Consider the following 57671-nt stretch of genomic DNA (forward strand, 5'->3'; position numbering starts at 1 on the left):
TGGAAAACCTGTCCGCCGCCGTCGACCCCGATGCCATCGCCAACTGCCGGCGTGAGTTTCAAAACGCAGGCGCAGAGATACGCCAATGAGCCAACTGACGCCATTGACCATGGGTCACAGCAAGCTGGTCCTACGGCGTTTGACCATTGCGTTATATCCGGTATGGCCGATAGTGATGGCCTCTCTACTTATCGCCCCCGGTGCCAACGCGCAAGCGGCGCGTGACTTGGCCACCCCACAGCCCTTTGAAGCTCAATACCGGCTTGAGGTACGCGGTTGGCCAAGCACGACCATCACCCATCGCCTGTCTCATGAAGGCGAGCACTGGCTCAGCGATATGCGTTTTTCGATTACCGTGGCCAGCGGCCAGGAGTCCAGCCGGTTTTCGCTGGATGGCGACGACATCCGGGCGCTGCTATTCAGCAGCAGCTATTCGGTACTGGGCGTAGGTGATCGCTACCAGTTAAATGAAAGTGAAATTCCCACTTTAGATCGCCAATCGGCGCTGTTTGACCTCTCTCGCCGGGCGGGGCATGAAAACTGCATAGCGCGCTCGCCCTGCGCGATTGCCTTTGTCGACCAAAAAGGCCGCGATGAACATTTCCAGTACTATGTTGATGACAGGAATGTTGATGAGCAGATTATTGATGGGCCCGCGACCCTTAGCGTGCCCGCCGGTGAGTTCGAGGCATTGCGTGTATCGCTGATCGATACCGAGAAACCCGACCGCCTGCTGACGCTACACTTTCACCCCGACTGGCCCGGGCTGATTCTTTCCGCGGTGTATCAAAAAGACGGCCGCCGCGAAACGCAGCTGACGTTAACCCAGTTCCAACCAGACGGGGGCGCGACACCTTAAATGCTATCGGGTCTGCTCATTGTCCTACTGCCCTTAATAATAGGGTATCTGGTTCGCGTCCGTTCTACGCAGCTACAGAATCTGATCAACCGAGCGGTGAATAGCTCAGTCTATCTGATTCTGCTCTTCATGGGGGTAAGCCTTGCCGGGCTTGAAAACCTGACGAGCCAGCTTTCACGCTTGGGTGGCAACGCCCTGCTGCTGTTTAGCATTACCACGGCGTTTAACTTAGCAGCGCTATGGTGGCTATCGCGGCGTTTAACATGGCAGGCAGGCAACTCGCCGGTGGTCAAAAACGCCCCCACCAGCAAGCTGGCCGCCATGCAAGGCTCACTGTTGCTCGTCGCTGTGGTCGCCATCGGCGTTATTCTGGGCCTGCTGCTGGGGCAGTATCTGGGTGAAACGCTTTTCAGTACCGCTGATTTACTGGCCGAGTGGGCACTCTATTTACTGCTGGCATTGATTGGCTGCCAGCTGCGTAATTCCGGTATGCCGCTCAGGCAAATTCTACTCAACCGCATGGGGCTGGCGATTGCAGTGACGCTGGCAATAAGTTCGCTGCTGGCGGGCTTGGTCGCTGCCCCACTGCTTTCGCTAAGCTGGAACCAAGGCTTGGCCATGGCGTCAGGCTTTGGCTGGTACTCGCTCTCGGCGATTCTCATTGGCGACCAGCTTGGCCCGCTAATGGGCGGCGTGGCGTTTTTTAACGACCTGACCCGCGAGCTGCTGGCGTTTATCCTGATTCCGCTGGTGATTCATCGCCACACGGCGCTTGCGATTGGCTACGGCGGCGCCACCTCCATGGATTTCACCCTGCCCGTCATCCAACAGCACGGCGGCGTGGCCTGCGTCCCCATCGCCGTGGTCAGCGGGTTTATTCTCTCGCTGATTTCCCCACCGCTGATCCTGTTCTTTCTTTCGCTGTCGGGTTAGCTGCGCTATGTACGTACTGCAATGCCCTGGCTGGCACTTCGGGTGTAGGACACGTTGTCCTTAATCCAACAATATTAAGGCTTTGCTCTTGCAAGTAACTCACAGCCCGGCGAAATAGGCAGTCAGCTGTTCAGTAACCTCAGGATAGGTTTTTAATGGCATTACGGCCTGGTTGCGATGCTGTCTGCTATGAGGAATCCGGATAGTCTCTCTGCGCCACAATTATCCACAATACTGCTGCGCGTCAGTTTTTATTCGGGGTAAGGTAGGATAGAAAAAGCCCCCAAAGCGGGGGCAAACACATAGTAGTAAATTTTCCAAACTCAATCAGTCGTCAGTGGCTGATCATCCAGGGCCTCATGGACGGGAACATTTTTTTGCCATCGGCGGTATAGAACAGCATGGCCTTGCCATTTCCATGCTTGACCGAGCCACAGCCGCAGGCGCGGTTGTGAAGCTTGTCGTTTGCCCGCTGATCCGCCGTCGAAAATACTGGCTCGTGCCGGGATCTTTCGTTGCGGCTCTGCGCAGCTCGATCAGTCGAATTCATGGCGGTAATTTCTGGTGGAAGTAAAACCACCCGGGGCGACAATGCCTTGCAGGTGGGACAAGCCACAGGCTTAGCACTATCTTTCATGGTCGCCAGGGTGTTGAACAGACCGTGCTCACGGCACTTGTAGTCATACACTGGCATGGCGCTTACTCCTTATCTTTGGACAGTGGAACATCCATGGCCCCGCTGACCTTCTTCTGCGGGCCTTCGGCCGATGGGTTGATATCAAAATCGAAGATATCGGTTGGCAGCCACAGGGTTGCGCAAGCATTGGGGATATCCACCACACCACTGATATGGCCTTCCACCGGCGCGCAACCCAGAATGGCGTAAGCTTGTGCCGGGGTGTAGCCGAATTTTTTCAGGTATTCGATAGCGTTCAGGCAGGCCTGTCGATAAGCCACGTGTACGTCCAGGTAGTGTTGACCGCCCTGCTCATCTACCGAGATCCCTTCAAAGATCACATAGTCGTCATAACGCGGTTTGATAGGGCTGGGCTTGAACACCGGGTTCTTGATGCCGTACTTCTTGATACCATCTTTCACCAAGTTCACTCGCAGATGAATCCAGCCCGCCATTTCGATGGCACCACAGAAGGTAATCTCTCCATCACCCTGGCTGAAGTGAAGGTCGCCCACCGATAGGCCGGCACCATCCACATACACCGGGAAATAAATCTTGGAGCCCCGGGACAGATCCTTGATGTCACAGTTACCACCGTTCTCACGTGGGGGGACGGTCCGGGCGGCTTCGGCACCAGCTTTTGCGGCTGCATCTGGTGTCATACGGCCCATATGGGCGGTGTCGGCCTGAGGCAATGTGGCCAATTCCGGAACCCGATCCGGGTCTGTGGCTACCAAGCCTCTTTCCCGGGCGTTCCACTCTTCCAGCATAGATTTGGACGGCATAGTACCAATCAGCCCCGGGTGAATCAGGCCGGCGAATTCCACGTTGGGAATGTGGCGGGATTTGGTGAACAGCCCGTTAAAGTCCCAGATGCTTTTCTGGGCTTCCGGGAAATGTTCGGTCAGAAAGCCACCGCCGTTTTTCTTAGAGAAAAAGCCGTTAAAACCCCACTGGCTCTCTTCAAACGCGCCAATGTCCAAAATATCTACTTCCAGTAGGTCGCCGGGCTCCGCGCCTTCCACCCCGATGGGGCCAGACAGGAAGTGAACCTGGCTAAGATCCACGTCACGTACGTCGTCGGCATTGTCGTCGTTTTTGATCTGGCCAGCGGTCCAGTCGTAGCACTCAACCACAAAATCATCGCCGGGTTTGACGGTGGCCACCATGGGAATGTCCGGGTGCCAGCGATTGTGGATTTTGTCGTTGTCGTAAGCGGAATTGTTCAGGTCAATCTTAATGATCGTTTCAGCCATGACAGGCTCTCCTCGATATTGTTGGCTTACACATTGATGTGATGCATTTACTATCCGAAATCCGGCCACGCACGTGTATTCGCGAAATGCCCCCGGTACCTACGTCATTTGACGTATTGGCGAACGGTGATCTCTTTGTATCTAAAGCCCGCCTCAAACCGGTAGCAGTCCGGATACGACAGCAAAGCTCTTGCCACCGCGGGTTCCAGGCGCTGACGAAATGCCCGCAGCATTTCCCGCGCGCCATAACGGCCGTCGTAGCCACGGCACAGTTCCGCCCGCAATTCGGCAGACAACGACAGCTCAGCGTGCTTTCTGGACAACCGGCGATTCAGCCCCGCCAGCTCGATATCCAGCAATGCTTCCAGCCAGTTGTCGGTGAGGCGGTTGAAGGTAAGAATCTGGTCAATGCGATTGAGGAATTCCGGGTCGAAATGTTTGCGCAGTGCTGCATCGCGAATGGCATCACCACTGCCGGGGGATAATCCCAACCAACGGCGCCAACCTTTTTGAAACTGATTGTCGTGCGCCTCGGCTTCCAGGGCCCCGGCGTTGCTGGTCATAAAAATAAGGGTGTTGCGGAAGTCTATCTCCCGGTTACCGGAGGGAAACACCAACCGTCCGGTATCCAGCACATTCAGCAGGGTGCGGACCACTTCCTTGCTGGCTTTCTCGATTTCATCAAACAGCAAAATACCGGGCTTGCTGAACGAGCCCTGTACCTTGTCCAGGTCAAACAGACTATGGCCTTCCTTGCTGCCGACATAGCCCGGCGGCGCACCAGTCAGTGCGGCGGCGTAGTGCTCCTGGGCCAGGGTATTCATATCGATACGGCACAGGCCGTCCCGGTTGCCATGAATGGCCTCGGAAATCAGCCGTACAGTTTCGGTTTTACCCACACCGGTAGGGCCCAGAAACAGGTTCACCGCCAACGGCCGGTTTTCCTCACCGATGTCGGCTTTTACCCGCACCAGCATGGCTTCCATAGCGACCAGTGCTTCATCCTGACCGACAATCTTGTCCCGCAGGCGGGACATCACTGCATCTGGCTCAAAGCGGAATCGGGAAACACGAACCGGGCCTGCAGCGGCCCAGTCCTTTTCAATGGATTCCCGATTGGCTTCCAGCCGTTCGTTGATAAACGGCACTGGCCCCTCCCGGCTTTAAGCCCCTGCGGATTTTTCCTTGCCGTCGACCGGCAGGTCACTCACCGGGCATTCGGCGGTACCGATGGTTTTACGGGTCATCGCCTCGACGTTTTCCTGGGCCTTCTGGGCATCCATTACCCAGGTGCGGTAGAACTCGAACGGGCAGTCCGCCACGCCCTTGTCGCCATCGCCGGACGCATGCACACCGGTATAGCCACGGTGCAGCAACTTGAACAGATGGTTCTGGGACTGGTCGTTCTTGCGGGCATCGCGGATCTGGCTGACGGAAAGCTGGGCGTACTGAATCCCCATGTCTTCCTCACCACACTCACCCAGGGTGCGGCCATCGAAGCCGATAAGGGCGGAGTGGCCGAAGTAGGAATACACGCCATCAAAACCGGACGCGTTCGACACCGCTACATAGCAGTTGTTGGCCCAGGCCATAGTCTTGGACATCATGATCTGCTGTTCCTTGGCCGGGTACATATAACCCTGGGAGCGCACAATCAGCTCCGCGCCCTTCATGGCACAATCCCGCCAGATCTCCGGGTAATTACCGTCATCACAGATAATCAGACTAATTTTCATGCCCTTGGGGCCTTCACTCACATAGGTGGTATCACCCGGATACCAGCCCTCAATCGGGCACCAGGGCACACACTTACGGTATTTCTGGACGATTTCACCCTCGCTGTTGATCAGAATCAGAGTGTTGTAAGGCGCCTTGTTCGGATGATCCTCATGGCGTTCACCGGTCAGCGAGAAAATGCCCCAGGTATTCGCCTCACGACACGCAGCGGAAAAGATCGCCGTCTCGTCACCGGGGATCGTGGCCGCAGTTTCCATCATCTCTTCGTTGTCGTACATGATGCCCATGGTGCTGTATTCCGGGAACACTACCAAGTCCATGCCCGGCAGGCCCACCTTCATACCCTTGATCATCTCCGCAATATTGCGGGCATTGTCCAACACCTCGGCCTTGGTGTGCAGTCGAGGCATTTTATAGTTCACTACCGCCACACCGACGGTATCGTAACTACTGGAAATATCACCGTGTCTCATTCTTAATCTCCTGATTACTCAATCGGTCAAACCGCCAGGTAAGACGCCACCTTAGCTTCGTCCACGTCTTCTCGGCGTTCCTCATGCACTATTTCGCCCTTCTCGATCACCAGAATCCGGTCGGCGATATCCAAGGCAAAGCTCAGCACCTGTTCCGACACCACGATGGATAAACCTCGTTGGTCGCGAATCTGTTTCAGGGTGGTGGCCATGTCCTTGATGATGGAGGGCTGGATGCCTTCGGTGGGTTCGTCAAGAAACAGCATTTTGGGGTCGCTGGCCAAGGCTCGAGCGATGGCCAGTTGCTGCTGCTGGCCGCCAGAAAGGTTTCCTCCCCGGCGGTTGCGCATTTCCAGCAGCACCGGAAAAAGGTCGTAAAGTTCTCTCGGGACACTGCGATTTTTGGTGGTAGTCAGGCCGGTTTCGATGTTTTCCCGCACCGTCATGGTGGAAAAAATCATCCGCCCCTGGGGCACGAACCCAAACCCGCTCTTCACCCGCTGGTAACTTTTTAGGCTGCTCAGGTCTTTTCCCTCAAGTTCGACCTTGCCACTGGCGCTGGGAATCACCCCCATCAGGGACTTCATCAAAGTGGTTTTGCCCATGCCGTTGCGCCCAACAATGGCAACGATTTCGTTGGGCTGAACTTTGAAGTTAAGGCCGCACAGGATCTCGCTCTGACCATACTTCACCCGGTAATCAGACACACTCAACATAATGATGTCCTCGTTAATGGCCCAGATAGACTTCGATAACTTTCGGGTCCTGCTTGACCTTTTCTGCGGTGCCCTCAGCCAGAATTTTGCCCTGGTGCATCACCGTCACATGGTCGGCAATCTCCGCCACGAACTGCATGTCGTGTTCGATCACGATCACGGAACGGTCGGCGGTAATCCGCCGAAGCAATTCAGCCGTCTGTTGCCTTTCGGTAACGGACATACCGGCTACGGGTTCGTCCAGCATCAGTAGGGCCGGATCTTGGATCAGAAGCATGCCGATTTCCAACCACTGCTTCTTGCCGTGGGAGAGCAGATCGGCAGAATCCTCAATCTGATCCAGCAGGTTGACCATTTCAGCCGTTTCACGGACCTTGTTGATCACCTTCTGATCACGTTTGAAGAACAGCGCGCCGAAAACGTTGCGGCCACGGGGGTAGCACAACTCCAGGTTCTCGAACACAGTCAGATCTTCGTAGATAGAGGGGGTCTGGAACTTACGGCCCACACCCGCCCTGACGATTTCGTGTTCATTCAAGGTGGTCAGTTCTTTGTTGCGGAACTTCACTGAGCCTTCAGTGGCCTTGGTACGGCCACAGATCAGGTCCAGCACCGTGGTTTTGCCCGCCCCATTGGGACCGATGATTACGCGGATTTCTTTTTCATCGACGTAGAAGCTCAGGTCATCCACCGCTTTGAAACCTTCGAAGGACACCGTCAGGCCCTCGACGGCTAGCACAAAATCTGTGTTCGTGGCTCTTGCCGTTGCAGCGCTCATAGTGTTCTCCTCACGATGCCTTTATAGGCTCTGAATGGGATGTGGAACTGGGCCAGCGCCGGAATAACGGAGCCTTGTCCAGAAACCGATCGACGGTTGGAGCCGCGTACTTCTGATAGACACCGGCCAGTCCATCCGGGAACGCCAGTACCACCCCGACAAACAGCAGACCCATCGCGAACAGCCACAGCTCAGGAAAGCTCTCACCGAGTACCGTTCTGAACACATTCACCAGGAGTGCACCGTAGACCGCTCCCAGGATCGACAAGCGGCCACCCACGGCGCAAAAGATCACCATCTCGATGGACGGCACTATGCCCACGAAACTGGGCGACATGAATTTTTCCTGCAGGGTGAACATGGCACCACCAACAGCCGCGAAGGCCGCACCCACGCAGAACACGAATATCTTGAAGTTGGCCACGTCATAACCCGAGAAACGCACCCGGTCTTCCTGGCCGCGCATGGCCACCAGAATCCGCCCCAGCTTGCTCTTGGTGATGAACTGGGCAATGAACAGGCACACGAATAGCAGCGCCACACCCACGAAATAGAACACGTAGCTGGCGTAGTCGGTGCGGATACTCCATCCCATCAGGGTTTGCAGGTCGGTAATGCCATTCACACCGCCGGTGTATCCCTGCTGACCGATGATCAGGATGGTCAGAATGGACGAAATGGCCTGGGTTATGATGGCAAAATAGACCCCGCTGACCCGCCGCTTGAACATGGCAAAGCCGATAAGATAGGCCAACACTGTAGGCACCAGCAGGATAGCTAAAAGGCTGAAGCCGAAGCTGTGGAAGGGTTCCCAGAGCCAAGGCAGCTCAGTGATCTGGTTCCAGTCCATAAAGTCCGGAATACCCGGCGTGCTCTGGATACTGGTGTTCTCAGGTGAAGATGCTTCAAGCTTCAGGAACATTGCCAGGGCATAGCCGCCAAGGCCGTAGAACACACCCTGACCGAGGCTCAGGATGCCGCCATAGCCCCAACACAGCACCAGGCCCACCGTTACGAAAGCGAAACTCAGATATTTACCCACCTGGTTCAGCCGCATCACATCCAGCGATAGCGGCAACACCACTAATAAAATCAAGGCGAGCACGACAAAGCCCAGCACGTCCTGGCGCGTCATCAGATTGCTTAAACTGAAATTACTCATGCCGTGCCTCCTATTTGCGCACTTTCAGGGTGAACAGCCCCTGGGGCCGGAACATCAGAATGATCACCACGGTCAGCAACGTCAGAACCTTGGCCATCGAGCCGCCGAGGAAAAATTCCATGGTGGACTGAGCCTGAGAGATGCTGAACGCCGAAGCGACTGTGCCCAGAATGCTAGCTGCACCTCCGAAAACCACCACCAGAAAGGTATCGACAATGTAGTCCTGCCCGGCCGAGGGGCCGGTAGAACCGATCATGGTGAAAGCGCTACCGGCAATACCGGCAATACCGCAGCCAAGTGCAAAGGTCATCCGGTCCATTTTGGCGGTGTTGATACCCACAGCTCCGGCCATGGGCCGGTTCTGAACCACAGCCCGCACCCGGCTGCCCCAGCTGGAGCGGAACATCAACAGATACACGGCAAGGGTTACGGCTACTGCAATACACATAACAAACAAACCGTTAACGGGTAGCTCGACAAAATCCGTAACCTGGAAGGAACCTGCCATCCAGTCCGGAACTTCAACACCCACCTCGCGAGCGCCAAAGATGGAACGGTAACTCTGCTGCATTAGCAGACTAAGGCCCCAGGTGGCTAGCAACGTATCTAGCGGGCGGTGGTACAGACGGCGAATCACAGTCCACTCCACCAGCGCCCCGAGGGCGGCAGCCGCCAGAAATGCGAGCACCATCGCGACAAAAAAGTAGCCTCCAAAAAGGGCTGGAAAGTAGTCCGCAAAAACGTTCGACGTCAGATAGGTTATGTAAGCGCCGAGGATCATGAACTCCCCATGGGCCATATTGATAACTCCCATCTGACCGAAAATAATCGCCAGACCGAGCGCCATCAGAAGAAAAACTGCGAAGAGAATCAGACCAGCGAACCCCTGCATCGCAAAGATCGAGCCCAATTCCGTGGCGGAATAGTCAGAAAACATGGTGTTACCTCCGGGCGTTCAGGCGATAGAAACCGTGCGCTAATACACGCGGGCAAAACCCGCGCCACTGTCTAACGGTAGCGCGGGCGGTGCGTGTTTACTGGTAACCTTCCGGGAAAGGATCTGGTTCCATCAGCTCCTGGGTCTCGAACACAACCTTGTACTGGCCATCACGCTGGGCTTCGCCCACGCGGGTCTTGGACCACAGGTGGTGGTTCTCGTGGATGCGCACATAACCTTCAGGTGCGGTTTCCAGTTCGATACCGGGGGAGGCTTCACGGACCTTGTCGACGTCGAAAGAACCGGCTTTCTCTACCGCTGCCTTCCACAACCAGGGGCCGAGGTAAGCTGCCTGGGTAACATCACCGATCACCGAGTCTTCGCCCCAGCGCTCTTTGAACGCTTTCACGAAGGATTCGTTGTTGGGATTGTCCAGGCTCTGGAAGTACTTCATCGCGGCGTAAGCGCCCTCGATATTGCGGCCGCCGATACCCAGGATTTCATCCTCGGTGACTGAAATAGTCAGCAGAGACATGTCGCCGTCGACAAGATCAATACCGGCTGACTCCAGTTGTTTGTAAAAAGCCACGTTAGAGCCACCCACAACCGAAGCAAAAACAACATCCGGCTTCTTCAGACGGATACGGTTAATAGAAGAGTTGAACTGGGTATGGCCCAGCGGAAAATAGTCCTCACCCACAACTTCCAGGCCCAGCACATCTTCAATGTGCTTGCGGGCGATCTTATTGGAAGTCCGCGGCCAGATGTAATCAGAACCCAGCAGGTAAAATGTCTCTGCGTCCTTCTCTTCAGCGATCCAGTTCAGGCCGGCAAGAATCTGTTGAGTGGCTTCCTGACCGGTGTAAATCACATTCGGCGACTCTTCAAGGCCCTCGTAAAAGGTGGGGTAGTACAGCATGCCGTTATACTGCTCGAAAATCGGCAGTACTGCCTTGCGGGACGCAGACGTCCAGCAGCCGAAAACCGCGGCCACGTTGTCGCGGCGCAGGAGCTTACTTGACCGATCAGCAAACGTCGGCCAGTCACTAGCGCCATCTTCCTGGATGTATTCAATCTGGCGGCCCAGTACGCCGCCCATTTCGTTTATCTGCTCAATGGCCAGAATTTCCGCCTGCACCGAACCTTCTTCACTTAGGGCCATAGTGCCGGTCACCGAGTGGAGAATACCCACGTTAACCGTATCATCGGTCACCGCCAGACCAGTGGTATTCACTTCTGAAGTTGGCGGCGTCGCAGCATTGGCGGAAGCCGCCAGTACCATTGAAGCCGCCAGCAACTTGAGCTTTCCTAGCCCCCACCGTTCGGTGGCGCCTCCAGTCGTCAATTGCTTGTGCATTGTCATGATTAGTCCTCGCTCAGAATTGTTCTGCCAGATGCATTACCGGAGAATGCCGGGTGAACGCTATCGAGATCATTCTGTTCCCGAGCCCTGGATCCGCCCATTCGGCAAACGCACCAGCGGCTTACGTCATTTGACGCATAGCCCGCTGGCACTTGTCGCGATAAAGTACACGCGTACCTGCGAAGACTTTGTGCCCTATTGCGGTCGCCCAATGAAACGGCTTTTGAACTTCAAAGCGGGTAAACCCTTCACCAAAAGGCCACCTATGAGTGCCCGGCAAAGCATTTTTCGCGTGCGGCGGAACTACAATCAGTGGGTTGCCAACCAGACCATGGAAGATTACGCTCTGCGCTTCACCGCCAAGAGCGCACGGCGTTGGTCCGCTGGCCGAGTCACCAATACTGCCCTGGGGGCAATTTCCTTTCTGGCGCTGGAAGCCATCGGTGGGACCATAACCATCCACTACGGCTTTGAAAACGCCGTTGCCGCTATCTGTGTCGTAGCGCTAATCATCTTCTTTACTGCAATCCCCATCAGCTACTACGCCGCCCGCTATGGTGTTGATATTGATCTGTTAACCCGTGGCGCAGGCTTTGGCTACATCGGCTCTACTATCACCTCGTTGATCTACGCATCCTTTACTTTTATTTTCTTTGCCATCGAAGCAGCCATCATGGCCATGGCATTGGAACTGCTGTTCGGCATACCTCTGGTGGTGGGTTATCTAATCTGTTCGGTGTTGATCATTCCGCTGGTCACCCATGGCATTACCGGGATCAGCAAATTCCAGCTGTGGACCCAACCGGCCTGGATCAGCCTGCAAATACTCCCGTTCGTGTTCATTCTCTATCAGGACGCCAGCGCGATTTCGGACTGGACACAGTTCGACGGAATAGCCCCGAATCAGGGAGGGGAGTTCAATCTGCTGCTTTTTGGGGCAGCCTCCGCTGTGGTGTTTTCGCTGATGGCGCAAATCGGTGAACAGGTGGACTTTCTGAGGTTCGTGCCAGAGCCTGAAAAAGGCAAGAAGCTGCGCTGGTGGGCGGCAGTGATGTCCGGTGGTCCGGGCTGGATCGTGATCGGCACGGTCAAAATTCTGGCCGGGTCCTTTCTGGCAGTGCTGGCACTGAATCAGGGTATTTCCACGATGGATGCCTCCGACCCCACCCGCATGTACATAGTGGCCTTCGGATACGTAACCTCCTCGCAGGAGGCGGCACTGGCCATCGCCGGTATCTTCGTGATCCTGTGCCAGGTAAAAATCAACGTCACCAATGCCTATGCCGGGTCCATCGCCTGGTCGAACTTTTTCTCACGCCTGACCCACAGCCACCCCGGCCGGGTAGTCTGGCTGGTGTTCAACGTGGCCATTGCCTTGCTGGTCATGGAATTAGGGGTCTACCGCGCCCTGGAGGAAACCCTCAGTTTCTACGGCATTGTCGCCGTGGCCTGGGTGGGGGCCCTGGTGGCTGACCTGGTGATCAACAAGCCCCTGGGTTTCAGCCCGAAACACATCGAATTCAAACGCGCGCACCTATACGACATCAACCCGGTGGGCGTTGGCTCGATGCTTCTGGCCTCGGTTATCGGCATGGTCAGCCATAGCGGTGCCCTGGGCGACGTGGCCCAGGCCCTGTCCCACTTTATAACCCTGGGCGCCGCACTAGTCATTGCACCGGTGATTGCCTGGCAGACCGGCGGCCGTTATTACATGGCCCGGCCCTTCGTGCCCATTGCCACTGACCACCAGTTGATCACCTGTTGTATCTGCGAATACGCATTCGAACCCGAAGACGTCACCGGCTGCCCCGCCTACGCCGGCAACATCTGCTCTCTATGCTGCTCACTGGACGCCCGTTGCGGGGATTTTTGCAAGCCGGGGGCGGGCTATAAGGAGCAGATGCACAAATTCTTCGGGCTGTTCATCCCGGAATCCGCATTCCGCTATCTGCACTCCCGGCTCGGCCACTTTCTGGTATTGCTAGTGCTGATCAACGGCGCATCAGGTCTGTTGTTGTGGCTGATTCATGAGCAGACCCTGGTAACTTCCACTGCTGAGGCCGCGGTACTTTCGATTACGCTCTGGAAAGTTTTTTTCGTGCTCATCATTATTACTGGGGTAGTGTGCTGGTTGTTCGTACTGGCCCATGAAAGCCGCCTGGTGGCGGAGGAAGAATCCCAGCGTCAAACCCGGCTGTTGACAGAAGAAATCGTCGCCCACGAACGCACTGACCAAGCTCTGCAGAAAGCCAAAGAACACGCAGAAGCCGCTAACAACGCTAAAAGCCGCTATCTAACAGGCATCAGCCACGAACTACGCTCTCCACTGAACGCTATCCTCGGGTACGCCCAGTTGATGGAAAATGACGCGACGATACCAGACAACCGCAAAGAAGCACTGGGCGTTATCCGCCACAGTGGCGAATATCTGGCAGACCTCATCGAAGGCCTGCTGGATATTTCCAAAATCGAGGCAGGTCGACTGGACCTTCACCGGGATGCAGTTCGCGTTGACCTGTTGATGGAACAACTGGTGCACATGTTCCGCTTGCAGGCTGAGGAAAAAGGCCTGGTGTTTGAATACCATTGCATCGGTAAGCTTCCGGAAATGGTCACCACCGATGAGAATAGGCTGCGCCAGATACTGATCAACCTGCTATCCAATGCCATTAAATACACTGAACAAGGTCATGTTTCACTTACCCTGAAGTACCGCAGCCAAGTTGCCGAATTCACCGTTGAAGATACCGGAGAGGGAATCGCCGAAGAGAACATCGAACGCATCTTCAGCCCCTTCGAGCGCATTCGCACACCGGGACAAAGTCAGGCGGGCACCGGTCTGGGCCTGACTATCACTCACTTGCTAACCGACATTATGGGCGGGGATCTTTCGGTAAGCAGCACTCTTGGAAAAGGCAGCATATTCAAGGCCAGCCTGATGCTGTCCAGCCTGCACACTCCAAGGCCGGAATCAATGAGCCCATCGGCCCGCCGGATCTACGGTTATGAAGGTCCACGCCGTAAAATCATGGTGGTGGATGATGAAACCTCCCACCGACAGATCATCCGCGCTATGCTGGCGCCACTTGACTTCGAGATCATTGATATTGGCAACTCCATGGCCGTTGCAGACGCGATAGAGAAAGAGCTGCCAGATTTGTTGCTTCTTGACGTCACCATGCCCGGGTACAGCGGCTGGGAAATTCTCGACCACCTGCGGGAAAAAAGTCATCAGCTTCCCGTGTTGATGGTTTCCGCCGACGCCAGCGAGGGCCGTAATCGCCCCGACCCCATGCTGCATAACGGTTACGTGATCAAGCCCGTGCGCCAGAACCAGCTTCTGGACCAGATTGCTCATCTGCTAGGCCTAGCTTGGCGATTCGATAAAAGTCCAGAACCGATGGCAATCCTGCCCGCCCCAGATGCGGACACCATGGTGCTACCATCCAGCCAGCACCGGACCAACCTAGTGGACCTGGCCAAAATCGGACATCGCAAAGGCTTGCTGGAAGCCCTGCACGGCCTAGAGCATCAGGGCGCGGCAGATCCCGTTTTCATTAAAGACGTTGTCCGACTAACAAACGATTTCCAGTTCGAGAAAATTATCGACATACTTAAGGTGACCGACTATGAGCGCACCTAACCTTCGCGACACCAGAAAAACTGTGGTCATGGTGGTTGATGATGCCATAGACTCCATCCGCATGATCAGTGATGCTCTGGAAAACGCTGGCATGACGGTTCTGGTGGCATTGGAAGGCAACCAGGCGCTGACCATCAGCCAGAACATCACCCCAGACATCGTACTGATGGATGCCATCATGCCTAATATGGACGGCTTCGAAACCTGTCAGCAACTGAAACAGAACCCAGATTTTATCGATACACCCATCATTTTCATGACCGGCCTGAGTGACACGGAGCACGTAGTGATGGGGTTAAATTCCGGTGGCGTGGATTACGTCACCAAGCCCATTAATACCACTGAATTGCTAGCGCGGATGCAGGTTCACTTGGCCAACGCCCGCATGGCCCGCAGCGCACGACAGGCTCTGGACACAGCGGGGCAAAACCTGTTTGCCGTGGAACAGAGCGGGGATATTTTATGGGCAACGCCCCAGGTTCATCATCGCCTAACCTTTAGGGACACCGACCATCAGCATCAATTAAGCCAGCGCCTGAAAGAATGGCTGTCCCATAACCCGGAGAACGGCCACAGCCTAACTCTGGACTTTCTTCCCGAGCCCCATTCAGTGGAATTTCTGTCCCTGGTGAACAGCAGGGAATACCTACTTCGACTGCACGAAGTTCAACACCCCAGCATCGCCACCGCCGCTTTGCGGGAAAAATTTGGCCTAACTGGCCGGGAATCCGATGTCTTACTGTGGATCGGCAATGGCAAGACCAATCGGGAAATTGGCCAGATTCTGGACATGAGCCCACGCACTGTGAACAAACATCTGGAACAGGTCTTCCGAAAACTCGGGGTAGAAAATCGAACCTCTGCAGCGGCGTTGGCTATCAAATGCCTGGCGCGTGGCTGACCCCCCATTTCCGCGACGATGACTAATAAGCCTTCAGCGCAGTCATCAGCGCTTCCAATAATAGCTTAGCTGCCCAGTTCCAAGTGAAGCAGCTTTATGGATGTGATCACCCCGGTGATTTTCAACTTAGTTAAATTAAGGATAATACCCTCAAGTGGAGTTTTCTCTAAATGAGCATAAAAAAGCAATATCCAGAGGGATTCAAGCTAGGCGTGATCAGCCAGCAGATGCGGCACGCAGTTTAGGCATTAATACCAACATGATAGGCCGGTGGATCAAAAAGCATGCAAAAGATGGTGGACAGGTATTCGGCGGTAACCAAAAACTAATATCGGAGCAGACCGGGATACGCAGACTTCGAGAAGAAACCGCCGGTCAAAGATGGAGGGAATATTATAACCCGGATTTCTCATAGTTCCTCAGAAAGCACCACACCTAGGCCGTAATGCACTAAAACCCTATTGGCACAGCTTGATTGCCTGTTTAACCCATTTCTATTATCCAGATACACTACTCTCTTTTCCCCATTGCTTCGGGCTTGTGCGCACGAACATTCAACTCGGCACCAACCGCCGCCTAGCGAGATCAGATAACGCCTTTTTATAGAATTAGCTGTCATTCATTAACTCCCGAATTCAGGGCGTATTGCGAATGATGACTGCATACTCCTTGATGAGATTTAGCCTTAGGTTGCTTCGATCACAAGGTCGACGGGCATCTTCTTCAGGTAAGTGCGTCATCACTAAAAAATCGTATAGGCGCAATCCGACAAGATCAGCCGCCACTGATCGGCCCACTCGCCTGACAAGGACTATTTTCAACGGCTGATCTGTTAACGAATGGGTACTCTATTTACTGCTGGCATTGATTGGCTGCCAGCTGCGTAATTCCGGTATGCCGCTCAGGCAAATTCTACTCAACCGCATGGGGCTGGCGATTGCAGTGACGCTGGCAATAAGTTCGCTGCTGGCGGGCTTGGTCGCTGCCCCACTGCTTTCGCTAAGCTGGAACCAAGGCTTGGCCATGGCGTCAGGCTTTGGCTGGTACTCGCTCTCGGCGATTCTCATTGGCGACCAGCTTGGCCCGCTAATGGGCGGCGTGGCGTTTTTTAACGACCTGACCCGCGAGCTGCTGGCGTTTATCCTGATTCCGCTGGTGATTCATCGCCACACGGCGCTTGCGATTGGCTACGGCGGCGCCACCTCCATGGATTTCACCCTGCCCGTCATCCAGCAGCACGGCGGCGTGGCCTGCGTCCCCATCGCCGTGGTCAGCGGGTTTATTCTTTCGCTGATTTCCCCGCCGCTGATCCTGTTTTTTCTTTCGCTGTCGGGTTAGGGGCTAGGCAGTCGAATTTCAACGAATATGTGCCACGCTTGTAACATGCAGTTGTTCGTGATTTTAGCGCCATTCATGGCATGGCATATGCGGACTTCTTAAGCGTTGCTCTATTCAGGTGGAAAGGAGAGAAAATGGCGGGCGCAAGTACGGCTTTTGTGGCACTGGCCGCTTTTTTTTGGGGGCTAGCAGGCGGGATTGGCGGCATACTGATCGGCGATGGCTGGGAGCCATCCGTGGTGTCGTTTTACCGTGGTCTCATTGGGCTTTTGTTTGTGCTCGTTTGGCTGGGGCTACGCCCGTTTCGCAGTGGGCTGGCAAACAAGCAGCTATGGCTCTGGGCAGCCATCGCGGGTCTTGGGGTCGCGGGCAACTTCACCTTCTATTTTATCAGCATTGATCACGGTAGCGTCGCCGTGGCCGCCACCCTGATGTATTGCGCGCCGGTGTTCGTATACCTCATCTCCTTCGTCCTGAAGCTCGAAAGACCTACTGCTGCAAAATGGGCCGCCATTGCGCTGGTAATGCTTGGCATCGTGCTGTTGACCAAACTTTATGAGAGCAGCGCCAGCGATTTATCGCTGATCGGCGTAACCACTGGTCTGCTGGCCGGTCTCTCCTACGCCGTGTTCATTTTCGGCTTCAAATATGCAGCCCCCCACGGCAGCCCCCAGGCGATACTGGCGATAGCCTTCGCCGTGCTGGCCCTAGTGCTCATTTTTCCTAGCAATACTGAGCAAGTTGTCAGCGTCGTTGACGCATCAAGCTGGCCCTTGTTTTTAACACTGGGCGTTCTGGGGGCAGGCCTTTCATTTGTTTTTTACATCGTGGGGTTGAGATACACCCTGCCCGCCCTAGCCTCCATGGTGGCTATGGTCGAACCCATCACAGCGACACTGTTCGGCGTTATGGTATTAGCTGAAAGCCTGGCGATCGTTCAAGTGATTGGCATGGCGCTAATACTTATTACCGTGACAACGCTGAGCGTTATCTCAAGCAAGGCATAGCGCATTGCCAAGGCCAAAGAGCACTCAAACAAACCGTTAAATCTTTTCGGCAATGCGATGGGCTAATTTATGAATAAACGGTCCACTGATAAACGCGATGATCCCGGCGGCTGGCCACGCCAGAAGCCAGGCGTGCATCCAAATGCCAACAAAATCAGGGTGTGTTCCGATATTCACGTAGGTCACCCAAGCAGACATGATCAGCGATAGCGTAAACGACATAAGAATAGCGAAGATAATTCTGTGTTTCATTGGGAGTCCTACGTATTATTTTGGTATAAAACAAGGCTAACCAAATGCCGTCTGTTTAAGCGCCAACATTTACTCTGCAACGTAAACTCGCACCGCTGGCGTTACGGCACCAACAGAGCGTTTAACTATCATCGCCTTCACCGCTTTGGGAGAAGCGCTTACACCCCCGCTTTAGCCGCCCGTGCCGCGTGGAGCTTTTTGTAGCTGTCGATCAGGCGCTGGTGGCGTTCAAGGCCCTCTAACTGCATGTTGGTCGGCGTCAGGCCATGGAAGCGCACCTCGCTACTTACCGAACCCACTACCGCGGCCATGGTGGCTTCACCAAACATGCGCTGGAAGTTGTGCAGGTAGTCGCCCAGCTCCAGCTCGTCATCCAGAACAATTTCCAGCACCGCGTTCACCGCTTGGTAGAACAAGCCGCGTTCAACGGTGTTGTCGTTGTACTGCAGGAACATCTGCACGCAGTCCAGCGCCTCGTCATGGCGCTGTAGCGCCAGGTAAATCAGCAGCTTCAGCTCCAGAATCGTCAGCTGGCCCCACTCGGTGTTTTCATCAAACTCGATACCGATCAGCGTGATGATATCGGTGTGGTCGTCCATCTGGCTTTCTTCCAGCCGCTCGACCAAGTCGGTGAGCTGATCGTCGTCGAGGCGGTGCAGGTTAAGAATATCCTCGCGGTAATCCAGAGCCTTATTGGTGTTATCCCAGATCAGATCCTCAATCGGATACACCTCGGAGTAGCCCGGCACCAGAATCCGGCACACCGGCGCGCCCAGGTCTTCGTGGATCGCCATATACACTTCGGCACCTAGCTCTTCAAAAATGCCAAACAGCGTTTTGGCTTCTTCTTCAGAAGTTTTTGCGCCAGCGCCCGAGAAATCCCACTCGCTGAATTCAAAGTCGGGCTTGGCGCTAAAGAAGCGCCAGGAGACCACGCCCACCGAGTCAATAAAGTGTTCAACAAAGTTATTGGGCTCGGCCACGGTTTGTGAGTTAAAGGTCGGCAGCGGCAGGTCGTTCAAGCCTTCGAAGCTACGACCCTGCAGTAGCTCGGTCAGGCTGCGCTCCAGCGCTACTTCAAAGCTTGGGTGAGCGCCAAAGGAGGCAAACACGCCGCCAGTGCGCGGGTTCATCAACGTCACACACATCACTGGGAACTGCCCGCCCATGGAGGCATCTTTGACCAGCACCGGGAACCCCTGGGCTTCCAGGGCGGCAATACCTTCGACGATGCTGGGGTACTTCGCCAGCACCGCTTGCGGCACATCCGGCAGGGTTAGCTCCTGCTCGATAATTTCCCGCTTCACCGCCCGCTCAAAGATTTCCGAGAGACACTGCACCTGGGCTTCAACCAACGTATTGCCCGCGCTCATCCCGTTACTCAGGAACAGGTTTTCGATCAGATTGGAGGGAAAATAGACCGTCTCGCCGTCGGATTGACGCACAAACGGCAGCGAGACAATGCCCCGGTCTTCGCGGCCCGAGTTGGTATCGATCAGGTTGGAGCCGCACAGCTCGCCTTCCGGGTTGTAGATAGCCAGACAGTGCTCGTCGAGAATTTCCGCAGGCAGCGAATCACCAGGGCCCGGCTTGAACCACTGCTCATTGGGGTAGTGAACGAATTCGCTATTCGCGATCTCTTCGCCGAAGAACTGGTCGTTATAGAAGAAATTGCAGCTAAGGCGTTCGATAAACTCGCCCAGCGCCGAACAAAGTGCACTCTCTTTGGTGGCGCCTTTGCCGTTGGTAAAGCACATCGGCGAGGCCGCATCGCGAATATGCAGCGACCACACGTGGGGCACGATATTGCGCCAGGAGGCGATCTCGATCTTCATGCCTAAATCGGCAAGGATCCCGCTCATATTGGCAATGGTCTGCTCCAGCGGCAGGTCTTTGCCCTCAATGTAGGTATGGCTGCCTTCCGGTGCGCCCATCAGTAGCGCCTGGGCGTCCTCATCGATATTCTCGACCACCTCAATCTGGAACTCGGGGCCTGTCTGCACGACTTTTTTCACCGTGCAGCGGTCGATGGAGCGCAGCATGCCTTCGCGATCTTTTGCCGAAATATCTTCCGGCAGCTCGACCTGAATTTTAAAAATCTGCTTATAGCGGTTTTCCGGGTCGACGATATTGTTCTGCGACAGGCGGATGTTCTCGGTGGGAATATTCCGCGCGTTGCAGTACACCTTGACGAAATAGGCGGCGCACATGGCAGACGACGCTAGGAAGTAGTCGAACGGCCCAGGCGCCGAGCCGTCGCCCTTGTAGCGAATCGGCTGGTCGGAGGTGACGGTGAAATCGTCGAACTTGGCCTCCAGGCGGAGGTTGTCGAGATAGTTAACTTTGATTTCCATGAAGAACGTCCGGAGTAATGGGTGTGCCCAGGCTTAAAAACATAAGCCGGTAGGCGAATTGCCGCCCATTATCCAGTTTTTTACCCGTTTCGTCTTGAGAAGTCTCCGGAATTACCTACTCAACGTCGCGTAAGAAAGGCAGCGCTTCCTCCAGCAGTATTTCGGGAATCTCTTCGGCGATATAGTGGCCACAAGGGAGTGCTTTGCCGTCGACTTGGGTGGCTACCTTGCGCCATTCAGCCAAGGCGTCAAAGCAGGCTTCAATGGCGCCTTCAGCGCCCCACATCACTTTTAATGGGCAGGTAAGTTTTACGCCCGCATCGATATCTGCCTGATCGTGCGCTAAATCAATCGTGGCACTGGCACGGTAGTCGCCGCAAATGCCGGTGGCGGTGCCGGGGAGTGAAAGGCAGCGCTCGTACTCCGCCAGCGCTTCCGGGGAGAAAGGCGCCATACCGGCACTGCGCGCACCCATCACGCTTTTCAGGTATTGAGCGGGGTCGCTCTGAATCAACATTTCCGGCAGCGGCTGGGGGCGAATCAGGAAGAACCAGTGCCAGTAGCTGCGCGCAAAGGCCTCCGTGGTACCGCGATACATGGCCAGCGTGGGGGCAATATCCAACAGCACCATGCGCTCGACGCGCTCCGCGTGGTCAACCCCTAAACGGTGAGCGACCCGCGCGCCTCGGTCATGGGCCAGCACTTTGAAATGCTCAAAACCGAGCGCGCTCATTAGCTCAGCCATATCGGCCGCCATGGTGCGTTTTGAGTAATTGAAGTGCTCGGGGTCATCAACAGGCTTACTGCTGTCGCCATAGCCGCGCAGGTCCGCCGCGATCACCGTGAAGTGCTGGGCAAGCGCCTCCGCGACTTTGTGCCAAATCACATGGGTTTGGGGGTGGCCATGAAGCAACAGTAGCGCAGGCCCACTGCCGCCCTGTCGAAACGCGATCTCGACGCCGTTAACGTGGCGCTTGCATTTTTCAAACCCATTTTCAAACCCATGCAACATGGCGTGCTCCTAACTTATCTGATCATTTATCAACCCAGCCTGCGCGCATATTACGCAGCCGAGGCCTTTTTAATAAAACGACATCCGGGCATGATGGCGCTACTAAAACTCACTGGAAGCCACCATTATGAAAGCGATCGCCTTTACCCAAAGCCTGTCTATCGACCACCCTGACGCACTGCAGGATATTGAGTTGCCCACCCCAACCCCAGAGGCTCACGATATTCGCGTGGCGGTCAGGGCGATTTCCGTTAACCCTGTGGATGCCAAAGTGCGCAGCAGCGCCCTGCTGGAAGCCGGCGAGCCAAGAGTACTGGGTTACGACGCGGTGGGCATTGTGGATGCCGTAGGTAGTGCGGTTAGCCGTTTTCAGCCGGGTGACCGAGTGTGGTACGCAGGCAACGTTGCCCGCCAAGGCTCTAATGCCGAGTATCAGCTGGTCGATGAACGCATTGCCAGCCTAGCGCCAAAAAGCCTTTCTGACACTCAGGCGGCGGCGCTGCCACTCACCGCGATTACCGCTTGGGAGCTGCTGTTTGACCGCTTAGAGCTGGGGATGCGCGATACTCAAGACAAAAGCCTGTTGGTGATTGGCGCGGCGGGGGGCGTTGGCTCAATCCTGGTGCAGCTTGCTAAACAGCTCACCGATATTAGCGTGATTGGCACAGCCTCTCGGCCAGAGAGCCAAGCCTGGGTGACATCATTAGGTGCTGACGCGGTGATTGACCACCATCAGCCCATTGATCAGGCACTGAAAGCCGCTGGCTACGAGGGTGTGGACATGGTGATCAGCCTTAACCAAACGGATCACCACTTCGATGCCATTATTAAAGCGCTGAAACCTCAGGGTAAATTGGCGCTAATCGATGACCCCGAGCTGATTGATGTGCGCAAGCTCAAAATGAAAAGCCTGTCGCTGCACTGGGAGCTAATGTTTACTCGCCCGTTGTTCACCACAGACGATCTCGCCAAGCAGCACGATTTACTCACAGAAATCGCTGCCATGGTCGATAACGGCCGCTTAACAACTACCCTTGGGGAAGTGCTGGGGCCCATTAATGCCGAGAACCTGAAACGCGCGCACGCGCTGATCGAGAGCAATCGTACGATTGGCAAGCTGGTACTAGAAGGGTTTTAAACAAAGGGGCTTAAACACGTTAACCCATCGCCCCACTAAGGCGATGGGTTTAGCAGCACCTGCTCGAACAAAATCTTTTCAAAGTGCTCCATGGGCTCGACGGATTTCAGCGTTTTAGCGCGTAGAATAGCGCCTTCCCAGCCGGTTAGGATAAAACTGGCCAGCGCTTCAGGAGGGGTATGCATGGCGATGTCGCCGCGCGCCTGGGCATCTTTCAAGCAGTGCACAAAACGGTGCTCCCAGCGCTGAAACACCAGGTTCAAAGCGTCCCGAAAGGTATCGCTTTGGCCAGACAGCTCTTGGCCCAAATTACCAATCAGGCAGCCAGTGACGTGATCACATTCATGCATATGATCGCGGCCTAGCGCGAAGTAGCGCCTTAAACGCTCTAGCGGCGGTGTTTCACTGTCCTCCAGCAGCGCCACTAGCGTCGCGTCGTAGCTCGTGGCGAACCGTTCAATCACGGCGAGGCCAAAATCCTCTTTGCTGGAGAAATAGTGGTAAAAGGAGCCTTTTGGCACACCGCAGGTTTTTAAAACGGCATTGATGCCCGTCGCATTATAGCCTTGCTGGCCAATCAGCTGAGCGCCTGTGTCAATCAATTTGTCACGCGTTGCGGTGTTTTTCATACGTATTAAAGTAGACCAGTCAGTCCATTCTTATCAAGTGGGCGTTGGTTGCATACTATTTGCACATTACTTGCCTAATGGCTGCTTACCAATGCGTGATGCTAGCATTATACGCTTTTTTTCTGGAAAATTTTGCTCACAATGGATGACGCGCGGTAATGACATCAACACGTTCCTTCTCTTCTTTCCATTCGCCGTACCAGCAAGGCCGCATCCGTTTGGGTGCCGTGATGGCTTTATTAATTCTTGCTGGGACGTTTACGGTCGCGTGGTGGATTATGTCTCAACCGCCGCGTATTGAACGCACCCCACCACCCGAGCCGCTACCTGCAATGGTAGACGTCGTCACCGTGACGGCCAGCACACAGGCACCCGAACTGCATGGTTTTGGCCGCATTGAGGCCGAACAAGAGGCGATGTTAGCAAGCCGTGTGGCTGGTCAGTTAGAACGTTTTGCTCGCAATGTCATTCCGGGTCAAGTAGTGGAGCAGCAAGCACCGGTCGCTTACATTGATCAAGCTGACCTTAACCTTGCGCTGGAAGATGCAGAGGCAGCGCTGTCGATTGCTCAAGCCCAGCTTGCTTTAGAACAGGCGGAGCAGCAACGTGCGCGCAGCGAGTACGAATCCTTTGGCCGCCAACTCTCCGCTGAGCGTCGCGCGCTGGTATTACGCGAACCCCAGCTGCGTCAGGCGCAGTCGGAAGTAACTCAAGCGCGGGTGGCCCGTGACCAGGCGGCGCTGAATGTCGAGCGTGCCACCCTCACCGCCCCGTGGCGGGCAATGGTGCAAGAGCGCTTGGTGGGCGCAGGCAGCCTGCTCAGTCAAGGCACTGAAGTCCTGCATCTGGTGGGCGTTGAGCAGTTTTGGGTGCGCGCATCCCTGCCTGGCGAATGGATAGAGTGGCTTGACACCGGCAGCAACGTCACGTTGACGAGCCGCGGCTGGCCGGTAGACGCCACGCGCCAAGGCACACTGGTATCGGTGCTCCCCAGCCTGGAAGAGAATGGCCTGCAGGCACAGCTGTTAATCGCTGTCGACGATCCGCTGGCGTTAGCCACTGATGGCCCGGCACTGCGGCTGGGCGATGTGCTGCGGGTGTCTTTTCAACCGTCTATTCAAGGCCAGCTGATCACACTGCCGTCTGCGGCCCTACGCCCAGGTGACATCGTGTGGCAAGTCGATGAAGACAATCGTCTGCGGCGCACGCCGGTCACCCTGGCCTATCGCGGTGAAGATAGCGCCTTGATCAGTGAAGGGTTAGACATTGGCCAGCGGGTGGTCACCGCCGGCTTGGCTCAGCCTCAAGAGGGTCAGCAGGTACGCATTCGCCAAGCCGATGACACCCCGGTCGGCCAGGGAGACACCCCATGATAATGCGCCGCGGCCCACTGGCCTGGATGGTTGATCATGGGGTGGCGCCTAACTTGCTGATGGTGCTGTTTATCGTCGGCGGTCTGATGGCTTCCCTGGCGATTAAAAAAGAGGTGTTCCCCGAATTCACCACCGAAATCGTGCAAGTCACTATCAGCTACCCCGGCGCCACCCCGGAAGACGTGGAACAGAGCCTGCTGCTGCCATTGGAAGCCGCTATTGCCGATGTGGAGGGCATTGACGAGCTGACCGCCACCGCCAATGAAGGCAGTGCCAGCGTTAGCGCTACCCTGATTGACGGCATTGATGTGATGCGCGCCTACCAGGAGATCCAGCAGGCGGTGAACGCGATCACCACCCTACCCAGCGCCGCGGACCCACCTCGTTTTACCCTGGCGGGCGGGTCGCGCAGCGTTTTGAATCTGCAGGTCTATGGTGATGTGGGCCTGGAGGCATTGCACGACGCGGCCGAAAATGTACGTGGCGACCTCCAGGCCGTCTCCGGCATTTCCAAAGTAGAGCTATCCGGCAATCGCGAGCGGGAAATTCAAGTCCACCTGGATGAAGAAGCCATTGAGCGCTATGGATTGGATCATCAGGAGCTGGCGGGGCGCATTGCTGAAGAAGCCCTTGATCTGGCCAGTGGGCAATTAACCACCGCCGAAGGCGAGTGGCTGATTCGCTATCAGGGCAGGCGCAACAGCGCTGCGGCGTTTGCCGAGCTGCCGATCCTGACCAGCGCCCAAGGAACGCCCATTAGCCTGGGCGATATCGCCCAGGTCACCGATGGCTTTGCCGAAACCGACCGCGAAGTGTTTTACAACGGCCAGCCAGGGCTCTCCGTCGACGTTTACCAGATTGGTGACCAAACCCCCACCAGCATTTCAGAAGCGGTTAACGCTGAGCTTGAACGCTTGCGTACGGGCTTGCCGGAAGGCGTGAGCCTGGATATTTCCCGCGATAGCTCAGAAATCTATGAAGCGCGCCTGGGCCTGCTTTTAAAGAATGCCTGGATGGGCCTGGCACTGGTGCTGGTGCTGATGGCGCTGTTTCTCGAAGCGCGGCTGGCGTTCTGGGTCACCTTAGGCATTCCCACCGCGTTTCTAGGCGCCATGCTGTTTCTGCCCTGGATCGGCGTCTCGCTGAATATGATGTCGATGTTCGCCTTTATTATCGCCTTAGGGATCGTGGTCGACGATGCCATTATCGTTGGCGAGAATATCTATAGCTACCGCGAAGAAGGCTATTCCCTGCGCGACGCGGCCGTTAAGGGCGCTAGTGAAATTGCCACACCGCTGACGTTTGCAATTCTCTCCAACATTGTGGCTTTTCTGCCGCTGCTGTTTTTGCCCGGTTTTTTGGGGCTGATTTTTGCCACCGTGCCCGTCGTGGTGATCACTGTCTTTTTGATCTCCTGGCTGGAAGCACTGGTTATTTTGCCGGCCCACCTAGCGCATAGCCGCAAGCCCCGCCAAACACCCAAGTGGCAGCGTCCGCTTGAAGCACTGCGCCAGCGCCTGCAGGGCGGGCTGCACCACTTTACCTATCGTCAGTTTGAGCCGTTCCTGCAGCGTGCCCTCAACCAGCGTCTGCTCAGCATCTCAGTGGGCGTTGCCGTCTTGATCATTGCGCTCTCCTGGGCGATGAGCGGGCGGCTGGGGTTTTCACTGATGCCACGGGTCGAATCCGACCAGGTACAGGCCACGGTGACACTGCCGATTGGCACTAACATTAGCGTTAGCCGCGCGCTTAGCCAACAGTTGCTCGACGCGGCAGACGAGCTCAGCGAGCGTGAAGAGACGTTAAGTTTCAGCAGTTCACGCACCCGCTTGGACGGCGAAAGCCTGGAAGTGCGTTTGGATATTGCCAGCGACAGCCTGGAAGCGTGGCCCCCTTCCCGGATTGCCCGTGAGTGGCGTACCTTGACCGGCGATTTGCTGGGCGCCCAGTCGGTTCGCTTTGAGTCGGACGTTGGCGGCCCCGGCAGCGGTGCGGCGCTTAGCCTGCGTCTTTCGCACCCTGACACCCAAGTACTCGAAGCGGCCGCCGAACGGCTGGCAGAAACGCTGAGCGGCTATGGCCTCACGGATATCGACAGCGGCATAGGCGATGGTAAGCCTCAGCTCGAAATACGCCTGTCTGCTGAAGGCCGGGCCCTGGGCCTAACCGGCAATAATTTAGCCCAAGCGCTGCGCGGGCCTCTCCAGGGTGCCACCGCGCTTGAACAGTACGTAGGCCGCAGCGAGATCAGCGTTGAGGTGCGCCTGCCCAATAGCAATCGCGATAGCTTGAATGGACTTTACCGCCTGCCGGTGCGCACCGCCGATGGCTTGAGCGTACCACTGTCGCGGGTCGCGGATATGACCATCAGTCAAGCGTCTAGCAGCCTTGAGCGCATTAACGGGCGGCGCATTATTACCGTCACTGCGGATTCGCAAAACGACCAAGCGATCAACCAAGTGCTCGCAACGCTGCAGGAAGAGGCGTTCCCCAACCTCACCGCCACATGGCCGGGGCTTGAAGTCAGCATGGGTGGGCGCCAGCAAGACACCGCCGATAACCTGGCGACCCTGAAAACCTCAATGTGGTTAATGATGGCCGCGCTGTATGCCTTGCTGGCTATCCCATTCAGGAGCTACCTGCAGCCGCTGCTGGTGCTGGCTGCGATCCCCTTTGGCATCGTCGGGGCGGTAGCTGGCCACATGATCATGGGGTTTGGGCTTTCGATTATCAGCCTGCTGGGCATGCTGGCGCTCTCCGGGGTGGTGATTAACGATGCCCTGGTGCTGATCGACTACGCCAACCGCAAACGCGGTGAAGGCATGGCCGCCCGGGAAGCCATTGTGGCCGCCGCCACCCGCCGCTTACGGCCGATCATGATGACCACGCTGACAACGTTCTTAGGTTTGGCGCCGATGATTCTGGAAACCTCGCGGCAGGCACGGTTTATGATTCCCATGGCGATCTCACTGGGGTTTGGCATGTTGTTCGCCACGGTGATCCTGCTGATACTCGTACCCTGCCTCTACCTAGGCATGGAAAACGTTCGCGAACGGCTCAGCGCGCCGCGCCAGCCCGTCCTCGATAAAGAAGAGGGAGCCCACTGATGGCCTTGCCCACAGCCATACGCCAATGGCGGCCCTCGCGGCTGGGCCTCAAGCTGTTTGTGATTATTTTGAGCGTCAATGTGGCGATCTCGGCGAGCATGTTTTTGGCCGTTTCATACAGCATTGACCGCGGGTTTCTTGACTATCTCAACCAGGCTCAAGAGCGCCGTGCCACGCTGCTGGCCGATGGTCTTATCACCCGCTGGGAAACCCAACAAAGCTGGGAGTGGCTGGAGCAAGCGCCGGAACGCTGGCCGTATATTGTCCGTTTTGAGCTGGGTCAGACGCACCGCGACCGCCCTTCTTCCCTGGGGGAGGCGCGGGATTTCATACTCCGCGCCGCCGATGATCGTTTTGTGGTGCCGCCCAGAGGTGGGCGCGGAAGCGCGGGTAGTTGGCGCTGGCTGGCGCTGCGCAGCGAAGGCGAAGACATCGGCTCGCTGGGGTTCCGGCCTCCCCGAGAGATGATGGAACGTATGGAGAGCCGCTTTCTGGAGCGCCAGCAGCGCAACCTGGTGCTGATTGTGGTGTCGCTCTGCATCGCCTCGCTGCTATTGGCGGGTGGGCTTTCCTGGTGGTTAGGACGGCGCACCCGGGCACTGGCAGGCGCGACGCTGCGCCTTACCGAAGGCGACTACCGCACCCGGCTGCCCGAGCGCGGCCGTGATGAGCTTTCACGCCTGGCGCGTGATTTCAACGTGCTCGCCGCTACCCTGGAAGCTAGCCGCGATGCCCGTGCCCGCTGGGTGTCTGACACCGCCCACGAATTACGCACCCCGTTGGCCGTACTGCGCGGCGAGATCGAAGCCATGCAGGATGGTATTCGTCCGCTTAACCAGGAAAACCTTAGCTCCCTCGCCCAAGAGGTCGGCCAATTAGAGCGCTTGGTCGCCGACTTACGCCTGCTATCACAAAGCGATGCGGGCGCGCTGGATATTCAACTAGCACCAATGGATCTTAGCGACTGTCTCGCCAGCCGGTTAGCCGACGCCGACCGCTGGTTAGTCGACAGCGGCTTAACGCTCACCCAACGAATCGAACCTAATATTATGATTCGTGGTGACGCCCAACGCCTGCGCCAACTATGGAATAATCTACTGGATAATAGCTGTGCCTACACCCAGCCACCGGGCGAAATGAGGGTCACCCTCAGGGCGGAGCAGGGGATTGCCGTGGTGACCTGGGAAGACACTGCGCCGGGGGTGCCGGAAGGTGAGCTTACCCGCTTAACCGAGCGGCTCTATCGCGTGGAAGGGTCGCGCAGCCGGGCCAGCGGCGGCAGCGGTTTAGGGTTATCGATAGCCAGCGCCTTGGTCAACGCACACGGGGCAACGCTGACGCCCTCGAACTCCCCCTTGGGTGGGCTACGCTGGACACTGCGCTTTGTGCTGTTGAAAACTGATTAATGTCTCCAAAACTGATACTACAAGAATCGTTAGCCCTGCTTTCACGTCCACTGTTAAGCGAGTTCTGCTTTATGTCTCACGATGCACCAAACGCCACCTCTTTGCTGATTGTGGAAGATGAACCCAAGATCGCTCGCCTGATGGCGGACTATTTAACGACTCAAGGCTACACGGTCACGACCCTGGGGCATGGCGATGAAGTAATGCCATGGCTAGCAGACCACTCGCCGGCCTTAGTGCTCCTCGATATCATGCTGCCGGGTAAAGATGGCCTCACTCTCAGCCGTGAAATTCGCCAACACTGGCCCGCCATTGCGATCATCATGGTTACCGCTAGGGTCGAAGAGGTCGACCGATTGCTAGGCTTGGAGCTGGGCGCCGACGACTATATTTGCAAACCGTTCAGCCCGCGCGAGGTCGTCGCGCGGGTCAAAGCGGTACTGCGGCGTAGTCAGGCGGTGGCCGAGGCACCCGCTGAAGTGCCCAGCGCACCGGTGGTATTAAATGAGGATGGCTGGCAGGCGCTCGCCTACGGGCAGGATATTGGGCTGACGGCGGTAGAGTTCCAGCTGTTGCGGGTGATGATGCAGGCGCCGGGGCGAATTTTCAGCCGCGAACAGCTGATGGATCATATGTATCGTGACAACCGCATTGTTTCGGAGCGCACCGTGGACAGCCACATTAAAAAGCTGCGCAAAAAAATCCACGAAGCGCTCCCCGAACTGGACATCATTCGTTCAGTCTATGGCGTCGGCTATAAGTACCAGCCGGAAGGTTAAGGCTTTACCTGCCGGTTAAGAAACGCGATGCCCGCCTCTATCGCGCAGCCACGCAGCAGGAAACTGGTCACATGGCCGCGCCAGCGCTGCAGATACAGCTCGCTCTCTATATTGTTGTCCTGCAAGGCTTGATAGAAATCCGTGGCGTGATCCACCGGCACCAGCTGATCCCACTTACCGTGGAACAGGAAAAATGGCGGCGCCTGCGGCGTAATCTGCCGGGCGGGTGAGGCTAGGCGATACGCTGCGTTTTCTTCAGCACGGGTCCCGCCGATAAAATCCACGACCAGGCGTCCATCGTCAAATTTAAGTAAGTCACTGGGCAGGCCACCGGCCAGCACGGCGGCTAAGCGGCTCTGCTCGCCGCCGTAAGGTGCCGCCAACGGCCCTTCCACCCCGGCAACCGCCAGCAAGCTCACCAAATGGGCGCCGGATGAAAACCCAACGCCTACAATACGCTGGGTATCCACCTGCCACTGGTCGGCATGGGCGTGAATCCAGGCCATGGCCTGCTGTAAATCATGCAGTTGACTCGGGAAGCGATATTCCGGTGCAAAGCGATACTCAATATTGACCGCCACGTAGCCCTGCCCCGCCAACTGCTCGGCGATGCCCTGCATATCGTCACGGGAACGGTTGCGCCAGCCACCGCCATGCACCACCAAGGCCGCAGGTCGCCGTGCATCGTTGGCACCACTAGGCAGATAAACGTCCGCCTTTAGTGCCTGCGGCCACTCGTCGGGTGTGTAGGTTCTCGCTGATAAACGGGTAAAAGGCTGGGGATCACCGAGTGGCCTACTTTCAATGGCCGGCTCACCTTGGCTAAAGTGCTGGGATGCGCTGCACCCGCTCAGCATTAGGGCAAGCGCGCCTAGGCCGGTCACGCGGCGCAAGGCGGTAAATGCGCCGCGCTGCGGCCACACGCGAAATAGCTCGGTTCGCGACATTCTGTTTCTCCTTGATAAATAGGTGACCCCTCACCTAGCTGCTAGGACCAGCCCGACGCCAATAAGGTCATGATTGTTGCACACTCTGTGCAAATGGTTTGCACTCGGCCTAGCGATACTGACATCGTCAACTGACCAGGAGAGAATCTATGAACGTTTCAAGTGCTAGAAAAATGTCAATTCGCCAACTGTTTGCCCCTGCGCTACTCGCCATGGCCTTAGCGCCAATGGCACTGACCGCACAAGCCAACAGCCACGGTGACCATGAAGGCCAAGGCCCGGATCGCGAGCGTATGGAAGAGCGCATGGAGGAACGTCGCCAAGCGGTGTATGAGCGCGCTGATATCTCGGCGGAGAAGCAGGCTGAGCTCAACGAAGCACACGCTGAACATCGCGACGCCATGCACGCGCTGCGTGAAGAGCACCACGGGCGGGTCGCTGAGATACTCTCCGAAGAAGAGCAGGCAGCCTTACGCAACGCCATGCACGAAGCCCATGAAGAGTATCGTGGTAAGCATGGCAAACGTGGTCATCACGATGACCACAAAGATGAGAGAGCCGATAGCGAATAAACCTTGGCAATTTATTAAAACTAGCGCCAACGCCCGGTTTTTCCGGGCGTTTTTGCGTCTACACGTTCGTAAGCGTATTCGTAAACACATTGTCGACTCCACGCTAATTCAACCTATATAGGGAGGTTAACTTGAAGGGAAGGGGTTAATCGCGTATTTTATTTGAACGTTCATTCAAAATAAAATGTTCCTCACCCTTCCCTAACGTATCTTTTAATAACAGGAGAGCGCCTGCATGGCGAAAAGCAACCCCATCCTCCCCTCCCGTGACCGGCTCAATCCCGTGGTTTTCCACGGCAGTGTAGCGGGCATCATCGTTTTCTTAGTGCTCACCATGCTGTTTACCGAACAAGCTGGCGCTTTCTTTGACGCAGGCCTTGCCTGGGTCAGCAAAACCTTTGGCTGGTACTACATGCTTGCCATCGTGGCGTACCTGGTGTTTGTGATCGCCATCGGCCTATCACGCTTTGGCAGCATCCGCCTGGGGCCGGATCACTCACGCCCCGAGTTTTCACTGCTCTCCTGGTCGGCCATGCTGTTCGCCGCGGGTATCGGCATTGACCTGCTGTTCTTCAGCGTTGCCGAGCCGGTCGCCCACTACCTGGCACCGCCGGACTTGACCCCGGCAAGCCAGGCAGCGATGCGTAACGCCGTCGTTCAAACCTATCTGCACTGGGGACTCTCCGGTTGGGGCCTTTACGTGTTGATGGGTATGGCGCTGGCCTACTTTAGCTACCGCCACCGTCTGCCACTGGCGATTCGCAGCGCGCTCTACCCGATCCTTGGCAAGCGTATTCACGGCCCGATTGGCAACGCGGTCGACATTACCGCCGTGATCTCCACCGTATTCGGCATCGCCACCAGCCTCGGCATTGGGGTGATGCAGCTGAACTACGGCTTGGCCTATATGTTTGACGTGCCGGAAACCATCACCGTGCAGATCATTTTGATCGTCATGGTGGTCATATTGGCGACGATTTCTGTCGTAACCGGTGTTGAAAAAGGCATTCGCCGCCTCTCAGAGTTCAACATGCTGTTGGCGTTAGCGCTGATGCTGTTTGTGCTCTTCTCAGGCGACACCCTGGTGCTGCTGGATAAAGTCGTCAATAACGCGGGTGACTACCTGTCGGGCTTTGTTGGCGCCAGCTTTGATACCTACGCCTTTGCCGATGAGGGCGCCCGAGAGTGGAAAATGTGGTGGACGATCTTCTTCTGGGGCTGGTGGATAGCCTGGACACCGTTCGTCGGTCTGTTCCTGGCGCGTATTTCCCGTGGTCGTACCATTCGCGAGTTTGTCGCCGGCGCCTTGTTTATTCCGCTGGCCTTTATGATGGTGTGGATGTCGGTATTCGGTAACACCGGCATCGAACTGGTGGCCAATCAGGGCGCTGTTGAACTAGGCGAACAGGCGCTCAACACCCCGCAAACCACCCTTTACACCTTGCTTGAGTACTTCCCCTATACGGGTCTGACCGCCGCTGTTGTCACCGTCCTCGGCATTGTGTTCTTTATTACCTCGGCGGACTCCGGTGCCTTGGTACTGGCCAACTTCACCTCCATTCTGAGCGATGTGAACCACGATGCACCGGTGAAGCTGCGCATTTTCTGGTCGGCGGTGATTGGCTTGATTACCATTGCCCTATTAATGGCCGGCGGCTTAAACGCGCTGCAAAGTGCCGTGGTGATCACCGCACTGCCGTTCTCGCTGGTTATTTTCGCGGTCATGGTAGGTATGTATAAGGCACTGAAAATGGAAGGCAAAAAAGCCGATGCACGCCGCATGATTGCCGGTGGGGCGCCGGGTGGCGATTGGAAAGAGCGATTGGACCGCGCCCTGGATACGTCTACCCGTGCGGGTGCCGCCGCGACCCTTGAACACTCGATTCGCCCGGCGATGACCCAGTTTGCCCAGGAGCTTGAAAGCCGTGGCCAAACCGCCAACGTCACCGAAGAGCACGTTGAAGGAGAATCGCTGCCTAGCCTGATGCTCCAGGTCGACTTCGGCGATGCAACCAGCTTTGTCTATCAGGTCTGCCCGCATCGCATGCGCACCCCTAGCTTCATCCCTGCGGACGATGACTTCTATGTGCGTCTGGATGTGTACTTAGCCGAAGGTGGTCAGGATAAAGACCTTAACGGCTATACCCGTGGTCAGGTAATTGGTGATTTGGTGGCCGAGTATGAACGCCACCTGCACTTCCTCACCCTGGCCGGTGAGCAGATGGGCCACGTGCAGGCAATGCCCGGCACCATTGGCGAACCACCGGAAGATTCCCAGATGTAACGGCGTTAGCGTTTGACCCGAAAGAGCAATCCCGGCCATCGTGCCGGGATTTTTTATTGGCCCCTGATCAACCGAAGTTGCGCTTTTCCTTACAACACCAATCTCACAATACTGCCAATTTCCCCCTCTTGACGCCCCCACCCCCAAGAACCAGAATGAAACTCATAATCCGATTGATATGGGTCAATTATGAATTACCAAGCGCATATTGAGATAACATCAGGCAAAAGAAGCGGAAAGCCTTGTGTGAAGGGGACTAGAATAACCGTGTACGATGTATTGGGCTGGCTTGCAAATGGCATGTCCACAACGGAAATTCTAGAAGACTTTTCAGAGTTGAATGCTGAGCAAATTCACGCTTGCTTGGCCTATGCAGCCGATCGTGAACATCACCTAACAGTTATACATGCCGCGTGAAGCTACTTCTTGACCAAAATCTATCTTTTCGCCTGGTTAAGCACCTGGAAGAATTTTTCCCTGGCAGTAACCAGGTCGCGCTCTTGGACTTGGGCGACGCGCCTGATCAACAAATATGGCGCTATGCAAAAGATCACCAATACGCAATTGTCACTTTAGACGCAGATTTCCATGAATTCAGCCTGTTGTGGGGCGGTCCACCATTAGTTATATGGTTAAAATGTGGAAACCAGCCGAAAAGCGTCATTAAAGAAATCCTGCTGAGCAATAGACAAGCAATAAAGCAGGCATTCAGCGATCCGGAAGTATGGTGCGTAGAGCTCTACAGTTGATGACTAATAGCCTTTCCTCCCCCACTCTTTATCTCAGCGACTGATACGACCTCCGCCCTCTTATCAATACGAGTGTAGCCATCAATAACCAATAGCCTGTTGTGCAAGTTTCAACGCGGGAGTAGCGTAATGGCTTGTTTTGCCTATTTTTAGGAGGCTGGCCCCATGTCCCGCGCCCATCGATCTTCGGGTTACGTTTTTCCGCTGCCTGGCAGCGCGCTAGTAAGCGCTTGGCGTGAAGGGTATACGCTGGCCAGATTAAAGCGTGATGTGATGGCGGGGCTAACAATTGGCGTGGTGGCGGTACCGCTTTCTATGGCGCTGGCAATTGCCACCGGCGTGCCGCCCCAGCACGGGCTTTACACCGCCATTGTAGCGGGGGCGGTGATCGCCTTAACCGGCGGCTCGCGGTTTAACATCTCCGGCCCCACCGCCGCCTTTGTGGTCATTCTGTTTCCTATCGTTGCCAACCATGGCCTGGGCGGGCTGCTGATTGCCACCTTGATGGCAGGCGCTATTTTGGTGGCGCTGGGACTTTCGCGGCTGGGCAGCCTGATTCAATACGTGCCCTACCCGGTGATTCTCGGCTTTACAGCGGGCATTGGCGTGGTGATTGCGCTGCTGCAGTTGCCTGACTTTCTTGGCTTAGCCGGCGTGGAGCTAGGCGATAGCACCCTGCGTAACCTCATGCTGATTGGTCGAGCGCTGCCCAGTCTTTCGCCAGCAGAGGTCAGCGTAGGGCTTGTTACCTTGGCAACGCTACTAATCTGGCCACGCCTGAATACGCCAGTGCCTGCCCCGCTGGTGGGCTTGGCGGTGGGTACGCTGGCCGCCGCGCTGCTGCTGATGGGGGGCATTGAAGTCGACACCATCGCCTCGCGGTTTAGCTGGGAATTCGGGAGTGAGAGTGGCAGTGGTATTCCGCCCTTCGCGCCTACTTTTACCGCGCCGTGGCATTTTCCTGGCGCAGATGGCACCCCACTCGAGATCAACTTTGCGCTGATCCAGGCGCTGCTCGGCCCGGCGCTGGCGATTGCGCTACTGGCGGCGATTGAATCGCTGCTGTGTGCCGTAGTGGCGGACGGCCTAACCCGCACCCGCCATGACCCTAACGCCGAGCTCATTGGCCAGGGGCTGGGGAATATAGTGGTACCTTTCTTCGGCGGCATTACCGCCACGGCGGCCCTTGCGCGCACCGCGACCAATATCAAAAGTGGGGCCTTTTCACCTATCGCCGCGGTGGTGCATTCGGTAGTGGTGCTGCTTGCCGTGGTCGTGCTCGCAGGCGTGCTAGGCTATGTCCCCATGGCGGCTTTGGCTGCGCTGCTGTTTATCATTGCCTGGAACATGAGCGAGGCGCGCCACTTCGTGCACACCCTGAAAAGCGCCCCCGCCAGCGATGTGTGGGTGCTGGTCATCTGCTTTTCCCTGACGGTGATTTTTGACATGGTGATCGCCGTAGCCGTGGGCATTGGCCTGGCCGCCGCGCTATTTATCCGCCGCATGGCGCAGTTGACCCATACCCAGCGCTTGGCTGGCCCCGATACCGACCAACACTTCCCGCCGGAAGTGGCACTTTATAAAGTCAGCGGTCCACTGTTTTTTGGTGCGGCCGAAAAGGCCATTGCCACGCTGCGGGTAATTGATCATAGCGTGCGGATTGTCGTTCTGGATATGCGCGATGTGCCCAGCCTGGATACCACCGCCATGGTGGCACTGGATACGCTGCGCCGGGAACTGGGCGAGCAAGGAGTAGGCGTTATATTTGTGGGGCTGCCGCCGCGTATGGCGCTGAAATTAAAGCGCGCGGGCATTAAGCGCGAAGCGGGCACGTTAGCAATCGTCAGCAACCTAGCCCACGCCGAGCGCATGGCACGCCGCTGGCTGGTAAGTGACGTTACTGAAGAGGTTAAATAGGCAGCTTAACCAATAAACACGTGACTGGCTCCGCATTACGACCTTTTACGCTCAACTCGAAGAAGCGGAGACCCACTGCCTTATTGACTTGGTTGATAAGATCAATACTTGAATAGGTCATCAAGGCTATCCACAACCAGAATCTCATCTGTCCAACGCTCTAACTGCTTTGCGTTGGCAGACTCCAGTTTTGGAATAGCCCACTCCGGCAAATCGCCAAACCGCTTTGTGAGCAAGCGCTGGAGTATACGTTGCGCTTCTTCGCGTTTGGCATCATTCAGCAGCGAAATCTCATCCCGCAGCGCCCGTTCCCGTACAAATGCCAAGCGTTGAGTCTCTTCATCGGCACTAGGGCCACTGTCGGGCGGTATGCACCAAGGTCAATACCCATACAGTTTCCCTGTCGATCTCATACACCAGCCTATAACTTTGGTGCGGTATCAGCTCGCAGGTGCCTGCAATCTTACCCGCCCTGCCCATCTTCGGATGCGCGGCCAGCCCGGCAGCCGCATCACTGAAAAGCTTATCCATGCGAACGGCCGCGCCGGGGTTGTCGGCCGCGATGTAGTCCCAAATGTCGGCGCGGTCTTGCTCCGCCTCTGGCGTCCAAATGACTATCACGACTGCCCCGTCGCTACCTGGTTACGCCTGGCAGCGAACACGGCTTCAACGTCATCATTCGACCGGCCGCGACCGGCACGCATTGAGGCGCGTCCAGCTTCGATCTTGCTCCGCAGGTATTCATCGTATTCGCGGGCCTGGCGGCGCTGCTCAATGTAGCCGCGCATCAGCTCGCGCATGACCTGGGAGGCCGGCCGATCTTCGCTGGCCACTTCGGCCATGAAGTCGGCGCGCAGCTCCGCCTCCAGTTTCATCGTGAAAACGGCTTCTTTTGACATGGTGTGCTCCTTTTGCGAGGTACTCACTTAGTATATACGTTGACAATACCTTGCACACGCTGACATTGTTTTGAACTGGCGCGGCGTTGGTTGGGTGATGGCAGATAGGGAATGGGTTGGTATGAAGTTCATGGGTAAAACTAAAAAAGGGGAAGTCGCCTTCCCCTGATGGAACACTAGCCAGGCATTAGCTAGCTCGCCATATCAAGCACAATACGGCCCTCTATCTTACCGTCGATCATACGCTGGAAAATGTCGTTGATATTGTCCAGCGTATCGGTGGCCACCGTGGCCTTGACCTTGCCTTCGGCGGCGAAATCCAGCGCTTCCTGCAGGTCGCGGCGCGTGCCAACGATCGAACCGCGAATGGTGATACCGTTGAGCACCGTACTGAAGATCGGCAGCGGGAAGTCACCGGGTGGCAAGCCATTAAGTACCAGCGTGCCGCCACGGCGGAGCATGTTTTGCGCCTGATCGAACGCCTTCGGTGACACCGCGGTGACCAAGGCACCGTGAGCACCGCCGATGGTTTTCTTCAAGTAGGCTACCGGGTCGGTTTTCATGGCGTTAACCGTCACTGTCGCGCCTAAGCGCTCGGCCAGGGCTAGCTTACCGTCGTCAATATCCACAGCCGCCACGTTTAGGCCCATGGCTTTGGCATACTGCACCGCCATATGGCCCAGGCCACCGATGCCCGAAATCACCACCCACTGGCCGGGGCGGGTATCGGTCATTCTCAAGCCTTTATAAACCGTTACGCCGGCACACAGCACCGGGGCGATGTCGATAAAATCGACCGCATCTGGCAGCCGCCCTACATAGCCTGCATCCGCCAAGGTGTAGTCGGCAAACCCACCGTTAACGCTGTAACCGGTGTTTTCCTGGGACTCGCAAAGCGTCTCCCAACCGCCTAAGCAGTGCTCGCAGTAGCCGCAGGCCGAGTAGAGCCAGGGTACGCCGATACGATCGCCCTCTTTGACATGGGAAACGCCTTCACCCACCGCCACGATATGCCCAACGCCCTCATGGCCGGGAATAAACGGCGGCGAGGGTTTTACCGGCCAATCGCCGTGAGCGGCGTGTAAATCAGTATGGCAAACCCCTGAGGCCGCCACTTTCATCAACACCTCGCCCCGCTTAGGCCGAGGTACGTCCACTTCTTCTATAATCAACGGCTGACCAAACTCGCGTACAACCGCCGCACGCATTGTGCTATCCATGATGCTACCCCTAATAGTTGTCGATACGGCCGTTTAAGAACAGCTCTTGTCGGTAGAGTCAGCGTCAGGGGGGCTGACGGTACCGCCCGGCCATGCCGGGCGGCGTGATTAGCTAAACAGAATTGAAAAACCTGGCAGCTTAGAAGAAGCCCAGCGGGTTGATGTCGTAGCTGACCAGCAGGTTTTTGGTTTGCTGGTAGTGCTCCAGGGCGACTTTGTGGGTTTCGCGGCCAACGCCGGATTTCTTGTAGCCACCGAAGGCCGCATGGGCGGGGTACTGGTGGTAGCAGTTGGTCCAGACGCGCCCGGCTTGAATGCCCCGGCCCATGCGGAAGGCGACGTTCATATCGCGGCTCCACACGCCAGCGCCCAAGCCAAACTCGGTGTCGTTGGCAATCGCCAGCGCTTCTTCTTCGTCTTTGAACGTGGTCACCGCTACCACCGGACCAAAGATCTCCTCCTGGAAAACGCGCATCTGGTTATTGCCCTTCAACAGCGTGGGCTGAATGTAGTAACCGCTGTTAAGGCTGTCGTCCATGGTCTCTTTATTGCCACCGGTAAGGAACTCAGCCCCTTCGTCTCGGGCGATATCCATGTACGACATGATCTTATCAAACTGCTCTTGGGACGCCTGCGCGCCCACCTGCACATCGGTATCCAACGGATTGCCACGCTTGATGGTTTGCGTGCGCTCAATCACCTTGGCCATGAACTCGTCGTACATGCTCTCTTGAATCAGCGCGCGTGAGGGACAAGTACATACTTCGCCCTGGTTAAAGAACGCCAATACCAAGCCCTCCACCGCTTTATCGATAAAGGTAGGTTCGGCGTTCATAATATCGGCAAAGTAGATATTGGGGGATTTACCACCCAGTTCTACGGTGGAGGGAATAATATTTTCCGCCGCGCATTTCAGAATATGTGAGCCAACGGGGGTAGAACCGGTAAAAGCGATTTTGGCGATGCGCTTGCTGCTCGCCAGCGCTTGGCCTGCCTCGGCGCCAAAGCCGTTGACGATATTGAGCACACCCGGCGGCAGTAGATCGCCGATCACTTCCATCACTTTCAAAATCGAGGCGGGAGTTTGTTCGGCAGGCTTCAAGACTACGCAGTTACCCGCCGCCAGTGCAGGCGCCAGCTTCCAGGTGGCCATTAGAATGGGGAAGTTCCAGGGGATAATCTGCCCTACCACGCCCAATGGCTCGTGGAAGTGATAGGAGACGGTGTTAGCATCGATATCCGCCGCAGTGCCTTCTTGCGAACGCAGACAGCCCGCGAAGTAGCGGAAGTGGTCAACAGCCAGCGGGAGATCCGCATTAAGGGTTTCGCGCACGGCTTTGCCGTTATCCCAGGTTTCCGCGACGGCCAAGGCTTCAAGATTTTGCTCAATACGATCGGCAATTTTCAGCAGGATATTGCTGCGCTCTTGAACGGAGGTTTTCCCCCAGGCAGGCGCCGCTTTGTGGGCCGCATCCAGCGCCTTATCGATATCTTCCGCGCTAGAGCGGGGTATTTCACAAAAAACGTGACCATTGACGGGGCTAATATTGTCAAAGTACTGGCCTTTCACCGGGGCCACAAATTCGCCGCCGATGTAATTGCCGTAGCGTTTTTCAAATGACACCACAGAACCGGTATCACCAGGGTTGGCGTAGATCATTGTCATGCTCCTGCGTATTATGATTATTTAAGGTGCTATAACAGTGTTGTTCACTAAAGCAAATGGCGATATAGCCCGATGGCAGGAGTATCCCTCATCCCTTGGTAGGAGACGCCATGTATTCCCTGTTGGTGGCAGATGATCACCCGCTGTTTCGCGATGCACTACAAGCAGTGATTAGCGGTGGCTTGGCTGAGAGTCTGCTATTGGAAGCGGAGAGCCTCGCTGAGGCAATAGCGCTGATTGAAGCGCATACTGAGTTAGATCTACTGCTGTTGGATTTGAGCCTGCCGGATGCCGAGGGGCTAGAGGGGTTAACGAAGCTGCGCGAGGCATTTCCCTGGTTGCCGGTGGCGATTGTGTCTGCGCATCAAGAGCGCCAGCTGGTGCTTGATGCGATTACCTTGGGCGCGGTGGGCTACATTCCCAAATCCACCCCTCGGGAGGCGTTGCTAGCTGCGTTAACACAGATTCTCGAAGGCCAGCTCTACTTACCTGCCGATGTGATGCGCCGACCACCCTCACCGCGAATGCCCTCGTCAACGTCTGCCGTTACCTCTACGGCGCATAGCGAGCGTTTGGCGCGACTAACTGACAAGCAGCTGGAAGTATTGGCATGTATGACAACCGGCATGTCCAACAAGCAAATTGCTCGGGAGCTCTTGGTGGCCGAAACCACCGTTAAGACCCATGTCTCGGCTATTTTGCGCAAACTCGACGCCACCAGTCGGGTTCACGCCATCGTTATCGCAGGTGAGGAGGATCTAAGTTTTTATCGAGCCAGCCGCATTCGTTAGCAGCATGCGCAACCGTAGGGGCTTTAACGGTTTGAGTAAGCAATGCATGCCTGCTTCCCGGGTCGCGCGCTTAATCTCCGCCTCGTGATTGGCGGTAATCACTATCGCTGACAAGCCTGGGTAACGCCGCTGAAGGCGCGAGGCCAATTCAATACCGGTTTCGCGATGCTCGCCCAAATGGTAATCCACCAGTAATATCGCCGGTTGCTCGCCGTCGCTGGCAGCCTCCAAAGCACTCACCGTGCCGGCCGCCCGGACCCGACACCCCCAGCTGCCCAGCAGTGCCTGCATGCCTTCTATAATCGCCAGATCGTCATCAATCACCCAAATAACACAGCCGCTTAACGGGTCTTCTTTTAAGGGGTTCTCGCCGTTTAAAAGGTCCTCTGTAGCGTCACTTGGCAGCGCAGTGCGCAGGTTGCTCACGGTGGGGATAGCCGCCGTTGCATAGGGCACGGTAATCGAAAACAGCGCACCCACGCCGGGGCGAGAAGTAAGCGATACCGGCTGTTCCAGCATGGTGCTGATACGGTCAACGATGGCTAGCCCCAACCCCAAGCCGCGGCTGTGAGCGCTGTTAGGTTGGGTAGCGCGGCGAAACTCCAAAAAGATAGCTTCCCGCTGCTGTTCGGGGATACCGGGGCCGGTATCCCCGACCATAATCTCCAAGCCATCACGCCGCCGCCGACAGCCCAGTAGCACCCGCCCTTGTTCGGTGTAGCGCACCGCGTTGCTTAAGAAGTTGCGGATCACCCGCGCAAGCAGCGCCAGATCCGATTCGACCACTGCGCTGGAAGGTACGTAATGCAGTGTCAGCCCCCGCACACCGGCCACTTGGTGATATTCCTCCGCCAGCGCATCTAATAACGTATTCACTGCGAACGGCGCTTTATCGGCGTGTAGTACGCCAGCATCCAAGCGGGAAATATCCACCAGCGTGCCGATCAAACCTTCGACATCTTTCAGCGAGCGACCGATATGGCCGACCAGGGCTTGCGAGGCATCAGGAAGCAGGTGGGTTTCTAAGGCACTCGCGAATAGCCTCGCGGCATTTAGTGGCTGCAACAAATCGTGGCTAACCGCGGCCAGGAATTTCGTTTTGGATAGGTTGGCCGCTTCGGCTTCAGCTTTCGCGGCTTGCAGGCGTGCATTGACTTGGCTCAGTTCGTCTAAAGTACGGTGCAGCGCGTCGGTGCGCTCGCGCACCTGCTCGGCCAGCAATACGGAACGCTCAAAGGCGGCGTAAGGGGCGTTATCAGCGCTGCTGCCGGTTTCTACCCGCTCAATAAGCGCTTGGCACACTTTACGCAGCCGGCGGTTCTCCTCGCGCAGCGCCGCAGCGTCTTTCCCATCACGGCTATCGGCCGCGTCGGTGTTAAATGTCGTTAACTGGAAGAGATCCAAACGCCACCCCCGTAAACGTTTGATTCACATGCATGCCGTGATGCTGTTCGCCATACGTATTGAAGCCCACCACACTGGATTGGCAAAGCAGCTGCGACGCCTGCTCCACATCCCCAAGCGCTTCAAGTTCCATACGGCGCAGAAAACAGTCACAGCCAATTATCACGCTCGGCGCGCCCAGTCTTGACCGTACGTCGGCGAGCATCGTCTTGAGGTCATCCAGTAGCGGCGTTGGCTGCATGGCCGTTAGCACAATGCCGTTTTCCACTGCACAGTAGAAACTCAAGCTGTTATCGCTATTAACACGCTGAATGGAACGCACATAGTGCTGCCCACCGATACGTACGGCTAATGGATGGCGGGCAAAAATGGCCGCGCTGAGCTCGTCAGGCGCACTGCCTACCAGCTCGGCATACACCTGGGCGGCGGGCAAGCCGTTGAGTTCAATCACCCGCCGCTGTTCGCGGTCTGCCTCGGTGACCACCAGCTTGTGGGTCAGCGGGATTAAGTGGTGGGTGGAAAACACCTCAAAGGGCAGCCGCGTGTTGATCATGACCACCACCGCCGCCCGGGTGTAAAAGTGCCCGGCTGTGTACACATGGGTGTGACTAAGATGATTATCGTCCCCGGCGGAGCCGCCAAAACTGGGAATACGCCCCAGCGCGGCGTCTAAGGTGGCGAGTACCTGCTCTTCACGGCTGGATAAGCCATCCAATAAGGTCAGCGCAAAACAGTGCTCGTTGATTGGCGCCACCGCTTGGCGCCGGCACTGCTCCAACAGGCTATCGACTAGCGGCTGAGCGTTGGCCAAGTCAAAATGGTCCAGATCGTCTATTAATGCCGTTTCAATCGCGAACAGACGGCCATCAAACCCAATCGCCACAATCGATCCACGGTCATAGCCGAGCGGGGTTATTTCCCCCGCCGTGGTACAACCACTTAGCGGCACTGAGGAAAATTGGCTTTCGAGGGCGCTGGCCAGAGCAGCCAAATCATACTCCGCGCTGCAAAAGAACAGCACAAAGCCCAAGTTGTCATGACGTAGCGCAGCGGCCAACTCAGCCGCCGCAACCTGGGCATCGCTGTGCTGGCTGGCGGCAGTGCGAACGCCTTGCTCAATCGGGTAAGTGCTCACGACGCCATTCCTCCAGTGCGGCATGCGTATGGGCGGCGGTTTCGCGTAGCACGCGGAACGCCTCATCCAATTGGCCCGGCGAGTGTTGATGCGTATTCGCCAATTGCTCCAGGGTCTTGGCCTGCTGGGCAAGCTGGTCGCCCCCCACGCTAACCGATTCGCCGCGCAATTGATGCGCAAGTCGAGCAACGTGCTGAGCTTGGTCCATGGTCAGAGGGGTTTCAGCCAAGTAAGCAGCCATTTGTGCAAAGCATTCGCTTACTTGTTGATGATAAAGCACAATCAACTGGGTCAGGCTCACCTCTCCTAGCACCGTTTTTAGCATGCTGAGAGTGGCATTGTTAACCACTGGCAGGGCGTCTGGCGGCGTTAGCGATAACGTTTTTAAAGGCGCTGCGTCCGTGGTCGCAAAAAGCTGCATTGCCAGTACATTACTCAACGTTTGAAGCGACAGAGGCTTGGTCATGTAATCGTTCATACCCACTGCCAAGCAGCGCTGGCGGTCATCTTCGGCACCACCGGCCGTCATGGCGACAATCGGCACCTGCGCCAACCAGCCTCCCTGCTCGCGTAATCGCCGGGTGACCGTCAGGCCATCCATGTCCGGCAGTTGAATATCCATAAAAATCAGCTGCACCTGCTGTGACTGCACCATCACAAGCGCGTCTTGACCATTTTCAGCGCACACTACATCGCAGCCCAAGCGCGACAATAAGCCCGCCGCCACTTTACGATTGACCGCGTTATCTTCCACCAACAATAGCGACGTGCCAGCAAAGTCTTGTTTTAGCGCAGCGGACGGCAGCGTTGAAACGGGCGACGTTGAAAAGGGCTCTGCTTCCACCAGCGGCAGCTCACACCAAAAGGTACTGCCTTGACCTAGCTGGCTCTTCACGCCTAAGCGGCCTTGCATCGCTTCACTTAGTCGCTTACAAATCGCCAGCCCTAAGCCGGTTCCGCCGAAGCGGCGTGCCACCGACGCGTCCGCTTGCTGAAAAGGCTCGAAGAGGCGTGTTTGCTGCTGTGGGCTTAACCCGCAGCCTGTGTCCCTGACCTCAAACAACAGCTTTTCCACCGTTGATGAGACCCGCACGCTCACCTCACCGCTATCGGTGAATTTGATCGCATTGGCGATTAGGTTAAGCAAAATTTGCCGCAACCGACCCGCATCGACCATCACCCAGTCAGGTACCAGTGGGTCAATGTTAACGCTCAGCGCTAAGCCTTTTATGTTGGCACGCGGTGCAAGCAGCACTGTCACGCTATTGACCAGTGGTTTGAGTGCCGTTGGGGATGTTTCCAGGGTTAAATGCCCGGCTTCGATTTTGGAGAAATCGAGAATTTCATTGATCATGGCCAGCAATTGATGGCCGCTATCCTGGATCGTGCGGGCGTAATCGTCTACCTGGGCGGGACTTACCGGCTCACGTAGCAGTTCACTCATACCGATAACGCCGTTGAGTGGCGTGCGTATTTCATGACTGACCATGGTTAAAAAATCTGATTTGGCTTGATTCGCCGCCTGCGCCTGCTTGGCAGTCGCTTCCAACTGCTGGCCAAGCTGCGCCTGTTCGCGCCTGATCGCGGCGCTCTCACGCATTTCGCGCACCAAAAACGCTACCACCAGGAAGGCTGCCAGGCTCATGCCCACAATCAACGACATAAGGAGTTTGTAGAGCCAGCTGAGTTGCGCACGTTCTTGCGTGGCAGATTCTGCCAAATAGCCGTTTATGGTGATGACCAGACGCTCGGTTAGGCGTGTTAATGACGCTAGTTCATCTTCCAGCGCTGTGACCGGCATTTGCTCATGGGCCCTATAGGGCTCAAACATGATATCCAGGACATCAAGCTGCCGCTGGATTTGGCGTAGTAGCTCACTTGCCTTATCGATCTCTTCCAGCAGCGTGTTGACTTCTCCGTCGTTGAGCAACGTTATCCGGCTATATAGCAGCTCAAAACGCAGGTTCAGTTCATCGTGAATCGACTGCGCTGACGGCTCACGGGTGACGGCCAATAGATGGTTTAGCAATTGCACCGCATCGCGATCTAACTTGTAGACCACCCAGGCGGTATCTTCGCGCAGGCTTTGGGTAAGGTTTTCTTGCCGCCATGCGGCCAGCGTTGCAACGACCAGCGCAGCCGCCAACAGCAACACAGCCACGATAGCCACGAGTTTAAACCGGCGCGGGTAACGCAATAGGCGGGATGCCTCGGCAGCTGGAGCACTAGCGGACATTAATGTGCATCACCTGCCATACCGCCCTAAAACGTACTTTTTCGCTTAGCAGCACGTCGTCTTGATCAAAGGGATACAGTACCCATAGGGGGCCATATTCACGAATCGGAATAGCGTCTCCGTCTTTTGCCAGCGCTAATATGACATCGTAATCCTCAAAATCACTGACCGGGATGTCAGCTTCGTAACCATTAAGCGCCGCCACGTGAACGGTATCGCTATCAGCGCCTACCTGCGCCAACAGCTCGCGCATTAACGGCCCGCGATAGTGGTTACGGCCTTCTGTCCAAGGGGTACCTGTCTCAAATGCGTGTTGAGGTAGCGCTGCCAGCATAGCGCGATCAAACTGCGCGTCACTGCCCACATTGGTATGGGCAATGTTCCCACTGATTGTCAGAATGACGGGCCCGCTCGGCAACCCCAGCCCGCCTGCTGTCTCAGCTAACCCCATTAGGGGAAAGCTGAGCGTTAGCATGACCCACCCCGTTAATAACGCTTTCACAGTAAACACCTCACATGGGCTACTCTCTGGAATGGTCAAGAAGTAGCAAAAAAGCAGACAGCGTAAAGATTACGCCATCTGCTTAATTAGGTCAGGTCCAATACTGCTTTCCGTCCTCTTTTGTTAGTCATTCATCTCAGCTGTGAATACGTTAGTCATGAATAAATTAGTTGTGAGCCACATAGCGCCTTATTAAACGGCAAATGGAGCGTTAATCGGCCAGAGGAGCGTTAAGACGATGTTTGCTCGACCGGCTCAAAGCGCACTAACTCTTCATAGGCATGCCAGCTCGCGTGGCCTAACACCGGCAAAATCAACGCTAAACCAATATAGAACGTCATGACGCCTATCAATACACACACTGTCAGGATCGCCGCCCATAGCAGCATCACGCGGAAATTACGCGCCACACAACGCACGCTGGCTTCAATACCTTCCATAAAAGTGAGGTCCTGATCCATTAGCGTAGGGATTGCCACAACGCTGATAGCAAAAGCCCCAAAGGCCAGGATACCCCCCGCCACCGTGCCCACCGCTAACATGCCCAAACCTTCTGGCGTGGTCAGTAATGACGTATAAAGCGTGGCAGGGCTAGGCACTTCAAAACCAAAAAACAGCGCAAACAGCAGTGTCGCTAGCCGAATCCAGGCGAGAAAGAAGATCATCATCATCACGCCCATCATGGCCAGTTGACCGGCATGGGGTTTCCAACTGCCGAAAGCATCTCCCAAATTGGGCACCCGACCCCGCTCAAGGGCAAGGCTAATGCCGTACGAACCCACCGCAACCAAGGGGCCGATAAACATAAAGCCCGCAATCATGGGTAGCAGCCAGTACCAGTAGCCTAGCGTATAAGCACCCAACGTAATGGCGATACTCAGGCCCACCCAAAACATCCCATAGGAGAGACTCACCGCCGTGGCACGGCGAAAATCTTCTACCCCAGCGGTGAGCCACGCTCTGGGCCGATCGAAACCCACCTTATTAATGGTGATTTTTACGCTGGGGGCATCCGAAGGTTGTTTTGTTTTTGTTGTGGCCGCATTCATGGCATTACTCCTGTCGTTCCTGATATAAACCCTGAGTTCAGGATGTGCCTCACCTCATCAACCTGATGATTACCTTGCCTGTTAATGGCGTTAACAACAGCTTAATGGCTTAACATCATGCATTAATGCTTTTTTAATGTAGCTGACCAACGCTCTTGGGGGATAGCTCTTTGAGATACGCGTACAAAAAATCCACGAAGTGGCTGCAAAGCGCTAATTAAATTGCTGCGTTAGCAACATTAGATATAACCAAAAGCGCTATGGGCAGCCATAAAAAACGCCGAGCATCTACCCGGCGTTTTTATCTTCATGGCTTTGTGCACGTCTAGCGCACAATCATTACCGACATTTTGGCATGGTGTACTACGTGCTCTGCATTGGGACCCAACACGTAATCGACAAACTTACGCTTATTGTGAGAGGCCATGACGATGAGATCCACGTCCAGTTTCTTACCCGCTTTGATAATGGCCTCCCAAGGTGAACCGTCCACAATGACACTCTGCGCCTGGATATCGTCAGGCACATTCGCCTTGATGAACGCGTGAAGCGCATCGGTGGTCGCCACATGCGCTTTTTTGGCGAAGTCCTTGGGGAAGTAGGAGGCCACCATAGGCATGCGATAGTCCGGCAGTACCGTGACCACATGAAGCGAGGCGCCGAAAGTCCGACATAGCGTCAGCGCTGTGGGCAGCGCCTTCGACCAGGAAGACTCCTCGTTCAGATCCACCGGCAACATGATCTTGCTGTACATGGCACTCTCCTTCATGCGGTGGCGGTCGCTTGCGTGTTCTCACGACGCCGACGCTGCATCAAAACAATCAGCCCAAAGACCAGAAACGCAGGAATCCACATTAACTCTTTCGTCCAACGATCGACGGGGGCCAGCACCTCGATAATTTCTTGATCGAAGTCGAAACCGAGCTCTGCCGCTTGGCTGCCGTAGGTCACCATATCAACGGTTGCCGTGCCATCCTCAATAAAAAGCTCCATGCCTAGATTATCAAGCCGCTCCTGGCCTGTTTCTCCTTCAGGTACCGGTAAGAGCATGTAGGTGGTCATGGGATCGCCATAATCATCGAGCCCGGCAACCTGCAAGCGCAGGGTGGAGTCTTCGTCGACATCGCCCAGCGCTTCGACGAATTGCGCAGGGGGTATAGATTGGTAGGGGTCATGGATCATGTCCATCCAGAAACCGGGCCGGAACAGCGTGAACGCAATCAGCAACAACATGATCGACTCATACCAGCGGTTGCGCGTAATCATGAAGCCCTGGGTCGCTGCGGCGAAGATCAGCATGGCAATGGTCGACACCACAAAGATCAGTATGCCCTGAAGGAAGGTCACATCGATTAGCAGCAGATCGGTATTAAAGATAAACAGAAACGGCAGTGCCGCGGTGCGAAGGCTGTAATAGAACGCCTGAAAGCCGGTTCGAATGGGATCGCCACCGGATACCGCCGCCGCTGCAAAGGACGCCAACCCCACCGGTGGTGTAACGTCGGCCATGATACCGAAGTAGAACACGAACAGGTGTACCGCAATCAACGGCACCAGCAAGCCATTTTGCGCGCCCAAATTGACGATGACCGGTGCCAGTAACGCTGATACGACGATGTAGTTAGCTGTCGTAGGCAGCCCCATGCCGAGAATCAAGCTAAGCACGGCGGTAAGCAGCAAGATCAGCATCAAGTTGCCCATGGCCAGTGTTTCCACCACCTCGGCTAGCACCAGGCCAACCCCGGTCTGGGATACGGCACCGACAATGATACCGGCGGTGGCCGTGGCAATACCGATGCCGATCATGTTGCGGGCACCGGTGACCAGGCCGTTCCACAGGTCCATCGCGCCTTCAAGCAGATCCGCACGCATATCGCTGCGTCCGCGAAAGATCGACGTGATGGGACGCTGGGTAAGAATAATGAAAATCATGAAAACAGTGGCCCAGAATGCCGATAGCCCAGGCGACAAACGCTCCACCATCAAACACCAGACCAGCACAACGACCGGCAGGATGTACTGCAAGCCCACCAGCACCGTCGGCTTGGTCTGAGGGAGTGAATAGATCGGCTGATTTGGATCATCAAGCTCAAGTTCGGGGTAGCCTGCGGCCAGCTTGAGCAGTGCGATATAGATGACTGTCAGCCCAACAGCTACCACCCAGGGAGTCGCATCGCCCAGTACCGGCTTGAGCCAGCCAAGACCGTAATAGACCACCAGAGCGGTGACCATCATCAGTAGCAAGCCGCTAAGAAAGCCGATTACTTTGGTGACCAGCGGCTTGGGTGGATTGCTGCTTTTAAGCCCCTGCATATTGGCCTTTAGGGCCTCAAGGTGAACGATATAGACCAGCGCAATATAAGAAATCAGCGCGGGCAGGAAGGCATGCTTAATTACCTCGACATAAGAGATGCCGACATACTCGACCATCAAGAAAGCAGCAGCCCCCATCACCGGGGGCATAATCTGACCATTAACCGATGACGCCACTTCAACGGCACCCGCCTTTTCGGAGGAGAACCCAACGCGCTTCATCATCGGCACCGTAAAGGTACCTGTGGTCACCACATTGGCAATAGAGGAACCTGAAATCAGGCCGGTCATGGCCGAAGCCACCACAGCAGCCTTCGCTGGCCCACCGCGATAGTGACCGAGCAGCGAGAAAGCCACCTTGATAAAGTAATTGCCAGCACCCGCCTTATCGAGCAGGGCACCGAACAATACAAACAGGAACACGAAGCTGGTTGAGACCCCCAGGGCAATACCGAAGACCCCCTGAGTCGTCAACCATTGGTGATTAATCAAACCGAAAAGACTTACCCCACCATGGGAAAGAATACCCGGCATCCAAGGACCAGCCAGGCTATAGATAAGAAATACCGACGCCACGATCATTAACGGCGGGCCAAGTGCTCGACGCGTCGCCTCAAGCAACAGCAATATCCCGGCGATGCCAATAATGACGTCCTGCAATATAGGGGCGCCGGGACGCTGAGATAACTGCTCATAGAACATGAACATGTATGCGCCACAAAAGGCCGCTGCCGCTGCCAGCACCCAATCCTGGATCGGTATACGGTCACGAGGCGAGCGCTTGAGGGCTGGGTAGGCCATATACGCTAGAAAAAGCGCAAAAGCTAAGTGAATAGAGCGGGCTTCCGTGGCACTAAACACGCCAAAGCCCAAAATGAAAGGGACTGGGGAGGCGATCCACAGTTGAAAAAGAGACCATGCTGCCGCAATGCTTACCAACAGCTTTCCTGGCATGCCAGCTGGCTTGCGAGCTCCCGTATCGCTGGAGGCAACGATATCATCCAAGTCTACTTCGGTTCCCGAAGGCCTGTTCTTATCTTCTGTCATCTGCCTGCCCTGCTCCGAGTCGATTGACGCTTAATTGCCCTATCGAAATGCTCTATTAACATCCCAAACACCCTTTCAATACGCTAAATGCCCTATCAACACTCTAAACGCTTTATCAACACCCTAAACGCCTTATCAACATCCTAAACCAAAATGCGCGGCACCCTGGGGTAACCGCGCATTCCTTACCAAGGTAGCAATACCTCAGACGGCAGAATTATTCAATCCAGCCTTGTTCACGGTAGTAACGCGCCGCGCCATCATGCAAGGGTGCGGAAAGCCCCTGAGTCACCATCTCTTCCTGGTCGAGATTCTCGAAGGCCGGATGCAGACGCTTGAAACGATCGAAGTTGTCGAAAACCGCCTTGACGGTCTGGTAGATAACGTCATCGTCTACATCAGCGGTGGTGACAAAGGTCGCTGCCACACCGAAGGTTTCGACATCTTCATCATTGCCGCGATACAGACCACCCGGAATGACCGATGTGGAGTAGTAAGGATATTCATCGACAATGCCTTGAATGTCTTCGTCGTTCAGCGGAATCAGGCGCGCATCAACGGTAGTGGTCGCTTCCTGAATGGAACCATTGGGGTGGCCAACGACATACACCATGGCATCGACGTTATTATCGGAGAGTGCCGCCGCTTGCTCGGCAGCATCCAGCTGAGACGCCAACGAGAAAGTATCTTCGGTCCAGCCCTTGGCGTCCATCACCACTTCCATGGTGTTGCGCTGGCCTGAGCCTGGATTACCGATATTGACGCGCTTGCCTTCCAAATCATCGAGTGTCTCGATGCCTGAATCAGCACGCGCCAGCAGGGTCAAAGGCTCACCGTGAACGCGGAACACAGCCCGCAGGTCTTCGTAGGCGTTACCTTCGAAGTTACCAGTGCCATTATAGGCCTGATACTGGACATCCGATTGCGCGACACCCATGTCCAATTCGCCGGACTTAATGCCATTAATATTGGCCACAGAGCCGCCAGTGGAAGGTGCATTACACTTAATATTGGCGTCTTCAAGACGATTAACCAAACGACAAACCGACTGACCCACGACGTAGTAAACGCCGGTTTGGCCACCGGTGCCGATGGTGATGAATTGCTCGTCATCCTGGGCCATTGCCGGTGAAGCAAAGGCGGCGGCGGCAAGTAGCGCACCGGAGAAGGCGGCAGTGGAAAATGCGTGGCGTTTCATGAATACACCTCTTTATATTGATGTTATGTGCATTGTGCGTTGGACCCCGCCTGCTCAGGATTTCCACAGGTCGTTGGCCCAAAACGTTTTCAAGACAATCTGTTATCAGCATCGACAGTGGCTGTCGGCTTTGACTACTTTAGCGAAAAAAAACGTAATTAGCGAAATGCGAAATGTTTTATGGTGAGTAGCGTTTTTTAACGTCCTTTCATCAAGTGTAGCGGTCTTCATCGTTTAGGGTGCGTTAACCGCTATTCCGTTTTTACATAGGCTAGGGCCCGTTGACGGTTGATAGCGGTATCAATCAACGTTATAGCCCAGAACACGCGGTAGCCATAGTGCAATATTTGGGCATGATGCCACCGCCGCTGTCATCGAAACGTCACATATCCCCAAGGGCCAATCGGTTAGACTACGCCGTTACCGAGCCGGGAGTTGCCCATGCAGATGCTAGCGCTTTACAGTATCAAGGGCGGCGTGGGCAAGACCGCCTCCGCCGTCAATCTCGCCGCCGAAGCGGCACGTGACGGCAGACGAGTGTTGCTGTGGGATCTCGATCCCCAGGCCGCCACCACCTTCTATCTGCGCAGCAAACCCAAGGTTCGCGGTGGTGTCGACAAACTGGTCAAGGGCAAGGCCGATCTCGATCGGACGATCCGCGCGACCGACATCGAGGGTCTCGACCTGCTGCCAGCGGCGCTGGGCTCGCGCGACCTGGAAGCGTCGCTGGAAACCCGCAAGCCCAGTCGGCTGCGCAAGATCCTCAAGCCGGTGATGGACAGTTACGACCTGGTAATACTCGACTGCCCGCCGAGCCTGTCGGCGCTCGCCGAGCAGATTTTCTCCAGCGTCAACGCCCTGCTGGTGCCGGTGGTGCCGACTACCCTGTCGTTGCGCACCCTCGAGCAACTGGACGGTCATCTCGACGCGGTCGACCATGCCTGCCCGATTTGGCCGTTCGTGACCCTCGCCGACCGCCGCAAGTCCCTGCACCGCCAGGTGATGGAGAGCCTCAGCGAACGCTGGCCGATGCGCCTGTCGACGACCGTGCCCAACGCCAGTGCGGTCGAGCGCATGGGTATCGAACGCGCGCCAGTCGGTCATTTCGCCCGCAGCAGCTCGGGCGGTCGCGCCTATGCCGCGCTGTGGCGAGAGATCGCGCAGCGCCTGCAATGACCGTCTACAACGACTGTCTACCACAACCCGGCTCAAGGCCGGAGCGGAAACCCGACCCGGTCGCCCAGATATGAAGTTCCGTGAGGCGAAATAGCCGTCGTTAAAGCCTCATTAATGGTAGGCACTTAGTAGGCGAAAGAATGGGGTCTAATATCTGCATTGCGCTGTACTTTTCCTTGATACCAAGGAGTGTGGCAACACCAAATTATTGACTTGTCGTCCTTCTAGCACCTTGATCAACATTGCCACCGCCTCCCGCCCGAAAGCTTCGGCCGGTTGGGCAATCGTGGTCAACGGTGGGTCGCTATAACAAGCAAACGCAATATCGTCAAAGCCCGCCACCGAAATATCATCCGGCACGCGTAGCCCCGCGTCTTTGATACGGCTCATGGCGCCTATGGCCATTTCATCGCTTTCACAAAAAATCGCCGTAGGGGGCTCAGGTAACGCAACCAGCGTACCGGCCGCCTGATAGCCAGAAAGAGGCGTGAAATCGCCAGGACAAAGCAGGCGCTCATCTAACGGAATGCCCGCTGCGCTCAATGCATCCTGATAGCCCTGTTGGCGGTCGAATGTTAACGGGCTGCGCCGAGGCCCTTTAATCATGCCGATCCGCCGATGCCCCAAGGCAATTAAGTGCTCGGTAACCTCGCGAGCGGCCGCACGGTTATCCAGTTTGACGGTGGGACATGGCGCATCGCCCATCACCTCGCAGGCATTGATCATCGGCAATGCTGCCCCAGCGGGAAACGCATTTTCAGAAAAAGGGTTGAAGGCGCGCAGTTGAATCACGCCATCCGCCTGGCGCGTCGTCACTAAGCTGGCGTATTGGGTTTCCATCGCTTCATTACCGAGCGTATTACACAGCAGCACGCCGTAGCCGCGTTCCTGAGCCGCCTCCTGAATACCGCTGATGACCTGCGCAAAGAAGGTGTTGGCGATCGTCGGCACCAAAACCACCAAGTTATAAGTGCGCTGCGAGCGAAACTGAACCGCCATCAAATTGGGTTGGTAGCCCGCTTGATCAACGGCCTTCAGCACTTTTTCACGGGTGGCGGGTGAGACGATATCCGGTAATTTCAACGCCCTTGATACTGTCGCCACCGACACCCCCGCCAACTCGGCGACCTTACGTATATTGGTCATGGCCTCCCTTAATCGTGTGATCGCCGTTAGCAGATGGTTGCGCGGCGATTCTTCTACTTAGCTTAACGTATCCCAGCGTTAAACTCAGCGCGCTATTTTCCTGCACCTTTTCAACACTGCTATACCTTTGTCGCATTGACGCTCACAGTTTGAAAACTTATTTTCAAGCTAATATGTAACCGGTTACATATTGATCCCAACAAACACAGCTTTAATGAAAACAGGAGCCTCTCTATGCCGCGACCCCATCATCCCCGTATCCGCTTAGGTATGATCGGCGGCGGACAAGGGGCGTTTATCGGCCAGGTTCACCGCTTAGCCGCACGCCTTGACGACACCTGCGAGCTAGTGTGTGGCGCCTTTAGCCGCTCGACGGATAACAACCAGATTACCGGTGAGCAATGCCATCTAAACGACGAGCGTATTTACGCTGACTGGCAGCAGTTACTCGAAAGCGAGCAGCAGCTTCCAGCAGAAGAGCGCATGCAGTTATTAGTGATCGCCACGCCTAACCACCTTCACGTACCCATCGCGGAGGCGGCGATGCAGGCAGGCTTTCACGTATTCTGCGAAAAACCGGCAGGGGTGTCGTTACGCGAAGCCCAGCGTCTGGCAGAAAGCTGGCAGGCCAGCGGCTGCCTCTATGGCTTGGCGCATACCTACTTAGGCTACCCCATGGTATGGCAAGCCCGGGAAATGGTCAGCGAGGGGCAGATAGGCAGAATACGCAAAATTCATGTGGAGTACCCGCAGGGCTGGCTAGTCGAGCGTTTAGAACAGCAGGGGAATAAGCAAGCCGCTTGGCGCACCGACCCCACGCTTGCAGGTATCAGCGGCTGCATGGCTGATATTGGCACCCACGCTTTCGGCCTCGCCGAGTTTATCTCCGGGCATCGTATTAGTGAGCTGTGTGCATCGCTTGCCAGCCACGCCGACGGCCGCCAACTGGACGATGATGGCGAGGTACTGCTGCGCACCGACCAAGGCGCCAGCGGCACCCTAATAGCCAGCCAGATCTGCAGCGGTGAAGAGAACGCACTCAAAATACGCATTTACGGCGATAAAGGGGCGCTGGAGTGGCACCAGATGGCGCCCAACAGCCTGCTCTATCGCCCGCTTCAGGCGCCGATGCGCACACTCCGAGCGGGCATCGACCAACCCGATCTTTTTCCCAGCGCGATGCAACGCCTGCGCCTGCCCGGCGGCCATCCTGAGGGGTATCTGGAAGCACTCGGCAACCTTTACCGCGACTTTTCCCAGGCGATTCATCAGGGCAAGCAAGGCGACGTCGATGGCGTTCCCGGCATGGCCTCCGGGCTACGCGGTATGGCGTTTATCGAGGCCGTCACGACCAGCGCCCAAAGCGAACAGAAATGGATGCCGCTGCCCGCCACTCAAATGTCTGGAGTCTAATCATGCCAAACACCCATCAAGGCATCCGCGGACCCGCTATTTTCTTGGCCCAGTTTATCGGCGACGAAGCACCTTTCGACACCCTCGACGGTATCGCCCGCTGGGCGGCCGAGCAGGGCTATAAAGCCATTCAGCTACCCACTGTGGATAGTCGTTTTATCGACCTACACCGGGCCGCTGAAAGCCAGGCTTACTGCGATGAGCTAAACGCCCGCTGTAAACAAGCTGGCGTTGTGATCAGCGAACTCTCTACCCACTTGCAGGGCCAGTTGGTCGCTGTGCATCCCGCCTGTGACGACTTATTTGATGATTTCGCGCCCGCCGAGCTTCACGGCAACCCCCAAGCGCGCACCGATTGGGCCATTGAGCAGCTCATGCTGGCTGCAAAAGCGAGCCAACGGTTGGGATTAACTGCCCACGCAACGTTTTCCGGGGCGCTGCTATGGCCTTTTTTTTACCCCTGGCCGCAACGGCCCGTAGGCCTAATCGAAGAAGGATTTAACGAGCTGGCCCGGCGCTGGCGGCCGATCTTGGAGGCCTTTGACGAAGCAGGCGTTGATCTGTGCTTTGAGATTCACCCTGGCGAGGATCTTCATGACGGTGCCTCTTTCGAGCGTTTTCTCGCCGCGGTAGACAACCATCCACGGGCGAAAATTCTTTTTGATCCCAGCCACTTGCTGCTCCAGCAGCTGGATTATCTCGATTTTATCGATCGCTACCATGAGCGTATCGGCATGTTCCACGTTAAAGACGCTGAATTTAACCCCAATGGTCGCAGCGGTGTTTATGGCGGCTACCAAGGCTGGGTAGAACGCCCCGGCCGCTTCCGTTCGTTAGGCGATGGGCAGGTGGATTTCAGCGGGATTTTTAGCCGCCTGACCCAATACGGGTTTGATGGCTGGGCGGTGCTTGAGTGGGAGTGCTGCATTAAAGACGCCGCCCAAGGCGCTGCAGAGGGCGCGCCTTTCATCGAGGCACACCTGATTCAACCCGCCGGTCGCGCCTTTGACGATTTCGCCGGTGTTAGAACCAGTGTTTCCCGTAACCGCCGAATTCTCGGCCTTCCTTAACACCGTTAACTCAACGGACGTTTGCCACGCGACACAACCACAACAAAGGATCTCGTCATGGCTATGATACGCACTCGACTCAGCATCATGATGTTCTTGCAGTTCTTTATCTGGGGCGGCTGGTTTGTCACCCTGGGCACCTTCCTGGCCAATAACCTTAGCGCCAGCGGTGGCCAGATTGGCATGGCCTTCTCCACCCAATCTTGGGGCGCGATTATTGCCCCTTTTATTATTGGTTTGATCGCTGATCGTTATTTTAACGCCGAACGTATTCTCGCTGTGCTCCACTTGGCGGGCGCAGCGCTGATGTACGGCCTCTATATGGCCAGCGATTTCAGTACGTTTTACCCGCTGGTGCTGATGTACATGATTGTCTATATGCCCACCTTGGCGTTGGTTAACTCGGTCTCTTTCCGCCAAATGAGCGACCCAGGCCAGGAGTTTGCCAAAATTCGCGTGTGGGGAACCATTGGCTGGATAATTGCGGGGCTGGGGATCAGCTACTTATTCGCCTGGGACTCATCCCAAGGCATTGCTGACGGCATGCTGCGCAACACCTTCCTGATGTGCGCTATCGCGTCATTGGCTCTTGGACTGTATAGCTTTAGCCTGCCGGCTACGCCGCCGAAAGCAGATGGCCCGATGGGCTTAAAAGAAGTGTTAGGGTTAGATGCGTTGGCTCTGCTGAAGGATCGCAACTACGCCATCTTCTTTATCGCCTCTATCCTGATCTGTATTCCGCTGGCGTTTTATTACCAAAACGCCAACCCCTTCCTAGCCGAGATCGGCGTTGCCAATCCTACCGGCAAAATGACTCTGGGTCAGGTATCGGAAGTGCTGTTTATGCTGCTGCTACCGGTCTTTATTCACCGCTTTGGTATCAAGAAAACCTTACTGATCGGTATGTTGGCCTGGGCGCTGCGCTATGCGCTGTTTGCGTTCGGTAACGCCGATGAGATGGTGTTTATGCTCTTGATCGGCATTGCCCTGCACGGGGTGTGCTACGACTTCTTCTTCGTGACCGGGCAGATCTACACCGATGCCCGCGCGGGAGAGAAATTCAAAAGCTCTGCCCAGGGCATGATCACACTGGCCACTTACGGGGTAG

General features: G+C 56.0%; 50 protein-coding genes and 1 pseudogene (2 of these 51 only partly in view). 23 read left to right on the forward strand and 28 right to left on the reverse strand.

Annotated features, from left to right (window positions below):
* The 3 genes in view from HVA01_RS05135 to HVA01_RS05145 are tightly spaced (each overlapping or abutting the next) and all read left to right on the forward strand, a layout consistent with a single transcriptional unit that may run on beyond the window.
* Positions 1-89, forward strand: the 3' end of a protein-coding gene (locus tag HVA01_RS05135; protein ID WP_146873571.1) for an isochorismatase family protein. 478 nt of this gene lie to the left of the window's left edge; only the last 89 of its 567 coding nucleotides appear in the window; its start codon lies beyond the left edge, outside the window; it ends in the stop codon at positions 87-89.
* Positions 86-859, forward strand: a complete 774-nt coding sequence (locus HVA01_RS05140; protein ID WP_307725359.1) for a hypothetical protein — start codon at positions 86-88, stop codon at positions 857-859. The genes HVA01_RS05135 and HVA01_RS05140 overlap by 4 nt, the downstream gene beginning before the upstream one ends.
* Positions 860-1792 (forward strand): LysO family transporter, encoded by a 933-nt coding sequence (locus tag HVA01_RS05145; protein ID WP_146873573.1) that lies wholly within the window; start codon positions 860-862, stop codon positions 1790-1792.
* 334 nt (positions 1793-2126) lie between these two features.
* Here HVA01_RS05145 and HVA01_RS05150 read toward each other — a convergent pair whose 3' ends face one another.
* The 9 genes from HVA01_RS05150 to urtA all read right to left on the reverse strand — a co-directional run bounded on the left by HVA01_RS05150 (position 2127) and on the right by urtA (position 10884).
* Positions 2127-2486: an FmdB family zinc ribbon protein gene (locus HVA01_RS05150; RefSeq protein ID WP_146873574.1), complete on the reverse strand. Its 360-nt coding sequence runs from the start codon at positions 2484-2486 to the stop codon at positions 2127-2129.
* A gap of 5 nt (positions 2487-2491) precedes the next feature.
* Positions 2492-3724, reverse strand: coding sequence for a formamidase (fmdA, locus tag HVA01_RS05155; protein ID WP_146873576.1), 1233 nt, complete (start codon positions 3722-3724; stop codon positions 2492-2494).
* Between the two features lie 104 nt (positions 3725-3828).
* Positions 3829-4872 carry an AAA family ATPase gene (locus HVA01_RS05160; protein ID WP_146873578.1) on the reverse strand — a complete coding sequence of 348 codons (1044 nt, stop codon included), beginning with the start codon at positions 4870-4872 and terminating at the stop codon, positions 3829-3831.
* A gap of 15 nt (positions 4873-4887) precedes the next feature.
* Complete coding sequence (locus HVA01_RS05165; RefSeq protein WP_146873580.1) at positions 4888-5934, reverse strand: aliphatic amidase; 1047 nt, start codon at positions 5932-5934, stop codon at positions 4888-4890.
* A gap of 26 nt (positions 5935-5960) precedes the next feature.
* Complete coding sequence (gene urtE, locus HVA01_RS05170; protein ID WP_146873582.1) at positions 5961-6650, reverse strand: urea ABC transporter ATP-binding subunit UrtE; 690 nt, start codon at positions 6648-6650, stop codon at positions 5961-5963.
* Positions 6651-6663: 13 nt separating this feature from the next.
* On the reverse strand, positions 6664-7428 hold the full coding sequence (gene urtD / locus HVA01_RS05175; protein ID WP_146873584.1) for an urea ABC transporter ATP-binding protein UrtD: 765 nt from the start codon (positions 7426-7428) through the stop codon (positions 6664-6666).
* A gap of 10 nt (positions 7429-7438) precedes the next feature.
* A complete protein-coding gene (gene urtC / locus HVA01_RS05180) occupies positions 7439-8590 on the reverse strand; it encodes an urea ABC transporter permease subunit UrtC (RefSeq protein ID WP_146873586.1) in 1152 nt (383 codons plus the stop codon).
* A 10-nt stretch (positions 8591-8600) separates the two neighbouring features.
* Complete coding sequence (urtB, locus tag HVA01_RS05185) at positions 8601-9527, reverse strand: urea ABC transporter permease subunit UrtB (RefSeq protein WP_146873588.1); 927 nt, start codon at positions 9525-9527, stop codon at positions 8601-8603.
* 97 nt (positions 9528-9624) lie between these two features.
* On the reverse strand, positions 9625-10884 hold the full coding sequence (urtA, locus tag HVA01_RS05190) for an urea ABC transporter substrate-binding protein (protein ID WP_218031535.1): 1260 nt from the start codon (positions 10882-10884) through the stop codon (positions 9625-9627).
* Positions 10885-10888: 4 nt separating this feature from the next.
* Between urtA and HVA01_RS05195 the strand changes: the two genes are divergently transcribed.
* The 5 genes and pseudogenes from HVA01_RS05195 (at position 10889) to HVA01_RS05210 (ending at position 17779) form a co-directional block, all read left to right on the forward strand.
* Complete coding sequence (locus HVA01_RS05195) at positions 10889-14533, forward strand: hybrid sensor histidine kinase/response regulator (protein WP_307725360.1); 3645 nt, start codon at positions 10889-10891, stop codon at positions 14531-14533.
* Positions 14520-15434, forward strand: a complete 915-nt coding sequence (locus tag HVA01_RS05200; protein ID WP_170243472.1) for a response regulator — start codon at positions 14520-14522, stop codon at positions 15432-15434. Before HVA01_RS05195 ends, HVA01_RS05200 begins: the two co-directional genes overlap by 14 nt.
* A 154-nt stretch (positions 15435-15588) precedes the next feature.
* Positions 15589-15849 carry a transposase gene (locus tag HVA01_RS17825; RefSeq protein WP_371860133.1) on the forward strand — a complete coding sequence of 87 codons (261 nt, stop codon included), beginning with the start codon at positions 15589-15591 and terminating at the stop codon, positions 15847-15849.
* 390 nt (positions 15850-16239) lie between these two features.
* A pseudogene (locus tag HVA01_RS05205) lies at positions 16240-16772 on the forward strand (LysO family transporter); the annotation flags it as partial.
* 134 nt (positions 16773-16906) lie between these two features.
* Positions 16907-17779, forward strand: a complete 873-nt coding sequence (locus HVA01_RS05210; protein WP_146873592.1) for a DMT family transporter — start codon at positions 16907-16909, stop codon at positions 17777-17779.
* Between the two features lie 36 nt (positions 17780-17815).
* Here HVA01_RS05210 and HVA01_RS05215 read toward each other — a convergent pair whose 3' ends face one another.
* The 3 genes from HVA01_RS05215 to HVA01_RS05225 all read right to left on the reverse strand — a co-directional run bounded on the left by HVA01_RS05215 (position 17816) and on the right by HVA01_RS05225 (position 21397).
* The gene (locus HVA01_RS05215) at positions 17816-18031 is read right to left on the reverse strand and encodes a DUF2798 domain-containing protein (protein WP_146873594.1); all 216 of its coding nucleotides are present in this window, start codon (positions 18029-18031) and stop codon (positions 17816-17818) included.
* A gap of 158 nt (positions 18032-18189) precedes the next feature.
* Complete coding sequence (locus tag HVA01_RS05220; protein ID WP_146873596.1) at positions 18190-20385, reverse strand: OsmC domain/YcaO domain-containing protein; 2196 nt, start codon at positions 20383-20385, stop codon at positions 18190-18192.
* A gap of 115 nt (positions 20386-20500) precedes the next feature.
* Positions 20501-21397, reverse strand: a complete 897-nt coding sequence (locus tag HVA01_RS05225) for an alpha/beta fold hydrolase (protein ID WP_146873597.1) — start codon at positions 21395-21397, stop codon at positions 20501-20503.
* 127 nt (positions 21398-21524) lie between these two features.
* Between HVA01_RS05225 and HVA01_RS05230 the strand changes: the two genes are divergently transcribed.
* Entirely contained in the window at positions 21525-22535 is a 1011-nt protein-coding gene (locus tag HVA01_RS05230; RefSeq protein ID WP_146873599.1) for a zinc-binding alcohol dehydrogenase family protein, read from the forward strand.
* A gap of 35 nt (positions 22536-22570) precedes the next feature.
* On the opposite strand, the gene HVA01_RS05235 is transcribed toward HVA01_RS05230, so the two are convergent.
* Entirely contained in the window at positions 22571-23164 is a 594-nt protein-coding gene (locus HVA01_RS05235) for a TetR/AcrR family transcriptional regulator (RefSeq protein WP_146873601.1), read from the reverse strand.
* Between the two features lie 158 nt (positions 23165-23322).
* Between HVA01_RS05235 and HVA01_RS05240 the strand changes: the two genes are divergently transcribed.
* The 4 genes from HVA01_RS05240 (at position 23323) to HVA01_RS05255 (ending at position 29829) form a co-directional block, all read left to right on the forward strand.
* Positions 23323-24537: an efflux RND transporter periplasmic adaptor subunit gene (locus HVA01_RS05240; RefSeq protein ID WP_146873603.1), complete on the forward strand. Its 1215-nt coding sequence runs from the start codon at positions 23323-23325 to the stop codon at positions 24535-24537.
* Positions 24534-27644 (forward strand): efflux RND transporter permease subunit, encoded by a 3111-nt coding sequence (locus tag HVA01_RS05245; protein ID WP_146873605.1) that lies wholly within the window; start codon positions 24534-24536, stop codon positions 27642-27644. The genes HVA01_RS05240 and HVA01_RS05245 overlap by 4 nt, the downstream gene beginning before the upstream one ends.
* The gene (locus HVA01_RS05250) at positions 27644-29050 is read left to right on the forward strand and encodes an ATP-binding protein (protein ID WP_146873607.1); all 1407 of its coding nucleotides are present in this window, start codon (positions 27644-27646) and stop codon (positions 29048-29050) included. Before HVA01_RS05245 ends, HVA01_RS05250 begins: the two co-directional genes overlap by 1 nt.
* A 71-nt stretch (positions 29051-29121) precedes the next feature.
* Positions 29122-29829: a response regulator gene (locus HVA01_RS05255; RefSeq protein WP_146873609.1), complete on the forward strand. Its 708-nt coding sequence runs from the start codon at positions 29122-29124 to the stop codon at positions 29827-29829.
* Here HVA01_RS05255 and HVA01_RS05260 read toward each other — a convergent pair.
* Positions 29826-30776: an alpha/beta hydrolase gene (locus HVA01_RS05260; protein WP_146873611.1), complete on the reverse strand. Its 951-nt coding sequence runs from the start codon at positions 30774-30776 to the stop codon at positions 29826-29828. The genes HVA01_RS05255 and HVA01_RS05260 overlap by 4 nt on opposite strands.
* Before the next feature lie 149 nt (positions 30777-30925).
* Between HVA01_RS05260 and HVA01_RS05265 the strand changes: the two genes are divergently transcribed.
* The 5 genes from HVA01_RS05265 to dauA all read left to right on the forward strand — a co-directional run bounded on the left by HVA01_RS05265 (position 30926) and on the right by dauA (position 36298).
* A complete protein-coding gene (locus tag HVA01_RS05265; RefSeq protein WP_146873614.1) occupies positions 30926-31348 on the forward strand; it encodes a hypothetical protein in 423 nt (140 codons plus the stop codon).
* A gap of 235 nt (positions 31349-31583) precedes the next feature.
* Positions 31584-33632, forward strand: coding sequence for a choline BCCT transporter BetT (gene betT / locus HVA01_RS05270; RefSeq protein ID WP_146873616.1), 2049 nt, complete (start codon positions 31584-31586; stop codon positions 33630-33632).
* A 189-nt stretch (positions 33633-33821) separates the two neighbouring features.
* The gene (locus tag HVA01_RS17830; protein ID WP_146873618.1) at positions 33822-34049 is read left to right on the forward strand and encodes a DUF433 domain-containing protein; all 228 of its coding nucleotides are present in this window, start codon (positions 33822-33824) and stop codon (positions 34047-34049) included.
* Positions 34046-34381, forward strand: a complete 336-nt coding sequence (locus HVA01_RS17835) for a DUF5615 family PIN-like protein (RefSeq protein WP_146873620.1) — start codon at positions 34046-34048, stop codon at positions 34379-34381. Before HVA01_RS17830 ends, HVA01_RS17835 begins: the two co-directional genes overlap by 4 nt.
* A gap of 165 nt (positions 34382-34546) precedes the next feature.
* Positions 34547-36298: a C4-dicarboxylic acid transporter DauA gene (gene dauA, locus HVA01_RS05285; protein ID WP_146873622.1), complete on the forward strand. Its 1752-nt coding sequence runs from the start codon at positions 34547-34549 to the stop codon at positions 36296-36298.
* Between the two features lie 101 nt (positions 36299-36399).
* On the opposite strand, the gene HVA01_RS05290 is transcribed toward dauA, so the two are convergent.
* The 5 genes from HVA01_RS05290 to exaC all read right to left on the reverse strand — a co-directional run bounded on the left by HVA01_RS05290 (position 36400) and on the right by exaC (position 40077).
* On the reverse strand, positions 36400-36624 hold the full coding sequence (locus HVA01_RS05290) for a DUF4351 domain-containing protein (protein WP_218031534.1): 225 nt from the start codon (positions 36622-36624) through the stop codon (positions 36400-36402).
* Positions 36625-36646: 22 nt separating this feature from the next.
* Entirely contained in the window at positions 36647-36919 is a 273-nt protein-coding gene (locus HVA01_RS05295) for a type II toxin-antitoxin system RelE/ParE family toxin (RefSeq protein ID WP_146873625.1), read from the reverse strand.
* Positions 36916-37197, reverse strand: a complete 282-nt coding sequence (locus tag HVA01_RS05300; protein ID WP_146873627.1) for an antitoxin of toxin-antitoxin stability system — start codon at positions 37195-37197, stop codon at positions 36916-36918. The genes HVA01_RS05295 and HVA01_RS05300 overlap by 4 nt, the downstream gene beginning before the upstream one ends.
* A 191-nt stretch (positions 37198-37388) precedes the next feature.
* Complete coding sequence (adhP, locus tag HVA01_RS05305; RefSeq protein ID WP_174787762.1) at positions 37389-38417, reverse strand: alcohol dehydrogenase AdhP; 1029 nt, start codon at positions 38415-38417, stop codon at positions 37389-37391.
* 139 nt (positions 38418-38556) lie between these two features.
* Positions 38557-40077: an acetaldehyde dehydrogenase ExaC gene (gene exaC, locus HVA01_RS05310; RefSeq protein ID WP_146873629.1), complete on the reverse strand. Its 1521-nt coding sequence runs from the start codon at positions 40075-40077 to the stop codon at positions 38557-38559.
* 116 nt (positions 40078-40193) lie between these two features.
* On the opposite strand from exaC, the gene HVA01_RS05315 reads away from it, so the two are divergent.
* Positions 40194-40874, forward strand: a complete 681-nt coding sequence (locus HVA01_RS05315) for a response regulator (RefSeq protein WP_146873631.1) — start codon at positions 40194-40196, stop codon at positions 40872-40874.
* Here HVA01_RS05315 and HVA01_RS05320 read toward each other — a convergent pair.
* The 8 genes from HVA01_RS05320 to HVA01_RS05355 form a co-directional block, all read right to left on the reverse strand.
* Positions 40842-42278, reverse strand: coding sequence for a hybrid sensor histidine kinase/response regulator (locus HVA01_RS05320; protein ID WP_146873633.1), 1437 nt, complete (start codon positions 42276-42278; stop codon positions 40842-40844). The genes HVA01_RS05315 and HVA01_RS05320 overlap by 33 nt on opposite strands.
* Positions 42250-43413: a nitric oxide-sensing protein NosP gene (nosP, locus tag HVA01_RS05325; RefSeq protein WP_246129477.1), complete on the reverse strand. Its 1164-nt coding sequence runs from the start codon at positions 43411-43413 to the stop codon at positions 42250-42252. The genes HVA01_RS05320 and nosP overlap by 29 nt, the downstream gene beginning before the upstream one ends.
* Positions 43394-45649 (reverse strand): hybrid sensor histidine kinase/response regulator, encoded by a 2256-nt coding sequence (locus HVA01_RS05330; RefSeq protein ID WP_146873637.1) that lies wholly within the window; start codon positions 45647-45649, stop codon positions 43394-43396. The genes nosP and HVA01_RS05330 overlap by 20 nt, the downstream gene beginning before the upstream one ends.
* Positions 45639-46124 (reverse strand): putative pterin-binding protein, encoded by a 486-nt coding sequence (locus HVA01_RS05335; protein WP_146873706.1) that lies wholly within the window; start codon positions 46122-46124, stop codon positions 45639-45641. Before HVA01_RS05335 ends, HVA01_RS05330 begins: the two co-directional genes overlap by 11 nt.
* Positions 46125-46381: 257 nt before the next feature.
* Complete coding sequence (locus tag HVA01_RS05340) at positions 46382-47200, reverse strand: DUF2189 domain-containing protein (RefSeq protein WP_146873639.1); 819 nt, start codon at positions 47198-47200, stop codon at positions 46382-46384.
* A 325-nt stretch (positions 47201-47525) separates the two neighbouring features.
* Entirely contained in the window at positions 47526-47954 is a 429-nt protein-coding gene (locus tag HVA01_RS05345) for a universal stress protein (RefSeq protein ID WP_146873641.1), read from the reverse strand.
* Between the two features lie 11 nt (positions 47955-47965).
* Positions 47966-50560 carry a TRAP transporter permease gene (locus HVA01_RS05350; RefSeq protein WP_146873642.1) on the reverse strand — a complete coding sequence of 865 codons (2595 nt, stop codon included), beginning with the start codon at positions 50558-50560 and terminating at the stop codon, positions 47966-47968.
* Positions 50561-50777: 217 nt separating this feature from the next.
* A complete protein-coding gene (locus HVA01_RS05355) occupies positions 50778-51758 on the reverse strand; it encodes a TAXI family TRAP transporter solute-binding subunit (protein ID WP_146873644.1) in 981 nt (326 codons plus the stop codon).
* 441 nt (positions 51759-52199) lie between these two features.
* Here HVA01_RS05355 and HVA01_RS05360 point away from each other — a divergent pair, with 441 nt between their 5' ends.
* A complete protein-coding gene (locus HVA01_RS05360; protein WP_146873646.1) occupies positions 52200-52934 on the forward strand; it encodes a ParA family protein in 735 nt (244 codons plus the stop codon).
* A 147-nt stretch (positions 52935-53081) separates the two neighbouring features.
* Here HVA01_RS05360 and HVA01_RS05365 read toward each other — a convergent pair whose 3' ends face one another.
* On the reverse strand, positions 53082-54080 hold the full coding sequence (locus HVA01_RS05365; RefSeq protein WP_146873648.1) for a LacI family DNA-binding transcriptional regulator: 999 nt from the start codon (positions 54078-54080) through the stop codon (positions 53082-53084).
* 234 nt (positions 54081-54314) lie between these two features.
* Between HVA01_RS05365 and HVA01_RS05370 the strand changes: the two genes are divergently transcribed.
* The 3 genes in view from HVA01_RS05370 to HVA01_RS05380 are tightly spaced (at most 57 nt apart) and all read left to right on the forward strand, a layout consistent with a single transcriptional unit that may run on beyond the window.
* Positions 54315-55493 (forward strand): Gfo/Idh/MocA family protein, encoded by a 1179-nt coding sequence (locus tag HVA01_RS05370; protein WP_246129479.1) that lies wholly within the window; start codon positions 54315-54317, stop codon positions 55491-55493.
* A gap of 2 nt (positions 55494-55495) precedes the next feature.
* Positions 55496-56563, forward strand: a complete 1068-nt coding sequence (locus HVA01_RS05375; RefSeq protein ID WP_146873650.1) for a sugar phosphate isomerase/epimerase family protein — start codon at positions 55496-55498, stop codon at positions 56561-56563.
* A 57-nt stretch (positions 56564-56620) separates the two neighbouring features.
* Positions 56621-57671 carry the 5' portion of a nucleoside permease gene (locus tag HVA01_RS05380; RefSeq protein WP_146873652.1) on the forward strand. Its footprint extends 188 nt past the window's final position, so 1051 of the gene's 1239 nt are visible here — the first part of the coding sequence; its start codon is at positions 56621-56623; the stop codon falls past the right edge of the window.

The organism is Halovibrio variabilis (genome assembly GCF_007991175.1).
In the GTDB taxonomy this organism is placed as follows: domain Bacteria; phylum Pseudomonadota; class Gammaproteobacteria; order Pseudomonadales; family Halomonadaceae; genus Vreelandella; species Vreelandella variabilis.

Coding starts and splice junctions, on each gene's coding strand:
- HVA01_RS05195 (WP_307725360.1), top strand. CDS start 10,889: ATGATTAGTCCTCGCTCAGAATTGTTCTGCCAGATGCATTACCGGAGA.
- urtB (WP_146873588.1), bottom strand. CDS start 9,527: ATGTTTTCTGACTATTCCGCCACGGAATTGGGCTCGATCTTTGCGATG.
- HVA01_RS17830 (WP_146873618.1), top strand. CDS start 33,822: ATGAATTACCAAGCGCATATTGAGATAACATCAGGCAAAAGAAGCGGA.
- urtE (WP_146873582.1), bottom strand. CDS start 6,650: ATGTTGAGTGTGTCTGATTACCGGGTGAAGTATGGTCAGAGCGAGATC.
- HVA01_RS05345 (WP_146873641.1), bottom strand. CDS start 47,954: ATGTACAGCAAGATCATGTTGCCGGTGGATCTGAACGAGGAGTCTTCC.
- HVA01_RS05370 (WP_246129479.1), top strand. CDS start 54,315: ATGCCGCGACCCCATCATCCCCGTATCCGCTTAGGTATGATCGGCGGC.
- HVA01_RS05200 (WP_170243472.1), top strand. CDS start 14,520: ATGAGCGCACCTAACCTTCGCGACACCAGAAAAACTGTGGTCATGGTG.
- HVA01_RS05250 (WP_146873607.1), top strand. CDS start 27,644: ATGGCCTTGCCCACAGCCATACGCCAATGGCGGCCCTCGCGGCTGGGC.
- HVA01_RS05230 (WP_146873599.1), top strand. CDS start 21,525: ATGAAAGCGATCGCCTTTACCCAAAGCCTGTCTATCGACCACCCTGAC.
- betT (WP_146873616.1), top strand. CDS start 31,584: ATGGCGAAAAGCAACCCCATCCTCCCCTCCCGTGACCGGCTCAATCCC.
- dauA (WP_146873622.1), top strand. CDS start 34,547: ATGTCCCGCGCCCATCGATCTTCGGGTTACGTTTTTCCGCTGCCTGGC.
- HVA01_RS05150 (WP_146873574.1), bottom strand. CDS start 2,486: ATGCCAGTGTATGACTACAAGTGCCGTGAGCACGGTCTGTTCAACACC.
- HVA01_RS05240 (WP_146873603.1), top strand. CDS start 23,323: ATGACATCAACACGTTCCTTCTCTTCTTTCCATTCGCCGTACCAGCAA.
- HVA01_RS05335 (WP_146873706.1), bottom strand. CDS start 46,124: ATGCTAACGCTCAGCTTTCCCCTAATGGGGTTAGCTGAGACAGCAGGC.
- HVA01_RS05235 (WP_146873601.1), bottom strand. CDS start 23,164: ATGAAAAACACCGCAACGCGTGACAAATTGATTGACACAGGCGCTCAG.
- fmdA (WP_146873576.1), bottom strand. CDS start 3,724: ATGGCTGAAACGATCATTAAGATTGACCTGAACAATTCCGCTTACGAC.
- HVA01_RS05245 (WP_146873605.1), top strand. CDS start 24,534: ATGATAATGCGCCGCGGCCCACTGGCCTGGATGGTTGATCATGGGGTG.
- HVA01_RS05215 (WP_146873594.1), bottom strand. CDS start 18,031: ATGAAACACAGAATTATCTTCGCTATTCTTATGTCGTTTACGCTATCG.
- HVA01_RS05210 (WP_146873592.1), top strand. CDS start 16,907: ATGGCGGGCGCAAGTACGGCTTTTGTGGCACTGGCCGCTTTTTTTTGG.
- HVA01_RS05300 (WP_146873627.1), bottom strand. CDS start 37,197: ATGTCAAAAGAAGCCGTTTTCACGATGAAACTGGAGGCGGAGCTGCGC.
- HVA01_RS05375 (WP_146873650.1), top strand. CDS start 55,496: ATGCCAAACACCCATCAAGGCATCCGCGGACCCGCTATTTTCTTGGCC.
- HVA01_RS05340 (WP_146873639.1), bottom strand. CDS start 47,200: ATGAATGCGGCCACAACAAAAACAAAACAACCTTCGGATGCCCCCAGC.
- HVA01_RS05220 (WP_146873596.1), bottom strand. CDS start 20,385: ATGGAAATCAAAGTTAACTATCTCGACAACCTCCGCCTGGAGGCCAAG.
- HVA01_RS05355 (WP_146873644.1), bottom strand. CDS start 51,758: ATGAAACGCCACGCATTTTCCACTGCCGCCTTCTCCGGTGCGCTACTT.
- HVA01_RS05145 (WP_146873573.1), top strand. CDS start 860: ATGCTATCGGGTCTGCTCATTGTCCTACTGCCCTTAATAATAGGGTAT.
- adhP (WP_174787762.1), bottom strand. CDS start 38,417: ATGGATAGCACAATGCGTGCGGCGGTTGTACGCGAGTTTGGTCAGCCG.
- HVA01_RS05260 (WP_146873611.1), bottom strand. CDS start 30,776: ATGTCGCGAACCGAGCTATTTCGCGTGTGGCCGCAGCGCGGCGCATTT.
- exaC (WP_146873629.1), bottom strand. CDS start 40,077: ATGATCTACGCCAACCCTGGTGATACCGGTTCTGTGGTGTCATTTGAA.
- HVA01_RS05330 (WP_146873637.1), bottom strand. CDS start 45,649: ATGTCCGCTAGTGCTCCAGCTGCCGAGGCATCCCGCCTATTGCGTTAC.
- HVA01_RS05140 (WP_307725359.1), top strand. CDS start 86: ATGAGCCAACTGACGCCATTGACCATGGGTCACAGCAAGCTGGTCCTA.
- HVA01_RS05315 (WP_146873631.1), top strand. CDS start 40,194: ATGTATTCCCTGTTGGTGGCAGATGATCACCCGCTGTTTCGCGATGCA.
- HVA01_RS05225 (WP_146873597.1), bottom strand. CDS start 21,397: ATGTTGCATGGGTTTGAAAATGGGTTTGAAAAATGCAAGCGCCACGTT.
- urtC (WP_146873586.1), bottom strand. CDS start 8,590: ATGAGTAATTTCAGTTTAAGCAATCTGATGACGCGCCAGGACGTGCTG.
- HVA01_RS05350 (WP_146873642.1), bottom strand. CDS start 50,560: ATGACAGAAGATAAGAACAGGCCTTCGGGAACCGAAGTAGACTTGGAT.
- HVA01_RS05360 (WP_146873646.1), top strand. CDS start 52,200: ATGCAGATGCTAGCGCTTTACAGTATCAAGGGCGGCGTGGGCAAGACC.
- HVA01_RS05165 (WP_146873580.1), bottom strand. CDS start 5,934: ATGAGACACGGTGATATTTCCAGTAGTTACGATACCGTCGGTGTGGCG.
- urtA (WP_218031535.1), bottom strand. CDS start 10,884: ATGCACAAGCAATTGACGACTGGAGGCGCCACCGAACGGTGGGGGCTA.
- HVA01_RS05265 (WP_146873614.1), top strand. CDS start 30,926: ATGAACGTTTCAAGTGCTAGAAAAATGTCAATTCGCCAACTGTTTGCC.
- HVA01_RS05255 (WP_146873609.1), top strand. CDS start 29,122: ATGTCTCACGATGCACCAAACGCCACCTCTTTGCTGATTGTGGAAGAT.
- urtD (WP_146873584.1), bottom strand. CDS start 7,428: ATGAGCGCTGCAACGGCAAGAGCCACGAACACAGATTTTGTGCTAGCC.
- HVA01_RS05365 (WP_146873648.1), bottom strand. CDS start 54,080: ATGACCAATATACGTAAGGTCGCCGAGTTGGCGGGGGTGTCGGTGGCG.